This is a genomic window from Candidatus Streptomyces philanthi (assembly GCF_059553635.1).
In genome coordinates, this window is sequence record NZ_JCANQV010000010.1 from 1 (window position 1) to 49014 (window position 49014).

Genomic DNA, 49014 nt, shown 5'->3' on the forward strand with positions numbered 1-49014 from the left:
CGCCGGCGCAGGCCGCTCCGCCCGACGCACCGTCACCGTCCGTCACCCGTACGACGGACGCCCCGCACTACCCCATCGGTGACCTCGGCACCGCCCTGTCCAACTTCTTCCTCAGCCCCGGTGCCGTGACCGGCGCCAACGACTGGAGCTGCCGGCCGACGGCGAAGCACCCGTACCCGGTGATCCTCTCCCACGGCACCTTCGCCAACGCGGGGGACAACTGGGTCGCGCTCTCCCCGATGCTCGCCAACGAGGGCTACTGCGTCTACGTCTACAACTACGGCATGACCGCCCTGTCCCTCGGCCGGGTCGGGGGGCTGGCCGACAACGCCGGGTCCGCGGCGACGCTGTCGGCCTTCGTCGACAAGGTGCTGGCCTCCACCGGGGCCAAGAAGGTCGACATCGTCGGGCACTCGCTCGGCGGCATGATGCCGCACTACTACCTCAAGCGGATGGGCGGCGCCGCCAAGGTGAACGCCCTGGTCGGCATGGCGCCCAGCAACCACGGCACCACCCTCGACGGCCTGGTCACCCTCGGCCGGACGCTCAACGCCCTCGGCTTCGTCAACGGCATCATCGACTTCATGGGCGTGCCCAGCCTCAAGCAGCAGGAGGTGGACTCCGACTTCCAGAAGGCGCTGTGGCGGGACGGCGACACCGTGCCCGGGGTGCGCTACACCGTCATCACCACCACCCACGACCACGTCATCACCCCGTACCGCACCGCGTTCCTCAAGGGCGACAACGTCACCAACATCACCATCCAGGACCAGTGCCCCAAGGACCCGGTGGGTCACGGCGGTCTCTTCCTCGACGGCCCCACCCTCCAGAACGTCCTCAACACACTCGGCAACTACGACCCGCACTTCACCGCGGACTGCACCGGGTACGGCCCCTCCTGGTGACCCGCCGTCAGGAAGGCTGACCTCCGTACCGTGAAAAAAGCTGTGCCCCCGCCGCACCACGCGACGGGGGCACACGCACGTAACGGCTCAGCCCAGGGCCGACTTCACCGCGTCCGCCAGGCGCCCGGCGATGGCGCGGGCCTGCTCGGCGTCCGCCGCCTCCACCATCACCCGTACGAGGGGCTCGGTACCGGAGGAACGCAGCAGCACCCGGCCGGTCGCGCCCAGCTCCCGCTCCGCCTCGTTCACCGCGGCGGTCAGCTCCGCGGACGTCGCCACCCGCGACTTGTCGACATCGCGGACGTTGATGAGCACCTGCGGCAGCCGCTCCATCACCCCGGCCAGCTCGGCCAGCGGACGGCCGGTGGCGGCGACCCGGGCCGCCAGCATCAGACCGGTCAGCGTGCCGTCACCGGTGGTGGCGTGGTCCAGCGCGATGACGTGCCCGGACTGCTCGCCGCCCAGCGCGAAGCCGTGCGCCTTCATCTCCTCCAGGACGTAGCGGTCGCCGACCGCCGTCCGGACGACGTCGATGCCCTCCCGCTCCATCGCCAGGGTGAAGCCCAGGTTGGACATGACGGTGGCGACGACGGTGTTCTTGCGCAACGTGCCCGCCTCGCGCATGCCGAGCGCGAGGACGGAGAGGATCTGGTCGCCGTCGATCTCGTTGCCGTCGCGGTCCACGGCCAGGCAGCGGTCCGCGTCACCGTCGTGGGCGACACCCAGGTCGGCGCCGTGCTCGACGACCGCGGCGCGCAGCAGCCGCAGATGGGTGGAGCCGCAGTCCTCGTTGATGTTCAGCCCGTCGGGCTCGGTCCCGATGGTGATGACCTCGGCGCCGGCCCGCGCGAACGCCTCCGGGGAGACCCGCGCCGCCGCGCCGTGCGCCCCGTCGATGACGATCTTCAGCCCGTCGAGGCGGTTCGGCAGCACACCGATGAGGTGGGCGATGTAGTTGTCGAAGCCCTGGTCGTAGTCGGTGACCCGGCCGACGCCCGCGCCGGTCGGCCGCTCCCACGGCTCGCCGCCGCTGTGCGCGCGGTAGGTCCGCTCGATACGGTCCTCCAGCTCGTCGGCGAGCTTGTGGCCGCCGCGGGCGAAGAACTTGATGCCGTTGTCGGGCATCGGGTTGTGGCTGGCGGAGAGCATCACGCCGAGGTCGGCGCCGAGCGCCCCGGTCAGATACGCCACCGCCGGGGTCGGCAGGACGCCCACCCGCAGCACGTCCACCCCGGCGCTCGCCAGGCCCGCCACCACGGCGGCCTCCAGGAACTCACCGGACGCACGGGGATCTCGTCCGACCACGGCCACCGGCCGGTGCCCTTCGAACGTGCCGGCCTCCGCCAGGACGTGCGCCGCGGCGACCGACAGACCGAGCGCCAGCTCCGCCGTCAGATCCGCGTTGGCGACACCGCGCACCCCGTCCGTACCGAAGAGTCGTCCCACTGGTGTCCTCCGAGTAGATGTGCTTGGACCAGAGACTTGCGTCCAGGTATACGCCCCTGGTCCCGGATAGCCGAACGCCCCGGCAGCACCGAGAGTGCCACCGGGGCGTTCGCCAGGCTGCCAGCAGCAGCGAGCGCTTAGCGCTTGCTGTACTGGGGGGCCTTACGGGCCTTCTTGAGACCGGCCTTCTTGCGCTCGACCGCACGGTCGTCGCGCTTGAGGAAGCCGGCCTTCTTCAGCGTGCCGCGGTTGTTCTCCACGTCCGCCTCGTTCAGCGCACGGGCAACACCCAGGCGCAGCGCACCGGCCTGGCCGGAGATGCCGCCGCCGGAGATGCGGGCGATCACGTCGTAGCGGTTGTCGAGCTCAAGCACCTTGAAGGGCTCGTTGACTTCCTGCTGGTGCACCTTGTTGGGGAAGTAGCTCTCCAGGGTGCGACCGTTGATCTTCCACTGGCCGGAGCCCGGAACGATCCGGACGCGGGCGATGGCGTTCTTACGACGGCCCAGGCCGGCGGCCGGCTGGGGGTCGCCGAAGCGGGACGCGAGGGACTCGGAGGTGTACTCCGACTCCACGACCTCGGTCTCGGTGGTGTATTCCTGGACGTCGTCCTGCTCGATGACGGTCTCGGGAGTGGTCTCGGCCACGATGCTCCTCAGATTCTCTTCGTCTTAGGGGGTGGCCGGACTTACTGCGCGACCTGGGTGATCTCGAACGGGACCGGCTGCTGGGCAGCGTGCGGGTGCTCGGCGCCCGCGTAGACCTTCAGCTTCGAGAGCATCTGACGGCCGAGGGTGTTCTTGGGGAGCATGCCCTTGACGGCCTTCTCGACGGCCTTCTCGGGGTTCTTGTCGAGCAGCTCGTCGTAACGGACGGAGCGCAGACCACCCGGGAAACCGGAGTGGCGGTAGGCCATCTTCTGGCTGCGCTTGTTGCCGGAGAGGTGCACCTTGTCCGCGTTGATGATGATGACGAAGTCACCCATGTCAACGTGCGGCGCGTACACCGGCTTGTGCTTGCCCCGCAGGAGGGTTGCGGCCTGGCTGGCCAGACGGCCCAGGACAACGTCCTGCGCGTCAATAACGTGCCACTGGCGCTGGACATCGCCGGGCTTGGGGCTGAACGTACGCACGGTCGTAGCCTTCGCTTCTTCAGTGATGGGCTCCCCGCGCCCGTGAGGGCTCAGGGGACGGGTCCTGTACTGGCCACGCGGCCGACGTCCCCGGCGGTCTCGCGGGTGACGCAACCCGCTCCTCCGCCGCTGGTCATCGGGCCAGTGGTCCGGCGTAAGGGCCCCTCACGTGAGATAGAGCAAGCCAATACGCATAACGAACCAGCAGAATACCGGCCGGGCCCCGTACGGGTCAAAAAGACGCCCGTACGGGGCAGACTCTGACGGCGCCCTGTCAAAAAATTACGGCAGGGAGCCGCTCCTACCGTGCCCGCTCCACCCTCCGCTCGTCCCACACCGGCTCGGACGTCTCCCGCACCCGGCCGTCCGAGCCGAAGACCAGGTACCGGTCGAAGGAGCGGGCGAACCAGCGGTCGTGCGTCACGGCCAGCACCGTCCCCTCGTACGCCTCAAGACCCTCCTGCAACGCCTCCGCGCTCTCCAGGTCGAGGTTGTCCGTCGGCTCGTCCAGCAGCAGGAGCGTGCTGCCCGCCAGCTCCAGCAGCAGGATCTGGAAGCGGGCCTGCTGCCCGCCCGAGAGCCGCTCGAAACGCTGCTCGGCCTGGCGCTCCAGCTCGTAGCGGCGCAGCGCGCTCATCGCCTTGCCGCGGTCCTTGGCGTGCTCGGTCCACAGGATGTCCAGCAGGGTGCGGCCCAGCAGCTCCGGGTGGGCGTGGGTCTGCGCGAAATGGCCCGGTACGACGCGGGCCCCCAGCTTCCAGGCACCGGTGTGCGCCACCGGCTCGCGGTCGTCGCCCGCCAGCAGCCGCAGGAAGTGGGACTTTCCGGAACCGTTGGAACCGAGGACCGCCACCCGCTCCCCGTAGAAGACCTCAAGATCGAACGGGCGCATCAGCCCGGTCAGCTCCAGGTTCTCGCAGGTGACCGCCCGGACGCCGGTCCGGCCGCCCGCCAGACGCATGGTGATCTCCTGCTCACGCGGCGGCTCCGGCGGCGGCCCGGCCTCCTCGAACTTCCGCAGGCGGGTCTGGGCCGCGTGGTAGCGCGAGGCCATGTCATGGCTGTTCTCGGCGGCCTGCCGCAGGGTGCGCACCAGCTTCTTCAGCTGCTCGTGCTTCTCGTCCCAGCGCCGCCGCAGCTCCTCGAAGCGCGCGAAGCGCTCCTTGCGCGCCGCGTGGTACGTGCCGAAGCCGCCGCCGTGCACCCACACGTCCGACCCGGCCGGTCCGGGCTCCACGCTGACGATCTTGTCGGCGGCGCGGGCCAGCAGCTCCCGGTCGTGGCTGACGAACAGCACCGTCTTCGGGGTCGCGCGCAGCTGCTCCTCCAGCCAGCGCTTGCCCGGGACGTCGAGGTAGTTGTCCGGCTCGTCCAGGAGCAGCACCTCGTCCTGGCCGCGCAGCAGCACCTCCAGCACCAGCCGCTTCTGCTCGCCCCCGGAGAGCGTGCGCACCTTGCGCCACTGCGCCTTCTCGTACGGCGTGCCCAGCGCGGCCATGGTGCAGATGTCCCAGAGCGTCTCGGCCTCGTAACCGCGCGCCTCGCCCCAGTCGCTGAGCGCCTGCGCGTACGCCATCTGCGCGGCCTCGTCGTCCACCGTCATGATCGCCAGCTCCGCGGCGTCCACCGCGACGGCGGCCTCCCTGATGCGCGGCGGCGCCACCGACACCAGCAGGTCCCGCACCGTCCGCTCGTCCCGTACGGACCCCACGAACTGCGGCATCACCCCCAGCCCGCCGCTGATCGTCACCGACCCGCCGTGCGGCTCCAGCTCCCCCGCGATCAGCCGCAGCAGTGTCGTCTTCCCCGCGCCGTTGGCCCCCACCAACGCCACCGAGGACCCCTCCCCCACCCGGAAGGAGACGTCCCCGAGCAGGACCCTCCCGTCCGGCAGGTGGTACTCCAGATGCCCGGCCTCCACATGTCCCATGGCGCGATTGTCGCCAAACACCCTGTGGTTGCCCAACCGGTTTACGGGCTCCACCGCGACGCCGCTGCCCAGCGCGGCCGAGGTCGTAAGATGCGCGCCATGAGTTTCGGGCATGGGGGGCCTTTCGACGGTCCCGGGGGGTCGTCGTCCACTCCGGACTGGGAAGCGCTCGCCGACCAGAGCGCGGCGGGCAGCCGCCGCAAGCGCTGGCTGCTGGCCGGCGGCGGCGCGCTCGCCGCCCTGCTGATCGCCGGCATCGTCGCCACCGCGGTCGTCACCAGCGGGAAGAACACGACGGACGAGAAGGCGCAGGGCTCCTCGGCCACCGCCACGCCCACCGCGCCCGCCCCGCGCCCGTCGTTCTCCGACGTCACGGTGGCCCCGCCGCCGGATCCGAGGGAGTACCTCAGCGACCCGAAGAAGGACACCGCGCCCCTCACCGCCGCCACGCTCTTCCCGGGCGACGCCATGGTCGTCGGTGAGCACACCTACGCCCGCGCGGCGACCTCCGTCACCACCGACTGCACCGCCGCCGCCCAGGGCGCCCTCGGCTCGCTGCTCCAGCACAACGACTGCCGCAAGGTGGTCCGCGCCACCTACGCCAAGGACGGCCTCGCGGTCACGATCGGCGTCGCCGTCTTCGACTCCCCCGCCGACGCGAACCGGGTCAAGGACAACGCCAGGCCCAACATCGCCCCGCTCCCCGGCGGCGGCGTCGGCGGCTCGTTCTGCCGCGGCACGTCCTGCCGGGCCTCCACGAACGCCACCGGCCGCTACGCGTACTTCACCCTCGCCGGGCACCTCGACGGCAGCCGCGTCACCGCCTCCGACACCGCGGCGATCCGCATCGGCCGGGACGCCGAGTCGTACGCCTTCACCCGTCTGCTCCAGCGCGGCAAGGACCAGGCCGCGAAGGCGGCGGAGCAGCCGGGCTCCTGACGGGCCCGGCCCGGCTCAGCAGCAGCCGCCGCCGGGCAGCGTCCGCTTGTTGCGCGCCTCCTTGTTACGCGCCATCAGCAGCTCGTCGGCCGGGTAGCCGACCTCCTCCAGCGTCAGCCCGTGCGGCCGCACCACATGCACCGCGGAGTCCCGCACCCCGGCCGCCAGCACCTCGCCCGGCCACTCGACCGGCCGGTGCCCGTCGCCGACGAACAGCAGGGCGCCCACCAGCGACCGCACCATGTTGTGGCAGAACGCGTCCGCCCGGACCGTCGCCGTGACGATGCCGTCGGGCCCCCGCTCCCAGCTCAGCTCCTGGAGGGTGCGGATGGTGGTGGCGCCCTCCCGCCGCTTGCAGTACGCGGCGAAGTCGTGCTCGCCGAGCAGCGCCCGGGACGCGGCGTTCATCGCGTCCACGTCGAGCCGCCAGTCGTGCCACAGCACATGCCCGCGCAGCAGCGGGTCGACGCCGCCGGGGTGGTCGGTCACCCGGTAGGCGTAGCGGCGCCAGATCGCGGAGAACCGCGCGTTGAACCCGTACGGCGCCTCGGCCACCCGCCACACCCGGACGTCCTTCGGCAGCCGCCCGGCGAGCCGGCGCAGCAGCCGCTCCCCGTGCTCGGCCCACACCGTCTCCGGCAGGTCGACATGGGCGACCTGGCCACGGGCGTGCACCCCGGCGTCGGTCCGCCCGGCGACCGTCAGCTCGTACGTCTCGTCCGAGCGGGTCACCGTCCGCAGCGCGCTCTCCAGCTCGCCCTGGACGGTCCGCCGCCCTCCGGCCTGTTTGGCCCAGCCGGAGAACTCCGACCCGTCGTACGAAAGATCCCACCGCACGCGCACGAACCCGTGCGCCACCTCATCACTCACCACCGCATCCTCTCAGCCACCGCCACCACGACGCCCGGCCACGCGAAAGCGGGCCCGCCCCCGAAGGGACGGACCCGCTCACCGCGAGGGGGAACCTCAGGCGTCCTTGGACTCCTCGGCACCGGCCTCGTCGGCCTTGGCCTGCTCGGCCTCCTTGACCGCCCGCTTCGTGGCGGCCTCGGCCTCACCGGTGGCCTGCTGGGCCACGGTCAGCGCCTCCACCAGCTCGATGACGGCCATGGGAGCGTTGTCGCCACGACGGTTACCGATCTTGGTGATGCGGGTGTAACCACCCGGACGGTTCTCGAACCGCGGGGCGATCTCGGTGAACAGCGTGTGGACGACGCTCTTGTCCGAGATCAGCTGCATGACCTGGCGGCGGTTGTGAAGGTCGCCCTTCTTCGCCTTGGTCACCAGGCGCTCCGCGTACGGACGCAGACGACGGGCCTTGGCCTCGGTCGTCGTGATGCGGCCGTGCTCGAAGAGCGCGGTGGCCAGGTTGCGCAGCATGAGGCGCTCGTGCGCCGCGCTGCCGCCCAGACGGGCACCCTTGGTGGGCTTCGGCATGGTGTTTCTCCTAGGTTTCTGCCCCGGCCGTATCAGGTACCGGGGTCAGTATCCGAGCAGGCGGTCGCCTGTCGGAGATCCGGGAGCCTTTCGGGCCCGGAAGGGGCGCGGGGAACTGCGCGATCAGCCACAGCGCACCCGCGCCCGAAAACCGGCGGTCGGTCCCGAACGCTTAGTACTGCTCGGTCTCGACGAACCCGGCATCCGCGTCGTCATCGGCGCCGAACGCGTCGGCCGCGGCGGTCGGGTCGAATCCGGGCGGGCTGTCCTTGAGGGCCAGGCCCATGCCGGCCAGCTTCGCCTTGACCTCGTCGATCGACTTCGCGCCGAAGTTGCGGATGTCGAGCAGGTCCGCCTCGCTGCGGGCGACGAGCTCACCCACGGAGTGGATGCCCTCACGCTTGAGGCAGTTGTAGGAGCGGACGGTGAGCTCCAGCTCCTCGATCGGCAGCGCGAGGTCGGCGGCGAGGGCGGCGTCCGTCGGGGACGGGCCCATGTCGATGCCCTCGGCGTCGATGTTCAGCTCGCGGGCCAGGCCGAACAGCTCGACCAGGGTCTTGCCGGCGGACGCCATGGCGTCGCGCGGGCGCATGGCCTGCTTGGTCTCGACGTCGACGATCAGCTTGTCGAAGTCGGTGCGCTGCTCGACACGGGTCGCCTCGACCTTGTAGGTGACCTTGAGGACCGGCGAGTAGATCGAGTCGACCGGGATACGGCCGATCTCCTGGCCGACCTGCTTGTTCTGCACGGCGGAGACGTAGCCGCGACCGCGCTCGACGGTCAGCTCCATCTCCAGCTTGCCCTTGGCGTTCAGGGTCGCCAGGACCAGGTCGGGGTTGTGGACCTCGACGCCGGCCGGCGGAGCGATGTCCGCGGCGGTGACCAGACCCGGGCCCTGCTTGCGCAGGTACATCACGACCGGCTCGTCGTGCTCCGAGGAGACGACCAGCTGCTTGATGTTGAGGATGAGGTCGGTGACGTCCTCCTTGACGCCCGGCACGGTGGTGAACTCGTGCAGAACGCCGTCGATGCGGATGGACGTGACCGCCGCACCCGGGATCGAGGAGAGGAGGGTACGACGCAGCGAGTTGCCGAGGGTGTAGCCGAAGCCCGGCTCCAGCGGCTCGATGACGAACCGGGAGCGGTACTCGTCGACGACCTCTTCGGTCAGCGAGGGACGCTGAGCGATAAGCATGTCTGTGTTCCTTCAGTTGTGGACGCCCGCCATTTGACGTCCGCGGTACTGACAAGGGTACGGGCGGCACGGCCCTTACGGACCGCGCCGCCCCACGTACCCTCCGGTCGGCGTACCGACCGGTACCGAGCCCTTACTTGGAGTAGAGCTCGACGATCAGCTGCTCCTGCACCTGGGTGTCGATCACCTGGCGCTCGGGCAGGCTGTGCACGAGAATCCGCAGGTTCGAGGGGATCGCCTCCAGCCACGCCGGGACGGTCTTCTCGCCGGCCTCGGCCTGAGCCACCTGGAAGGGGGTCAGGGTCCGAGAGCCCTCGCGGACCTCGATGATGTCGTTCACGGCGACACGGGCCGACGGGATGTCGGTCTTGCGGCCGTTCACGTTGATGTGTCCGTGACGCACCAGCTGACGGGCGTGGTCGCGGGACTTGGCGAAGCCGGCCCGGTAGACCACGTTGTCGAGGCGGGTCTCAAGGATGCGCAGAAGGTTCTCACCGGTCTTGCCGGTCTTCTGGTTCGCTTCCTTGTAGTAGTTCACGAACTGCTTCTCAAGGACACCGTAGATACGGCTGCACTTCTGCTTCTCACGAAGCTGGAGCAGGTACTCGCTGTCCTTGGTGCGCCCGCGACCGTGCTCACCCGGGGGGTAAGGACGGATCTCGATCGGGCACTTCGCGCTCTCGCACTTGCTCCCCTTGAGGAAGAGCTTCTGCTTCTCCCGACGGCAACGCTTGCAGTCGGCCCCGGTGTAACGCGCCATTGTCTAGTTGTCTCCTGTGATCCGGTGGGTCAGACCCGGCGGCGCTTCGGCGGGCGGCAGCCGTTGTGCGGGGTCGGGGTGACGTCCTGGATCGAACCGACCTCAAGGCCGGTGGCCTGGAGCGAGCGGATCGCGGTCTCACGGCCGGAGCCGGGACCCTTGACGAAGACGTCGACCTTGCGCATGCCGTGCTCCTGCGCGCGGCGAGCGGCCGACTCGGCGGCCATCTGCGCGGCGAACGGGGTCGACTTGCGCGAGCCCTTGAAGCCCACGTGACCGGCCGAGGCCCAGGAAATCACGTTGCCGGTGGGGTCGGTGATCGAAACGATCGTGTTGTTGAACGTGCTCTTGATGTGAGCGTGCCCGTGGGCGACGTTCTTCTTCTCCTTGCGGCGCACCTTCTTGGCGCCGGCCGTACGGCCCTTCGGAGGCATGAATTACTCCCGTGGAGGTGGTCGGTCCTACAGCGAAGACCGCTGATGAGCGTCCTGCTGAGGACTACTTCTTGCCCGGCTTCTTCTTGCCGGCGATCGCGCGACGCGGGCCCTTGCGGGTACGGGCGTTCGTGCTGGTGCGCTGGCCGTGCACCGGCAGGCCGCGGCGGTGGCGCAGACCCTGGTAGCAGCCGATCTCGACCTTGCGGCGGATGTCGGCCTGGATCTCGCGACGGAGGTCACCCTCGGTCTTGAGGTTGTTGTCCACGTACTCGCGGATCTTGACCAGGTCCTCCTCGGCCAGGTCGCGGACCCGGGTGTCCGGGTTCACGCCGGTGGCGGCGAGGGTCTGCTGCGACAGCGTGCGCCCGATACCGAAGACGTAGGTGAGGGCGACCTCGACGCGCTTTTCGCGCGGGAGATCAACGCCTGCGAGGCGTGCCATTGATGTGGCTCCTGATGGCTATTCGGAGGTCTTCCGCAGCACCGTTCCCGTAAGACTCCGCGGTATTACGAGCCGGGTCCCCGGCCTCCGAGCCGGGGGTGTCGTCCCCGCGCACGAGGCGAGGGGTCGGGTGTCTGCGTATGTACGTATGTGTGCGTCGCGCGAACTGCGAAATGCAGGTGGTCGTGCGTCAGCCCTGGCGCTGCTTGTGGCGCAGGTTGTCGCAGATGACCATGACCCGGCCGTGGCGGCGGATCACCTTGCACTTGTCGCAGATCTTCTTGACGCTCGGCTTGACCTTCATGGGTGAGGTTCTCCGGGTCAGTGCCGCGGCCCCACGGGAGGGGGCTACGACAAGATCTACTTGTAGCGGTAGACGATCCGGCCACGCGTCAGGTCGTACGGAGACAGCTCCACCACGACCCGGTCATCCGGAAGAATGCGGATGTAGTGCATCCGCATCTTGCCGCTGATGTGCGCGAGGACCTGGTGACCGTTCTGGAGCTCCACCTTGAACATGGCGTTCGGCAGAGACTCGATCACGGTGCCCTCGATCTCGATGGCACCTTGCTTCTTGGCCACGCTTCGCCTTTCGGAATCGGCTACCTTGATCGGCTCCATCGTGGGACCGCTCCGAGAAGCGGGCACACGGATACACCAGAGCCGACGCGTCAGTCTACGTCAGCACACCGCGAAAGACGAATCCACGATTATTGCCCACCTCGCGAGATCCTTACGCCACCGGGCGCGCGTCCGGGCGCGGCTCAGGCCAGCGGGTCGGGCGCGGCCGTGACGCCCAGCTCGGCCAGCTTCGCCCGGCCGCCGTCCACGGCGGTGAGCACCAGCGGACCCTCCTCGGTCAGCGCCACCGAGTGCTCCCAGTGCGAGGACCAGCTGCCGTCGTTCGACTTGACCGTCCACTCGTCGTCCAGGACGTGGGTCTTGGCGGTACCCAGGTTGACCATGGGCTCGATCGCCAGGCAGAAGCCGGGCACCAGCTTGGGGCCGCGGCCGCGCCGGCGGTCGACGTAGTTCAGCAGGTGCGGGTCCATGTGCATCTGCGTGCCGATGCCGTGGCCGCCGTAGTCGGTGACGATGCCGTACTTGCCGCTCGCCGGGCGCGGCTGCCGGCGGATGTAGCCCTCGATCGCCTTGGAGATGTCGACCAGCCGGTTGCCCTTGGCGAAGGCCGCGATGCCCGCCCACAGGGACTCCTCCGTCACCCGGCTCAGCTCGATCACCTCGGCGGAATGACCGGAGCCGACGAAAGCGGTGTACGCGGCGTCACCGTGCCAGCCGTCGATGATCGCGCCGCAGTCGATGGAGATGATGTCACCGTCGCGCAGGACGGTCTCCTCGTCGGGGATGCCGTGGACGACCACGTCGTTCACCGAGGTGCAGATCGTCGCGGGAAAGCCGCCGTAGCCGAGGAAGTTCGACGTGGCGCCGTGCTCGGCGAGCACCTTGCGGGCCACCTCGTCCAGGTCCTTGGTGGTCGCGCCCGGCACCGCGGCCTCACGGGTCGCCGCGTGGATGGCGGCGACCACCAGCCCCGCCTCGCGCATCTTCGCGATCTGCTCGGGGGTCTTGATCTCCACCATGGGCCAGCCTTCCGCCTTCGTCGTGCCGTGTCCCGCGTCCACGCGGTGTTCTCAACAGTACGGCCGCGGCGCTCCGTGGAGCACCGCGGCCGTCGTACGTGCGTGCGGGAGATTACTCGCCGCGGCCCAGCGCGGCCATCGCCCGCCGGGTGACCTCGTCCACCTTGCCGAGGGCCGGGATCGTGACGACCAGGTCCTGGGCCTTGTAGTAGTCGATGATCGGCTCGGTCTCCGTGTGGTAGACCTCCAGGCGCTTGCGCACCGTCTCCTCGTGGTCGTCGTCGCGCTGGTACAGCTCGCCGCCGCAGACGTCGCAGACGCCCTCGGTCCCGGGCTTGCTGTACTCCACGTGGAAGACGTGGGAGGAGTCGCTGCGGCAGATCCGCCGGCCCGCGATGCGCTTGACGACCTCGTCCTCGGGGACCTCCAGGTCCAGCACCGCGTCCAGCGCGATGCCCTTGCCCTGGAGGTAGGTGTCCAGCGCCTGCGCCTGCTTGAGGTTGCGCGGGAAGCCGTCCAGGAGGAAGCCCCCGGCCGCGTCGGACTGGTCCAGGCGGTCCTCGGCCATGCCGATGGTGACCTCGTCCGGCACCAGGTTTCCGGCGTCCATGTAGGACTTCGCCTTCACACCGAGCGGCGTGCCCTGACTGATGTTGGCACGGAAGAGGTCGCCCGTGGAGACGTGCGGAATGGCGAGGTTCTTGGCAAGGTACGCGGCCTGCGTACCCTTGCCGGCCCCCGGAGGTCCGACGAGGACAATTCGCATCAGCGGAGGAACCCTTCGTAGTTGCGCTGCTGGAGCTGACTCTCGATCTGCTTCACGGTCTCCAGACCCACACCCACGATGATCAGGATGCTCGTCCCGCCGAACGGGAAGTTCTGGTTCGCGTTGAACAGCACCAACGCCACTGTCGGCACGAGTGCGATCAGCCCCAGGTACAGCGAGCCCGGCCACGTGATCCGGTTGAGCACGTAGCTGAGGTACTCGGCCGTCGGGCGACCAGCCCGGATGCCCGGGATGAAGCCACCATACTTCTTCATGTTGTCGGCAACTTCTTCGGGGTTGAACGAGATCGCCACATAGAAAAAGGCGAAGAACACGATCAACAAGAAGTACGTAACGATGTAAACCGGGTGATTACCCTTGGTGAAGTTGGTCGCGATCCAGGTCGCCCACTCCGCCTGAGAACCGCTGAACTGTGCGATCAAGGCCGGAATGTAGAGCAGCGACGACGCGAAGATGACAGGAATCACACCTGCCTGATTCACCTTGAGCGGGATGTACGTGGACGTACCGCCGTAGGACCGGCGCCCGATCATCCGCTTGGCGTACTGGACCGGGATGCGCCGCTGCGCCTGCTCCACGAAGACCACCAGGCCCACCATCGCGAGCCCGACCACGATCACCGAGAAGAACTCGACCCAGCCGTCGGCGAGCTTGCCCGTCGCCTTGATCTGCCACAGGGCACCCGGGAAGCCGGCGGCGATCGACACGAACATGATGATCGACATGCCGTTGCCGATACCGCGGTCGGTGATCAGCTCACCGAGCCACATGATCAGGCAGGTGCCCGCGGTCATCGTGATGACCATCGTGATGGTGCCGAAGATCGAGTCGCTGGGGATGATCTGGCTGGCGACCGGGCAGTTCGGGAAGAACGATCCGCTGCGGGCCGCGGCGAGCACGCCGGTGCCCTGGAGCACGGCCAGTGCGATCGTCAGATAACGGGTGTACTGGGTGATCTTCGCCTGACCGGTCTGGCCCTCTTTCTTGAGGGCCTCCAGCCGTGGAATCACGACCGTGAGCAGCTGGAGGATGATGCTCGCCGTGATGTACGGCATGATCCCCATCGCGAAGATCGTGATCTGCAACAGCGCACCGCCGCTGAACATGTTCACCAGGGCGAACAACCCGCTGTTGCCGCCGGCCTGCTTCATGCAGGCTTCGACGTTCGCGTAGTTCACCCCGGGAACCGGGACATGTGCTCCGATCCGGTAGAGCACCACGATGCCCAATGTGAACAGCAGCTTCTTGCGCAGGTCGGGCGTCTTGAACGCTCGGGCGAACGCGGTGAGCACGGTGCCTCCTGCGCCTCCCGCCTCGGATGCGGAAGGTGACGTTGTGAGGATCGACGGATACTGGCGGACGACATCCGCGCAGGCACACGCCACGCGGACTGTAGTTAAGGGTGCACGCCACCTTACCGGCGACGGCGCCCGCCTTGGAACGACCGGCGGTCGAAACGGCGGGGAGGGAAGGGACGGCGTGCCGTCCGTACGGGCACGCCCGGGGCCGGGACACGAACGGCGGACCCCCGGAACGCGCGCGGCACGAGGGTCCACGCACAGGAGCCGGGAGCCCCTGGGGACTCCCGGCTCCTGTGTCAGCCGGTGCGGGCCGTGACCGGCCCGGCGTCAGCCGTGCGTCAGACCAGCTCGGTGACGCTGCCGCCGGCGGCGGCGATCTTCTCCTTGGCGGAGGAGGAGACGGCGTCGACCGTCACCTGCAGCGCCACGGAGATCTCGCCGGTGCCGAGCACCTTGACGAGCTCGTTCTTGCGCACCGCGCCCTTGGCGACCAGGTCGGCCACCGTGACCTCGCCACCCTGCGGGTAGAGCGCGGCCAGCTTGTCCAGGTTCACGACCTGGAACTGCTTGTGGGCGGGGTTCTTGAAGCCCTTCAGCTTCGGGAGGCGCATGTGGAGGGGCATCTGCCCACCCTCGAAGCGCTCCGGAACCTGGTAACGGGCCTTGGTGCCCTTGGTACCACGACCAGCGGTCTTACCCTTGGACGCCTCACCACGACCGACACGGGTCTTGGCGGTCTTGGCGCCCGGGGCAGGACGGAGGTTGTGGACCTTCAGCGGGTTCGTCTCCGCCATGTCAGTCGACCTCCTCAACCGTCACGAGGTGGCGGACGGTGTGCACCATGCCGCGGAACTCGGGGCGGTCCTCCTTGACAACCTGCGTGTTGATGCCCTTGAGACCAAGGGAGCGCAGGGTGTCGCGGTGGTTCTGCTTGCTGCCGATGTAGGACTTGGTCTGCGTGATCTTGAGCTGAGCCATTACGCGCTCACCCCGGCACGCGCCCGCAGCAGAGCGGCGGGAGCCACGTCCTCCAGCGGCAGGCCACGACGGGCCGCGATCTCCTCGGGGCGCTGCAGGCCCTGAAGCGCGGTCACCGTGGCGTGCACGATGTTGATCGGGTTCGACGAACCGAGCGACTTGCTCAGCACGTCGTGGATGCCCGCGCACTCCAGGACGGCGCGCACCGGGCCACCGGCGATCACACCGGTACCGGGGGAAGCCGGCTTGAGCAGGACGACGCCCGCAGCCTTCTCGCCCTGGATCGGGTGCGGGATGGTGCCCTGGATACGGGGGACCTTGAAGAAGTTCTTCTTGGCCTCTTCCACGCCCTTGGCGATGGCAGCCGGAACTTCCTTGGCCTTGCCGTAACCGACACCCACGGTGCCGTCACCGTCGCCCACCACGACCAGCGCGGTGAAGCTGAAGCGGCGACCACCCTTGACAACCTTGGCGACGCGGTTGATCGCGACTACGCGCTCAACGTACGCGGTCTTCTCGGCGGCAGCGCCACCGTCGCGACCCTTCCGGTCCCGCCGCTCGCCGCCACCGGCACCGCTTCCGCGGCGCTGGGGTCCAGCCATTGGATTTACCTCTCTCTGTTACGTCCGCTAGCTCCGGAACCGGGGCTCAGAACTTCAGCCCGGCTTCGCGGGCGGCGTCCGCCAGAGCGGCGATGCGCCCGGCGTACTGGTTACCACCGCGGTCGAACACGACGGCCTCGATGCCGGCCGCCTTGGCACGCTCGGCGACCAGGGCGCCGACCTGCTTGGCCTGGGCGCTCTTGTCGCCCTCGCCACCGCGGATGGAAGCGTCCAGGGTCGACGCCGACGCGAGCGTGTGGCCCGCGATGTCGTCGATGACCTGCGCCACCATGTGGCGGTTGGAGCGCGTCACGACCAGACGGGGGCGTGCCGGCGTACCCGAAATCCGCTTGCGGATGCGGATGTGGCGACGCTTGAGGGCGGCACCCTTGCGGGCGTTGCCCTTCGCGATCTTCACACCGTATGCCATGGCTTACTTACCAGCCTTTCCGACCTTGCGGCGGATGACCTCGCCGGCGTACTTGACGCCCTTGGCCTTGTACGGGTCGGGCTTGCGCAGCTTGCGGATGTTCGCCGCGACCTCGCCGACCTTCTGCTTGTCGATGCCCTCGACGGTGAGCTTGGTCGGGGACTCCACCTTGAAGGAGATTCCCTCGGGCGCCTCGACGAGGATGGGGTGGCTGTAGCCCAGCGAGAACTCCAGGTTGGAGCCCTTCGCCTGGACGCGGTAGCCGACACCGCTGATCTCAAGCGCCTTGCTGTAGCCCTGGGTCACGCCGGTGATCATGTTCGCCACCAGCGTGCGGGACAGGCCGTGCAGGGCCTTGTTCTGACGCTCGTCGTTCGGGCGGGAGACGTTGATGACGCCGTCCTCACCCTTGGCGACCTCGATGGGCGCCGCGACGGTGTGCGAGAGAGAACCCTTGGGGCCCTTCACCGCGACCGTACGGCCATCGATGGTGACATCCACACCAGCGGGAACCTGGATGGGCAGCTTGCCAATGCGCGACATGTGCTTTCCTCCGTTCCCTGGTTACCAGACGTAGGCGAGGACTTCCCCACCCACGCCCTTCTTGCTGGCCTGCTGACCGGTCAGGAGACCGTGGGACGTGGAGATGATCGCCACGCCCAGGCCGCCGAGGACCTTCGGCAGGTTGGTGGACTTCGCGTAGACCCGCAGGCCCGGCTTCGAAATCCGCTTGATGCCGGCGATCGAGCGCTCGCGGTTCGGGCCGAACTTCAGCTCGAGGACGAGGTTCTTGCCGACCTCGGCGTCCTCGACCTTCCAGCCGGTGATGTAACCCTCCTGCTTGAGGATCTCCGCGATGTGCGACTTGATCTTGCTGTGCGGCATCACGACGGTGTCGTGGTACGCCGAGTTCGCGTTCCGCAGACGGGTCAGCATGTCTGCGATGGGATCAGTCATGGTCATGAATTGGCCTTCGGCCTCTCTCGCCGGGGTTTCCTATATGCGCCATCCCTCTCCCCGATCAGTGTCGGGACGGGTGCGGCGCGGGGACCTACGGCGTAGTAAGCGACGTTATGCGGGCTGGACCCGCGGTCGGTCTCGGGCGGCGGGCGCCCAACCCTTCCACTCTAGGTGATGAAGGGCCGGGCCCCCTGCCGACCGGATGCTTACCGAGAGCCTCCGGTAGAACCCAACTGGGTTCTTACCAGGAGCTCTTGGTCACGCCCGGCAGCTCGCCGCGGTGAGCCATCTCACGGAGGCACACACGGCACAGGCCGAACTTGCGGTACACGGAGTGCGGCCGGCCGCAGCGCTGGCAACGCGTGTACGCGCGCACAGCGAACTTGGGCTTGCGGGCCGCCTTAGCGATCAGAGCCTTCTTCGCCACGGTCAGTTCTCCTTGAACGGGAAGCCGAGGTGACGAAGCAGGGCGCGGCCCTCATCGTCGTTCTGGGCGGTCGTCACCACGGTGATGTCCATGCCCCGGACCCGGTCGATCTTGTCCTGGTCGATCTCGTGGAACATGACCTGCTCCGTGAGACCGAAGGTGTAGTTGCCCCGGCCGTCGAACTGCTTGGGGGACAGACCACGGAAGTCGCGGATGCGCGGCAGCGCGAGCGACAGCAGGCGGTCCAGGAACTCCCACATGCGGTCACCGCGGAGGGTGACGTGGGCACCGATCGGCTGGCCCTCACGCAGCTTGAACTGCGCGATGGACTTCCGGGCCTTGGTGACGGCCGGCTTCTGGCCGGTGATCGTGGTGAGGTCGCGGATGGCGCCCTCGATCAGCTTGGAGTCGCGGGCGGCGTCGCCCACACCCATGTTGACCACGATCTTGGTCAGGCCGGGGATCTGCATGACGTTCTCGTAGGAGAACTCGTCCTTCAGCTTCCCGGCGATCTCGTCGCGGTAGCGCTGCTTGAGGCGCGGTGCGTTGGTGGTGGCAGTCATCAGATGTCCTCACCGGTCCGCTTGGCAACGCGGATCTTGTTGCCTTCGTCGTCGAAGCGGTACCCGACGCGGGTGACGACCTTCTTGCCGTCCTTCTCCACGACCAGCTGAACGTTGCTGACGTGGATGGGGGCCTCGGTCGTCACGATGCCGCCGGTCTGCGAACCACGAGCGGTCTGGCCGGCCTTGGTGTGCTTCTTGACCCGGTTGACACCCTCGACCAGGACACGGTCCTCGCGGGGGAAGGCCGCGATGACCTTGCCCTGCTTGCCCTTGTCCTTACCGGTGATGACCTGGACCAGGTCGCCCTTCTTGATCTTCATCGGTTACAGCACCTCCGGCGCGAGCGAGATGATCTTCATGAACTTCTTCTCGCGCAGCTCCCGGCCCACGGGGCCGAAGATGCGGGTGCCGCGGGGGTCGCCATCGTTCTTGAGGATGACGGCCGCGTTCTCGTCGAAGCGGATGTACGAGCCGTCCGGACGGCGGCGCTCCTTGACGGTGCGAACGATGACCGCCTTGACGACGTCACCCTTCTTCACGTTGCCACCGGGGATCGCGTCCTTCACGGTGGCGACGATGACGTCACCGATGCCCGCGTAGCGGCGACCCGAACCACCGAGAACACGGATGGTGAGAATTTCCTTCGCACCCGTGTTGTCGGCGACCCGAAGTCGCGACTCCTGCTGGATCACGTCTATCTCCTGATCGTCTGCCGGTTCCCGGCGCGGGGGCGAATGTCCGAGTGCGACCTGTGGTCACACTCTCGCAATCGGCCCCGCGCCGAGCCTGGCGGAACTGTCCTGCGGAAACCCCGCAGGAATTACTTGGCCTTCTCGAGGATCTCGACGACGCGCCAGCGCTTGGTGGCGGACAGCGGCCGGGTCTCCATCAGGAGGACGCGGTCGCCGACACCGGCAGCGTTCTGCTCGTCGTGCGCCTTGAGCTTGTTGGTACGGCGGATGACCTTGCCGTACAGCGCGTGCTTGACGCGGTCCTCGACGGCGACGACGACGGTCTTGTCCATCTTGTCGCTGACGACGAGACCCTCGCGGGTCTTGCGGAAACCGCGCTCGTTCGTCTCAGTCACATTCTTCTCGCTCATCAGGCGCTCTCCACCGTCTCGATGCCCAGCTCGCGCTCACGCATCAGGGTGTAGATCCGGGCGATGTCCTTGCGGACGGCCTTCAGCCGGCCGTGGTTCTCAAGCTGTCCGGTCGCCGCCTGGAAGCGGAGGTTGAACAGCTCCTCCTTGGCCTCACGAAGCTTGGCAACGAGGTCCTCGTTGTTCAGCTCGCGCAGCTCGGACGCCTTGGTAACGGCCGACATCACGATTCACCTGCCTCGCGCCGAACGATGCGGCACTTCATCGGAAGCTTGTGGGCGGCGCGGGTCAGCGCCTCCTTGGCAACCTTTTCGTTCGGGAAGGAAAGCTCGAACATCACCCGACCGGGCTTGACGTTCGCGACCCACCACTCCGGAGAACCCTTACCGGAACCCATGCGGGTCTCGGCCGGCTTCTTCGTCAGCGGACGGTCCGGGTAGATGTTGATCCACACCTTGCCGCCACGCTTGATGTGACGGGTCATGGCGATACGAGCGGACTCGATCTGCCGGTTCGTCACGTAGGCCGGGGTCACGGCCTGGATGCCGTACTCACCGAAGGCCAGCTCGGTGCCACCCTTGGCCATACCGTTGCGCTTCGGGTGGTGCTGCTTGCGGTGCTTGACCCTGCGAGGGATCAGCATGTCGGTCAGGCCTCCGTTCCGGGGGTCTCCGCCGGAGCAGCGGCAGCGGCCTCGGCCTTGGGGGCCTCGGCAGCGGCGTTCTGCTGCTGCGGCTTGCGGCCGCGGCCGCCGCGCTCGCCACCGCGGCGCGGGCGGTCGTTGCCACCGCGGGCCGGGCGGTTACCCGCACGGGCGGCGGCGTTCTCGGCGCGAACCTCGGCGATGTTCTTCACGTCGCCCTTGTAGATCCAGACCTTCACGCCGATGCGGCCGAAGGTGGTCTTGGCCTCGAAGAAGCCGTAGTCGACGTTCGCACGGAGCGTGTGCAGGGGCACACGGCCCTCGCGGTAGAACTCCGAGCGGGACATCTCGGCGCCGCCGAGACGGCCACCGCACTGGATCTTGATGCCCTTGGCGCCGGCCTTCATCGTCGACTGCATGCTCTTGCGCATGGCGCGACGGAAGGAAACGCGGGAGGACAGCTGCTCGGCGACGGCCTGGGCCACGAGCTGAGCATCGGTCTCGGGGTTCTTGACCTCGAGGATGTTCAGCTGGACCTGCTTGCCGGTCAGCTTCTCCAGCTCACCGCGGATGCGGTCGGCCTCGGCGCCGCGGCGGCCGATGACGATGCCCGGACGAGCGGTGTGGATGTCAACGCGGACGCGCTCACGGGTGCGCTCGATCTCCACCTTGGAGATACCGGCGCGCTCCATGCCCTTCGTCATCATGCGACGAATGGCGACGTCTTCCTTGACGTAGTCCTTGTACAGCTTGTCGGCGTACCAGCGGGACTTGAAGTCCGTCGTGACGCCGAGCCGGAACCCGTGCGGGTTTACCTTCTGGCCCATTACCGGGTTCCTTCCTTGCTGCTGACGACCACGGTGATGTGGCTGGTCCGCTTGCGGATCCGGTAGGCACGGCCCTGGGCACGCGGACGGAACCGCTTCAGGGTCGGGCCCTCGTCGACGTACGCCTCGCTGATGAACAGCGTGGAGGCGTCCGTGTGGTCGTAGTTGTGCGCGGCGTTGGCAATGGCGCTGTCCAGCACCTTGCCCACCGGCACGCTCGCGGCCTGCGGGGCGAAACGCAGGACCGCCTGAGCCTCCGTGGCATCCATGCCACGGATGAGGTCCACCACGCGGCGGGCCTTCATGGGCGTGACGCGGATGTACCGCGCCTGGGCCCTGGCTTCCATGGTTGTCCCTTCGGTGTCAGTCATAGGTCTTCGCACTCCGCCGATCAGCGACGACGCGACTTGCGGTCGTCCTTCTCGTGGCCGCGGAAGGTGCGGGTCGGCGCGAACTCGCCGAGCTTGTGGCCGACCATCGACTCGGTGACGAACACCGGGACGTGCTTGCGGCCGTCGTGCACCGCGATCGTGTGGCCGAGCATGGCCGGGACGATCATCGAGCGGCGGGACCAGGTCTTGATGACGTTCTTGGTGCCGGCTTCGTTCTGGACATCCACCTTCTTGGCGAGGTGGTCGTCGACGAAGGGCCCCTTCTTGAGACTGCGCGGCATCTAAACCCGCTCCTAGCGCTTCTTGTTCGTCTTGCGGCGGCGGACGATGTACTTGTTGCTGGCCTTCTTCGGCGAGCGAGTACGACCCTCCTTCTGACCCCACGGCGAGACCGGGTGGCGACCACCGGAGGTCTTGCCCTCACCACCACCGTGCGGGTGGTCGACGGGGTTCATCACGACACCGCGCACGGTCGGGCGGACGCCCTTCCAGCGCATACGGCCGGCCTTGCCCCAGTTGATGTTCGACTGCTCGGCGTTGCCGACCTCGCCGACGGTGGCGCGGCAGCGGACGTCGACCAGGCGGATCTCACCGGACGGCATGCGCAGGTGGGCCATGCGGCCCTCCTTCGCCAGCAGCTGCACGGAGGCACCGGCGGAGCGGGCGAACTTGGCGCCGCCGCCCGGCCGCAGCTCGATCGCGTGGATCGTCGTACCCACGGGGATGTGGCGCAGCGGCAGGTTGTTGCCCGGCTTGATGTCGGCACCGGGGCCGTTCTCGATCCGGGCGCCCTGGACCAGGCCGCGCGGAGCGATGATGTAGCGCTTCTCGCCGTCCGCGTAGTGCAGCAGAGCGATGCGCGCGGTGCGGTTCGGGTCGTACTCGATGTGCGCGACCTTGGCCGGCACGCCGTCCTTGTCGTGACGACGGAAGTCGATCACGCGGTAGGCGCGCTTGTGGCCACCGCCCTGGTGGCGAACGGTCACACGACCGGCGTTGTTACGGCCGCCCTTGCTGTGCAGGGGGCGGACCAGCGACTTCTCCGGCGTGGACCGCGTGATCTCGACAAAGTCGGCGACGCTGGAGCCACGACGGCCCGGGGTCGTCGGCTTGTACTTGCGGATACCCATTTCTCAGTCCTCGTCCGATTCCGGACGACTCGGACTCCGTTAGGAGACCGGGCCGCCGAAGATGTCGATACGGTCGCCCTCGGCGAGGGTCACGATGGCGCGCTTGGTGTTGGCGCGCTTGCCGAAACCGGTGCGGGTGCGCTTGCGCTTGCCCTGCCGGTTGATCGTGTTGACCCCGGTGACCTTGACCGAGAAGACCGCCTCGACGGCCTGCTTGATCTGGGTCTTGTTGGCACGCGGGTCGACGACGAACGTGTACTTGTTCTCGTCCAGCAGCGCGTAGCTCTTCTCGGAGACCACCGGCTTGACGAGGACGTCGCGCGGGTCCGTGAAGGTCTTGCTGGTGACGACAGCCGTGGTGTTCTCAGCCATCAGGCGTCGCTCCCTTCGGTCTCAGCGTTCCGACCGGACACGAAGGACTCGAAGGCGGCCTTGGTGAAGACCACGTCGTCGGAGACGAGCACGTCGTACGTGTTCAGCTGGCCCGGCTCCAGGATGTGGACCTGGGGCAGGTTGCGTGCGGACAGCCACGCGGCCTCGTCGCTGCGCTCGGCGACCAGGAGCACGTTCTTGCGCTCGCTGACCTTGCCGAGGAGAGCCTTGGCGGCCTTGGTGGAGACCGCGCCGTCGACCACGCCGGAGACGACGTGGATGCGGCTGTGGCGGGCCCGGTCGGAGAGGGCACCGCGCAGGGCGGCGGCCTTCATCTTCTTGGGGGTCCGCTGCGAGTAGTCGCGCGGGACGGGGCCGTGGACGACGCCACCGCCGGCGAACTGCGGCGCACGGGTCGAACCCTGGCGCGCGCGGCCGGTGCCCTTCTGGCGGTACGGCTTCTTGCCACCGCCGCGGACCTCGCCACGGGTCTTGGTCTTGTGCGTGCCCTGACGGGCAGCGGCCAGCTGCGCGACAACGACCTGGTGAATCAGCGGAACGCTGACCTTGGCGTCGAAGATCTCCTCGGGGAGCTCGACGGTACCGGCCTTGTCGCCTGCCGGCGAAAGGATGTCAATGGTGCTCATCGGTTACCTCAGGCCCCCTTGGCCGCGGTACGGACCAGGACGAGGCCGCCGTTCGGACCGGGGACTGCGCCCTTGATGAGCAGCAGACCCTTCTCCGCGTCAACGGCGTGGACGGTCAGGTTCTGGGTGGTGACCCGCTCATTGCCCATACGGCCGGCCATCCGCATGCCCTTGAACACGCGGCCCGGGGTGGCGCAGCCACCGATGGAACCGGGCTTGCGGTGCACGCGGTGGGCACCGTGGCTGGCCTTGCCGCCGCCGAAGCCGTGACGCTTCATGACACCGGCGAAGCCCTTGCCCTTGCTCTTGCCGGTCACGTCCACCTTGACGCCGGACTCGAAGGTCTCGGCGGTCAGCTCCTGGCCGAGGGTGTACTCGGACGCATCCGGGGTACGGACCTCGACGAGGTGGCGACGGGGGGTGACGTCGGCCTTGGCGAAGTGGCCCTTGAGGGGCTTGTTCACCTTGCGCGGGTCGATGTCGCCGAAGGCGATCTGGACGGAGTCGTAGCCGTCCTGGTCATTGGTGCGCACCTGGGTCACGACACAGGGGCCGGCCTTCACCACGGTCACGGGGACGACACGGTTGTTCTCGTCCCAGACCTGGGTCATGCCGAGCTTCTCGCCCAGGAGGCCCTTGATCTGCTTAGCCATCTCTTCCGCGCCTCTCAGAGCTTGATCTCGATGTCAACGCCGGCCGGAAGGTCCAGGCGCATCAGCGAGTCAACGGTCTTGGGCGTCGGGTCGAGGATGTCGATCAGGCGCTTGTGCGTGCGCATCTCGAAGTGCTCGCGCGAGTCCTTGTACTTGTGCGGCGACTTGATGACGCAGTACACGTTCTTCTCAGTGGGCAGCGGCACCGGGCCCGCGACCGACGCACCAGTGCGGGTCACCGTCTCGACGATCTTCTTCGCAGAGGTGTCGATGACCTCGTGGTCGTAGGCCTTGAGCCGGATGCGGATCTTCTGTCCCGCCATGGCTACTTCGTAGTCCTGTCTCTCGTAACGCTCTGGAACCAGGTGTGTTCCGCTCGGGGCGAGCAGTCGTTCCGCCTCCGACCCACGCGGTCGGGCGTGTCGCGCCCCTTCCGGCAGATTCCCGTCACAGGAACCCTTCGAGAAGGAGAACGTGGGGGCGAAACACCCACCGGGCGCCTGGCTGAGGCACCCCGCTGACGCTTCCCGGAAGATTCCCGTACTTCCGCCCCTCACAAGGGACGACGAATACCTGGGACTCGCTTCCGGTCCTCCCGGCGGGAGGCGCGCAGCATCGGCACTCAACCGAGCAACCTGGACAGTGTGCCATACGGGTCATGGCGACCGCCAATCGAGCCGAAGAGGCTACCGCGACACGCCGGTCCGCGTCTCCCCTACGACCACTCCGCCGCGCGCGACCCCGCACACAGCGGGAGTGCCCGCACGACCGAAGTCGTACGGGCACTCCCCCGAGCCGGAACTCGGATGCTCCTGCGAGCTACCGGGTCTCCCCGATCGTCATTACTTGACGATCTTGGTGACCTGGCCGGCGCCGACGGTCCGGCCACCCTCACGGATGGCGAACTTCAGGCCCTCCTCCATGGCGACCGGCTGGATCAGCTGGACCGACATCTCGGTGTTGTCGCCCGGCATGACCATCTCGGTGCCCTCGGGGAGGGTCACGACGCCGGTCACGTCCGTGGTACGGAAGTAGAACTGCGGGCGGTAGTTGTTGAAGAACGGGGTGTGGCGGCCACCCTCGTCCTTCGACAGGATGTACGCCTGCGCCTCGAACTCGGTGTGCGGGGTGACCGAACCCGGCTTGATGATGACCTGGCCGCGCTCGACGTCCTCGCGCTTGATGCCGCGGAGCAGCAGACCGACGTTCTCACCGGCCTGGCCCTCGTCGAGCAGCTTGCGGAACATCTCGATGCCGGTGACCGTGGTGGAGGTCTTCTCCGGCTTGATGCCGATGATGTCGACGGTCTCGTTGACCTTCAGGACACCGCGCTCGATGCGGCCGGTGACGACGGTGCCACGACCGGTGATCGTGAAGACGTCCTCGATCGGCATCAGGAACGGCTTGTCGACGTCGCGCTCGGGCTGCGGGATCGCCTCGTCGACGGCGGCCATCAGCTTGAGGACCGACTCGCCCCACTCCTTGTCGCCCTCAAGGGCCTTCAGAGCGGAGACCTTGACGACCGGAACGTCGTCGCCCGGGAACTCGTACTCGGAGAGGAGCTCACGGACCTCGAGCTCGACGAGCTCCAGGATCTCCTCGTCGTCCACCATGTCGGCCTTGTTCAGGGCGACAACGATGTACGGAACGCCGACCTGGCGGGCCAGGAGCACGTGCTCCTTGGTCTGCGGCATCGGGCCGTCGGTGGCGGCGACCACCAGGATGGCGCCGTCCATCTGCGCCGCACCGGTGATCATGTTCTTGATGTAGTCCGCGTGACCGGGGCAGTCGACGTGGGCGTAGTGACGGTTCTCCGTCTGGTACTCGACGTGCGCGATGGAGATGGTGATACCGCGCTGGCGCTCCTCGGGAGCCTTGTCGATCTGGTCGAAGGCCGAGGCCTCGTTCAGGTCGGGGTACGCGTCGTGCAGCACCTTGGTAATGGCGGCCGTGAGGGTCGTCTTACCGTGGTCAATGTGACCGATGGTGCCGATGTTGACGTGCGGCTTAGTCCGCTCGAACTTCGCCTTCGCCACTGGGGTCCTCCTGTGGAGTGGTTCTGTACGCCTTACTCATCGGCGCCAGGTGATCTTTGCTGGGGTGCCGACTGCAGGGGCATTCCTCACGGATCGCGGGGTTTGCCCCTGCAGACGGTGTCAAGCCTAAAGCGTGTTCCGACTCGGGTGAGACGGAGCTACTCGCCCTTGGCCTTGGCGATGATCTCCTCGGCGACGTTCTTCGGAACCTCGGCGTAGGAGTCGAACTGCATCGAGTAGCTCGCGCGACCCGACGTCTTGCTGCGGAGGTCTCCGACGTAGCCGAACATCTCCGAGAGCGGCACCAGACCCGTCACGAGCTTGGCGCCGGCGCGGTCCTCCATGGACTGGATCTGACCACGGCGGGAGTTGATGTCGCCGATCACATCGCCCATGTAGTCCTCGGGCGTGGTGACCTCGACCTTCATCATCGGCTCCAGCAGGGCCGGGCTGGCCTTGCGGGCGGCCTCCTTGAAGGCCATCGAGCCGGCGATCTTGAAGGCCATTTCCGACGAGTCGACCTCGTGGAAGGCACCGTCGAGCAGGATGACCTTCACACCGGTCAGCGGGTAGCCGGCGAGGACACCGAACTCCATGGCCTCCTGGCAGCCCGCGTCCACCGACGGGATGTACTCCCGGGGGATACGGCCACCGGTGACCTTGTTCTCGAACTCGTACCCGTCGCCCTCGAGCGGTTCGAGGGAGATCTGCACCTTCGCGAACTGACCGGAACCACCGGTCTGCTTCTTGTGCGTGTAGTCCATCTTCTCGACGGACTTGCGCAGCGTCTCGCGGTAGGCGACCTGCGGCTTACCGACGTTCGCCTCGACCTTGAACTCACGACGCATACGGTCGACCAGCACGTCGAGGTGCAGCTCGCCCATACCCGCGATGATGGTCTGGCCGGTCTCCTCGTCGGTGTGGACCTGGAAGGACGGGTCCTCCTCGGCGAGACGCTGGATGGCGACACCCAGCTTCTCCTGGTCGCCCTTCGACTTCGGCTCGATGGCCACCTGGATGACCGGGGCCGGGAAGTCCATGGACTCCAGGATCACCGGCTGCGCGGCGTCGGAGAGGGTCTCACCGGTGGTGGTCTGCTTCAGACCCATGACGGCGACGATGTCACCGGCACCCACCGACTCGATCTCCTCACGCTTGTTCGCGTGCATCCGGTAGATCTTGCCGATGCGCTCCTTCTTGCCCTTCACCGAGTTCTGCACCTGCGAGCCGGCCTCAAGGCGGCCCGAGTACACGCGGATGAAGGTGAGCTTGCCCAGGTGGGGGTCGCTCGCGATCTTGAAGGCGAGAGCGGCGAGGGGCTCCTCGTCGGAGACCTGCCGAGTGATCTTCTCCTCGGGGTCCTTGACGGACTGGCCCTCGACGGCGCCGATGTCCAGCGGCGACGGCAGGTAGCGCGCGACCGCGTCGAGCAGGGGCTGGACGCCCTTGTTCTTGAACGCGGTACCGCAGAACACCGGGGTCACCGTGGTGGTGCCCTTGCCGGTGGAGGCGATGGTGATCCGGCGGATGGCCTCGTGCAGCTGCTCCTCGGTGGGCTCCTCGCCCTCCAGGTACAGCTCCATCATGGCCTCGTCGTTCTCGGCCACGGCCTCGAGCAGCTTGCCGCGCCACTCGTCGGCGGCCTCGACGTGGGTCTCCGGGATGTCGACGATGTCGTACATCTCGCCCTTGGCCGCGTCGGCGGACCACACCAGGGCCTTCATGCGGACCAGGTCGACAACGCCCTTGAAGTCCGCCTCGGCACCGATCGGCAGCTGCATGACCAGCGGCACCGCACCCAGGCGGTCGCTGATCATGTCGACGCAGCGGTGGAACTCGGCACCCGTACGGTCCAGCTTGTTGACGAAGCAGATCCGCGGGACGCCGTAACGGTCCGCCTGCCGCCACACGGTCTCGGACTGGGGCTCGACACCGGCGACGCCGTCGAACACCGTCACCGCACCGTCGAGGACGCGCAGGCAGCGCTCCACCTCGACGGTGAAGTCGACGTGGCCCGGGGTGTCGATGATGTTGATGGTGTGGTCGACGTTGCCCAGCGGCCAGTGGCAGGTCGTCGCGGCAGACGTGATGGTGATGCCGCGCTCCTGCTCCTGCTCCATCCAGTCCATCGTGGCAGCGCCGTCGTGGACTTCACCGATCTTGTAGGAGACACCGGTGTAGAACAGGATCCGCTCGGTGGTGGTCGTCTTGCCCGCGTCGATGTGGGCCATGATCCCGATGTTGCGGACCTTGGCCAGGTCAAGCGAAGTGGTAGCCATATCGGCTCAGTCTTCTCTCGGTCTCGATGGGGGTTGCGACTACCAGCGGTAGTGCGCGAAGGCCTTGTTGGACTCGGCCATCTTGTGCGTGTCCTCGCGCTTCTTGACCGAAGCACCGAGGCCGTTCGAGGCGTCCAGCAGCTCGTTCATGAGGCGCTCGGTCATGGTCTTCTCGCGGCGGGCGCGGGAGTAGCCCACGAGCCAGCGGAGCGAGAGGGTGGCGGCGCGGCCGGGCTTGACCTCGACCGGGACCTGGTAGGTCGCGCCACCGACACGGCGGGACTTGACCTCAAGGGTCGGCTTGATGTTCTCCAGCGCGCGCTTGAGCGTGATGACCGGGTCGTTGCCGGTCTTCTCACGCAGACCCTCCATGGCGCCGTAGACGATGCGCTCAGCGGTGGAGCGCTTGCCGTTCAGCAGCACCTTGTTGATGAGGGAGGTCACCAGAGGGGAGCCGTAAACCGGGTCGACGTGGACCGGGCGCTTCGGGGCGGGGCCCTTACGAGGCATTCTTACTTCTCCTTCTTGGCGCCGTAGCGGCTGCGAGCCTGCTTGCGGTTCTTGACGCCCTGCGTGTCGAGGGAACCACGGATGATCTTGTAGCGAACACCCGGCAGGTCCTTCACACGGCCGCCACGCACGAGCACGATGGAGTGCTCCTGGAGGTTGTGGCCCTCACCCGGAATGTAGGCGGTGACCTCGATCCCGCTGGTCAGACGCACACGCGCGACCTTACGCAGGGCCGAGTTCGGCTTCTTCGGGGTGGTCGTGAAGACGCGCGTGCAGACGCCGCGGCGCTGGGGCGAACCCTCCAGTGCGGGCGTCTTGTTCTTCTCGATCTTGTCCTGCCGGCCCTTGCGGACCAGCTGCTGGATCGTAGGCACCGTTTCTCCGGTTTCTGTGTGCCAGTCTCGGTAAAGCTAACCTGGAACCAGCCCGACCCACGCGGTCGGGTGTGTCGAATCCTGCGGACTCCTCGCGGAAGCGAGAAGGGTGGCGGATTGCGGTGTCGAGACCCGGCTTCCCTGCGGACGTATGCACGCACGGCAGCCCAGGGACACCCCAGGCACAAGGTCAGAGCGTACCTACCGCATCGGCTGCGGTCAAAACAAATGCACACGCGAAGGACACGCCGGACCGCGCCGGCGTTGGCGCCACCGTAGTGCGATATACGGCCGTGCGGAAGACGGCCCCCGGGTCACGCCCCGGCGATCACCGCCACCATCATGATGAGAAGGACCACGGCCCAACCACCGATCCCCAGATAGCCCAGGATCAGGCCGGCCACCGCCTGCCCGTCGCCCCGCTCCCCGCTCTTGCGGATCTCGGCACGCGCCTTGTGGCCCAGGATCACGGCGGGAAGCGCCGTCAGCCCCCAGGTCACCGTCATCGCGATGCCGCAGACCAGCGAGCCGGTGGCGCAGCTGTTCGTCCGTACGGGCACAGGCATCGGAGGCGGCAGGAACGTCGCCGGCACCACCGGCCGCGGTGCGAACGGCTGCTCCACGGGCCCCTGCGGGAGGTCCGCGACGAGCATCTGCAACTCGGTGTGGGTCTGCGCCTGGTAGGCGCGCTGGACCCGCTGTTCGTACTCCCCCTGGCCGAGCCGCCCCTCGGCGAACCCCGCCTTCAGCACATCGACCGTACGCTCACGGTCGGCGTGCGATGCGCGCATCGCCGGGGCCTGCTGCCCCTGGTGTGCGGGCCGGCCGCCCTGCCACGGCTGGAATGCCACTTCGCAACCCTCCCCCCGCTCGACAGTTCTCCCCATCTTCTCATCACAGACGCGTGGGAGGGAGCCCGAGTTCCCTCCAACGGCCCAGGTCCGCGAAGACGCCGCAGGGCGGCCACCCCCGAGAGGGTGACCGCCCTGTGCGCGTGTGTCCGGAGGGGCTACTGGTTATACGGACCGTAGTCGTAGTCCTCCAGCGGGACCGCCTGGCCGGAGCCGGTGCCGAACGGCGAGTAGTCGATGTCGTCGTAACCGACGGCCGAGTACATCGCGGCCTTGGCCTCCTCGGTCGGCTCGACCCGGATGTTGCGGTAACGGGACAGGCCCGTACCGGCCGGGATGAGCTTACCGATGATGACGTTCTCCTTGAGGCCGATCAGGGAGTCCGACTTGGCGTTGATCGCCGCGTCGGTCAGGACCCGGGTCGTCTCCTGGAAGGACGCCGCCGACAGCCAGGACTCGGTGGCCAGCGAAGCCTTGGTGATACCCATCAGCTGCGGACGGCCGGAGGCCGGGTGGCCACCCTCCGCCACGACGCGACGGTTCTCGCCCTCGAACTTCGAGCGCTCCACCAGCTCGCCCGGCAGCAGCTCCGCGTCACCGGACTCGATGATCGTCACGCGGCGCAGCATCTGCCGGATGATGATCTCGATGTGCTTGTCGTGGATCGCCACGCCCTGGCTGTTGTAGACCTTCTGGACCTCGCCGACGAGGTGGACCTGGACGGCACGCTGGCCGAGGATCCGCAGCACGTCGTGCGGGTTGACGGCACCCAGGGTGAGCGGCTGGCCGACCTCGACGTGGTCGCCCTCGCCCACCAGCAGACGGGCACGCTTCGAGACGCCGTAGGCGGTCTCGTCGCTGCCGTCGTCCGGGGTGACGACGACCTTCTTGGTCTTCTCGGTCTCCTCGATCCGGACGCGGCCGGCCGCCTCCGAGATCGGGGCGACACCCTTGGGCGTACGGGCCTCGAAGAGCTCGACGACACGCGGCAGACCCAGGGTGATGTCGTCACCGGCCACACCACCGGTGTGGAAGGTACGCATGGTCAGCTGAGTACCGGGCTCACCGATGGACTGGGCGGCGATGATGCCGACCGCCTCACCGATGTCGACCAGCTTGCCGGTGGCCAGCGAGCGGCCGTAGCAGAAGGCACAGGTGCCGACGGCCGACTCACAGGTCAGGACCGAGCGGGTCTTGACCTCCTCGACACCCGCGTTGACCAGGGCGTCGATGAGCACGTCACCGAGGTCGACGTTGGCCGGGGCGACGACCTTGCCGTCGACGACGACGTCCTCGGCCAGCATCCGGGCGTAGACGCTGGACTCGACGTTGTCCGCCTTGCGCAGCACGCCGTCGGCGCCCTTCGAGGCGATCCGCAGCTTGAGGCCGCGCTCGGTGCCGCAGTCCTCCTCGCGGATGATGACGTCCTGGGAGACGTCGACGAGACGACGGGTGAGGTAACCCGAGTCGGCGGTACGCAGGGCGGTGTCCGCCAGACCCTTACGGGCACCGTGCGTGGAGATGAAGTACTCCAGCACGGACAGACCCTCGCGGAACGAGGCCTTGATCGGACGCGGGATGGTCTCGTTCTTCGCGTTCGACACCAGACCACGCATACCCGCGATCTGCCGCATCTGCATCATGTTTCCTCGGGCACCCGAGTCGACCATCATGAAGATGGGGTTGGTCTTGGGGAAGTTCTCGTTCATCGCCTCGGCGACCTCGTTGGTCGCCTTGGTCCAGATGTTGATCAGTTCCTGGGTGCGCTCGTCCTTGGTGATCAGACCGCGCTCGTACTGCTTCTGGACCTTCTCGTCCTGGGCCTCGTAGCCCGCGACGATGCCCTTCTTGGCCTCCGGCACGACGATGTCGGAGACGGCGACGGTGACGCCGGAGCGGGTCGCCCAGTAGAAGCCGGCCGCCTTCAGGTTGTCGAGCGTCGCCGCCACGATGACCTTCGGGTAGCGCTCCGCCAGGTCGTTGACGATCGCGGAGAGCTGCTTCTTGCCCACCGAGTAGTCGACGAACGGGTAGTCCTCGGGCAGCAGCTCGTTGAAGAGCGCGCGGCCCAGGGTCGTCCGCAGGCGGAAGCTGTCACCCTGCTGCCACTCCGGCTCGCCCTCCTCGGCGACCGGCGGGACGAAGCCCTTCGGCGGGACGGTGCCGATCGGGAAGCGGATGTCGACCTTCGCCTGGAGCGACAGCTCACGGGCGTCGAACGCCATGATCGCCTCGGCGACCGAGCCGAACGCGCGGCCCTCACCGATGACCTTGCGCTCCTCCTCGTCCGTGGTGAGGAAGAACAGGCCCAGCACCATGTCCTGGGTCGGCATGGTGACCGGACGGCCGTCGGCCGGCTTGAGGATGTTGTTCGAGGACAGCATCAGGATGCGGGCCTCGGCCTGGGCCTCCGCCGACAGCGGCAGGTGAACGGCCATCTGGTCACCGTCGAAGTCCGCGTTGAACGCGGTGCAGACGAGCGGGTGGATCTGGATGGCCTTGCCCTCGACCAGCTGCGGCTCGAACGCCTGGATACCGAGGCGGTGCAGGGTGGGCGCACGGTTGAGCAGCACCGGGTGCTCGGCGATGACCTCTTCGAGGACGTCGTAGACGACCGTGCGGCCGCGCTCGACCATGCGCTTGGCCGACTTGATGTTCTGCGCGTGGTTCAGGTCGACCAGGCGCTTCATCACGAACGGCTTGAACAGCTCCAGCGCCATCGCCTTGGGCAGACCGCACTGGTGCAGCTTGAGCTGCGGGCCGACGACGATGACGGAACGCGCCGAGTAGTCGACACGCTTACCGAGCAGGTTCTGGCGGAAGCGGCCCTGCTTGCCCTTGAGCATGTCGCTGAGGGACTTCAGCGGGCGGTTGCCGGGGCCCGTGACCGGGCGGCCGCGGCGGCCGTTGTCGAACAGCGCGTCGACGGCCTCCTGGAGCATGCGCTTCTCGTTGTTCACGATGATCTCGGGCGCGCCGAGGTCGAGAAGCCGCTTCAGGCGGTTGTTGCGGTTGATGACACGGCGGTACAGGTCGTTGAGGTCGGAGGTCGCGAAGCGGCCACCGTCCAGCTGCACCATCGGACGCAGGTCCGGCGGGATGACCGGGATGCAGTCCAGGACCATGCCCTTGGGGCTGTTGCGGGTCTGGAGGAACGCGGAGACGACCTTCAGGCGCTTGAGGGCGCGGGTCTTCTTCTGGCCCTTGCCGGTCCGGATGATCTCGCGGAGGCGCTCGGCCTCCTCCTCCAGGTCGAAGGTCTCCAGGCGCTTCTGCAGCGAGGCGGCGCCCATGGAGCCGTCGAAGTACGTGCCGAAGCGGTCACGCAGCTCGCGGTAGAGCAGCTCGTCGCCCTCCAGGTCCTGGACCTTGAGGTTCTTGAAGCGGTTCCAGACCTCGTCGAGGCGGTCGATCTCGCGCTGCGCGCGGTCGCGCAGCTGCTTCATCTCGCGCTCGGCGCCCTCGCGCACCTTGCGGCGCACATCGGCCTTGGCGCCCTCGGCCTCCAGCTCGGCCAGGTCGGTCTCAAGCTTCTTGGCGCGGGCCTCCAGGTCGGAGTCGCGGCGCTGCTCGATCTGCTGGCGCTCGACGGAGACGTGCGCCTCCAGCGAGGGCAGGTCGCGCGTGCGGCGCTCCTCGTCCACCCAGGTGATCATGTAGGCGGCGAAGTAGATGACCTTCTCCAGGTCCTTCGGCGCCAGGTCCAGCAGGTAGCCCAGCCGGCTCGGGACGCCCTTGAAGTACCAGATGTGGGTCACGGGGGCGGCCAGCTCGATGTGGCCCATCCGCTCGCGGCGGACCTTGGCGCGAGTGACCTCGACGCCGCAGCGCTCGCAGATGATGCCCTTGAAGCGGACGCGCTTGTACTTACCGCAGTAGCACTCCCAGTCCCGGGTCGGACCGAAGATCTTCTCGCAGAAGAGTCCGTCCTTCTCGGGCTTGAGGGTGCGGTAGTTGATGGTCTCCGGCTTCTTGACCTCGCCGTGCGACCACTGACGGATGTCGTCAGCGGTGGCCAGGCCAATCCGCAGCTCGTCGAAGAAGTTGACGTCGAGCACTGTCGTCAATCCCACCTTCGGGGTTCCCCCGGCACTTGCTGCTGCCGGGGTCGTGTCTCAATCATGGTCTGACTGGGGGTCCGGGGACGGTGGGGGCTCCTCGCGGGAGCCCCCACCAGACCCGTCAGACCTCTTCGACGCTGCTCGGCTCGCGCCGGGACAGGTCGATACCGAGTTCTTCCGCAGCCCGGAAGACGTCCTCGTCGGTGTCCCGCATCTCGATGGACATACCGTCCGAGGACAGCACCTCCACGTTGAGGCACAGGGACTGCATCTCCTTGATGAGGACCTTGAAGGACTCGGGGATGCCGGGCTCGGGGATGTTCTCGCCCTTGACGATGGCCTCGTAGACCTTCACGCGGCCGGTGACGTCGTCGGACTTGATCGTCAGCAGCTCCTGGAGGGCGTAGGCGGCGCCGTACGCCTCCAGCGCCCACACCTCCATCTCACCGAAGCGCTGGCCACCGAACTGGGCCTTACCACCCAGCGGCTGCTGGGTGATCATGGAGTACGGGCCGGTCGAGCGGGCGTGGAGCTTGTCGTCGACCAGGTGGTGCAGCTTGAGGATGTACATGTACCCGACGGAGATCGGGTCCGGGAACGGCTCACCGGAGCGGCCGTCGAACAGCCGCGCCTTGCCGGACGGGAGGACCATGCGGTCGCCGTCGCGGTTGGGGCGGGTGTTCTCCAGCAGACCGGCCAGCTCGTCCTCGCGGGCGCCGTCGAAGACCGGGGTCGCGACGTTGGTGCGCGTCTCGACCTGGTCCGCGCCGATCGCCTGGAGGCGCTGGGCCCACTCGTCGCCGAGGTTGGAGACGTCCCAGCCCTGGCTGGCGAGCCAGCCGAGGTGGATCTCCAGGACCTGTCCCGGGTTCATTCGGGACGGGACACCCAGCGGGTTGAGGATGATGTCGACCGGGGTGCCGTCCTCCATGAACGGCATGTCCTCGACCGGCAGGATCTTGGAGATGACGCCCTTGTTGCCGTGGCGGCCGGCGAGCTTGTCACCGTCGGTGATCTTGCGCTTCTGCGCGACGTAGACGCGGACGAGCTGGTTGACGCCCGGGGGCAGCTCGTCGCCCTCCTCGCGGTCGAAGACGCGGACGCCGATGACCTTGCCGATCTCGCCGTGCGGGACCTTCAGCGAGGTGTCGCGGACCTCGCGCGCCTTCTCACCGAAGATCGCGCGGAGCAGGCGCTCCTCGGGGGTCAGCTCGGTCTCACCCTTCGGGGTGACCTTGCCGACGAGGATGTCGCCGGCGATGACCTCGGCGCCGATGCGGATGATGCCGCGCTCGTCGAGGTCGGAGAGGACCTCCTCGGAGACGTTCGGGATGTCCCGGGTGATCTCCTCGGGGCCGAGCTTGGTGTCACGGGCGTCGACCTCGTGCTCCTCGATGTGGATCGAGGAGAGGACGTCGTCCTGGACGAGGCGCTGCGACAGGATGATCGCGTCCTCGTAGTTGTGGCCCTCCCACGGCATGAACGCCACGAGCAGGTTCTTGCCCAGCGCCATCTCGCCCTCGTCGGTGGAGGGACCGTCGGCGAGGACCTGGCCCACGACGACCCGCGCACCCTCGTCCACGACGACCTTCTGGTTGAAGGAGGTGCCCTGGTTCGAGCGGGTGAACTTGGCGACGCGGTAGGTCGTGTACGTGCCGTCGTCGTTGGCGACGGTGATGTAGTCCGCGGAGACCTCCTGGACCACACCGTCCTTCTCGGCCTTGATGACGTCACCGGCGTCGACCGCGCAGCGGTACTCCATGCCGGTACCGACCAGCGGGGACTCCGCCTGGATCAGCGGCACCGCCTGGCGCATCATGTTGGAGCCCATGAGCGCGCGGTTGGCGTCGTCGTGCTCCAGGAACGGGATCATGGCGGTCGCGGCGGACACCATCTGGCGCGGCGAGACGTCCATGTAGTCGACGTCCTCGGCGGGGACGAGGTCGACCTCGCCGCCGCGGCGGCGGACCAGGACACGCTGCTCGGCGAAGCGCATGTCGTCGGTCAGCTTGGCGTTGGCCTGGGCGATGAGGTAGCGGTCCTCCTCATCGGCGGTGAGGTAGTCCACCTCCTCGGTGATCCGGCCGTCGACGACCTTGCGGTACGGGGTCTCGATGAAGCCGAAGACGTTGACCCGGCCGTACGAGGCCAGCGAACCGATCAGACCGATGTTCGGGCCTTCGGGGGTCTCGATCGGGCACATGCGGCCGTAGTGCGAGGGGTGCACGTCACGGACGTCGAGGCCGGCCCGCTCACGGGAGAGACCACCGGGGCCCAGCGCCGACAGACGGCGCTTGTGGGTCAGGCCCGACAGCGGGTTGGTCTGGTCCATGAACTGGGACAGCTGGCTGGTGCCGAAGAACTCCTTGATGGAGGCGACGACCGGCCGGATGTTGATCAGGGTCTGCGGCGTGATCGCCTCGACGTCCTGGGTGGTCATGCGCTCGCGCACGACGCGCTCCATACGGGCGAGACCCGTACGGACCTGGTTCTGGATCAGCTCGCCGACGTTGCGCAGACGGCGGTTGCCGAAGTGGTCGATGTCGTCGGTCTCGACGACGATCGAGTTGCCGTTCTCGCCGATCGTCTCGGTCTCGCCGGCGTGCAGCTTCACCAGGTACTTGATCGTGGCGATGACGTCGTCGGTGGTCAGCACACCGGCGTCCAGCGGCTCGTCGCCGCCGAGCTTCTTGTTGACCTTGTAGCGGCCGACCTTGGCGAGGTCGTAGCGCTTCGGGTTGAAGTAGAGGTTCTCCAGCAGCGTCTGCGCGGCCTCGCGCGTCGGCGGCTCGCCCGGACGCAGCTTGCGGTAGATGTCGAGCAGCGCGTCGTCCTGGCCCTGGGTGTGGTCCTTCTCCAGGGTGGCGCGCATCGACTCGTAGTCGCCGAACTCCTCAAGGATCTGCTCGGTGGTCCAGCCGAGCGCCTTGAGCAGGACGGTGACGGACTGCTTGCGCTTGCGGTCGATGCGGACACCGACCATGTCGCGCTTGTCGATCTCCATCTCCAGCCAGGCACCCCGGGACGGGATGATCTTGGCGGAGAAGATGTCCTTGTCGGACGTCTTGTCGATGGAGCTGTCGAAGTAGACACCCGGCGAGCGGACGAGCTGCGACACCACGACACGCTCGGTGCCGTTGATGACGAAGGTGCCCTTGTTCGTCATGAGCGGGAAGTCGCCCATGAAGACCGTCTGGGACTTGATCTCGCCGGTCTCGTTGTTGGTGAACTCGGCGGTGACGAACAGCGGAGCCGCGTAGGTGAAGTCGCGCTCCTTGCACTCGTCGATGGAGTTCTTCGGGGGCTCGAAGCGGTGGTCGCGGAACGTCAGCGACATCGACCCGGAGAAGTCCTCGATCGGGGAGATCTCCTCAAAGATCTCTTCCAGACCGGACTTGGTGGGGACTTCCTGCCCACTCTCCAGCGCAGCCTCGACGCGACCCTTCCATGCGGCGTTGCCGAGCAGCCAGTCGAAGCTTTCGGTCTGCAGCGCAAGGAGGTTCGGAACCCCGAGGGGCTCCTTGATCTTCGCAAAAGAGATGCGCAGCGGGGCGGTGCTGTCGCCGTTGTTCGTATTGGCAGTCGAGGCGTTGCGCGAGGCGGCCAAGAGGGGGTCCTTCCGAGGGCTCGGACTCACTACGCGCGTACCGGTCCCGAATCGAACATAACGAGGGAAAGGCCCAGGTCAGGGCGGTTCGGTCGACTATGCTCGGGCTCGGATATGCCCCTGGTGACGGGCAGGGAGCAGCTAACAGGCAGCGCAAAGGGTCAGTGTAGCCACTTGGCACACTGATGTCCAGAGCGAGTTTCCGGAGACCGGTTCAGCGCCGTGATACCGATCTTCTCCCTCCGGGAGGCGGCACCCTCCGAGCCGGAGATGCCCCTCGTCGTTCTTCGCTTCGCCCAATGCCCTGCGCCTGCCGAAAGCCCCGCGCCAGTGGCGCACACCGATGCTTCCCTCTTCGCCCGCGATCCATGCCTGCCGGCCTGGACCGCTTCCGCGTCGCGTCCCGAGAATTGCGCGCCGCGTCCGGTTCGTCAAGGCCCCGCACCCCCGTGCCGTCGTCCCATGGGGTGCACCCGGGACAACGAAGATCACCATACTCGCACGCCACACGGGGCGTCGCATCCACGGCCCGCACGCCGAAGGGCGACCACCCGCATGGGTGATCGCCCTTGGCTGTGTCCCGCGGCGCGTGGCGCGCTCAGGGGGTGAGTCGGAGACTCAGAGAGGTCACTTGACCTCGACGGAGGCGCCGGCGCCCTTGAGGGCCTCGGCGGCCTTCTCCGCGGCGTCCTTGGCGACCTTCTCCAGGACCGGCTTCGGGGTGCCGTCGACCAGGTCCTTGGCCTCCTTCAGGCCCAGGGAGGTCAGCTCACGCACGACCTTGATGACCTGGATCTTCTTGTCGCCCGCACCGGTGAGGATGACGTCGAACTCGTCCTTCTCCTCCTCGGCGGCGGCGGCCGGGGCGCCCGGGGCACCGGCGGCGGCGACGGCGACGGGGGCCGCGGCCTCGACGTCGAACTTGTCCTCGAACGCCTTCACGAACTCGGAGAGCTCGATGAGGGTCATCTCCTCGAACTGCGCGAGCAGGTCTTCCAGGCTGAGCTTCGCCATGGTGGCGGTCCTTCCACTAATTCGGCTGGTGCCGGATGTACATGTCTGGCGGGCGTACGGGCCCGCTGGACTGCTGAGAGCCCCGCCCCGCGAGGGGCGTACGGGTGCTTACTCGGCAGCCTCGGCGGGAGCCGGCGTACCGGCACCGCCCTGCTCGGCCTTGCTGCGAAGCGCCTCCGCGGTGCGGACGAACTTCGTGAGGGGGGCCTGGAAGGTCGCCGCGGCCTTGGCCATGGACGCCTTCATGCCACCCGCCAGCTTGGCGAGCAGAACCTCGCGGGACTCGAGGTCCGCAAGCTTCTTGATCTCGTCGGCGGTCAGCGCCTTGCCGTCAAGGACACCGCCCTTGATGACGAGATTCGGGTTCTCCTTGGCGAAGTCACGAAGACCCTTCGCCGCCGTGACCGGGTCACCGGTCACGAAGGCGACAGCGGTCGAGCCCTTGAGGTGCTCGTCCAGCTTGATCCCGGCCTCATTGGCCGCGATCTTGGTCAGCGTGTTCTTCACCACACGGTACTGAGCGTTGTCACCGAGCGAACGGCGCAGCTCCTTGAGCTGCGCAACGGAAAGTCCGGTGTACGCGGTCACAACAGCGGCGTTGGAGTTGCGGAACTTGTCCGTGATCTCCTCGACGGCTGTGACCTTGTCGGGCCTCGCCATGAGCCTCGGCCTCCTTCCGGGTGATGAGGACCGCGCAGAAGGGGCTGGGCAAAACAAACGCCCCGGCGCAGGCGCACGGGGCAGCACTCGACCGGACGGGCATCCGGGAGTTCGTTTCCATACACACCTGCGCAGGCCGTCCGCAGCTAGCGGATCCTTCGGCCACCACACGTCCGGACGAGGACGCGCAGAGACAACCAGCGGTCTTTGGCTTCCTCGGTACGGTACGCGAACGGCCCGCGCACAGGCAAATCGGCCGCACGGGGCGCGCGGGGCGCCCCGTGCGCGGCCGTCAGCGCTGGAGCTGCGCGAAGTCCGCGGTCTCACTCGCCGGCGGCTCCTCGGCCTCGACCTTGGTGCCGTAGTCCGAGTAGAAGACGGTGGAGTCGACCTTGCCGTTGGTGCTCTCCATCCGCTCGCGCTTCTTGGCGAGCAGGTTGTCCGAGCCGATCCACAGGTCGATGGTCTCGTTCTTGATGCCGGAGGACTCCATCTGCTGCTGGAGCGCCTTCATGTCGGCCTCGGTGAGATTCTTGGCCTGCATGCGGGTCAGCTCGGAGACCGACAGCGTGCCCGTGAAGTGCGTGGCCTGGACGCCGCGGACGTCCTCCTTGCCGACCTCCTTGACCTTCCCGGAGGCGATCAGCAGGTCGACGACCCGCTGGGGGTTGTTGTTCTGCATCTGGTCCTTGAGCACCGCCCCGGCCGGGCCCATCTTCTGCGCCATGGTGTCGAGGTCGTACTTCATCCACTTCTTGCCGCCGATCGGCATCCCGGCGTCGGCCATGTTCATGAACATGGCCTTCGGCGTGTAGATGGTCTTGACCGTCTTCCCGGCGCTGCCCTGGGTGATGTCGACGTTCATCCGTATGCCCTGGGACCAGTCCATGGCACCCTTCAGGCTCTGCTTCCTCGCACCGTTCTCCATGGTGCCGTCGATCTTCGCGGACTTCTTCTCGCCGGTCTGCTGCGAGGCGGTCTTCAGCGAGGCCAGCGCCAGCTCCAGCGGGGACTTCTTCTCCCCCGCCGCGTCACTGCCGCCGTCCTTGCCGCCGCAGGCGGTGAGCGAGGCCATCAGAACGACACCCGCCGCGAGAGCGGTGATACGCGTACTACGCACCTGAGGTTCCCCCTTTAGATCACTTTTACGGACCTCGGGGCGAACTGTAATGCAGCCCACTGACACAGGGCACGGCAGGCCCCGCCCTCCGGAGAGAGCGGGGCCTGCCGTGTGTGTCATGACCCGCGGTGCGGGCCGGCCGGTCCGGTCAGCGGATCAGACGGCCTCGTCCTCGACAAGGAGGTTGCGGGTGCGGTTGGCGTCCAGGGGGATGCCGGGGCCGATCGTGGTGCTGATCGTGGCCTTCTTGATGTAGCGGCCCTTGGCGGCGGACGGCTTGAGGCGGTTGATCTCCTCCAGCGCCGCGGCGTAGTTCTCCACCAGCTTGGCGTCGTCGAAGGACACCTTGCCGATGATGAAGTGGAGGTTCGCGTGCTTGTCCACGCGGAACTCGATCTTGCCGCCCTTGATGTCCGTGACGGCCTTGGCCACGTCCGGGGTGACGGTGCCGGTCTTCGGGTTCGGCATCAGACCACGGGGACCGAGCACGCGGCCCAGGCGGCCGACCTTGCCCATCAGGTCCGGGGTGGCGACGACGGCGTCGAAGTCCAGGCGGCCCTTGGAGACCTCGTCGATCAGTTCGTCCGAGCCGACGATGTCGGCGCCGGCGGCCTCCGCGGCCGCAGCACGGTCACCGGTCGCGAAGACCAGGACCCGGGCGGTCTTACCGGTGCCGTGCGGGAGGTTCACGGTGCCACGGACCATCTGGTCGGCCTTGCGCGGGTCGACACCCAGGCGCATGGCCACCTCGACGGTCGCGTCGAACTTGGCGGAGGAGGTCTCCTTGGCGAGACGGACGGCCTCCAGGGGCGCGTACAGACGCTCCCGGTCGACCTTCGCGTCCGCGTTGCGAAGGGTCTTGCTGCGCTTCACTGCTGCTCCTGAACAGTTACGTCCCGGCGGCTGCCGCCGCGCGGAAAGGTGGAGTCGTGGTGCGGGCCAGCGCCTGGCCCTGCCACGGGGTTACGGGGTGTCCGTCAGCCCTCGACCGTGATGCCCATGGAACGGGCGGTGCCGGCGATGATCTTCTCGGCGGCGTCCAGGTCGTTGGCGTTCAGGTCGGGCATCTTGGTGGTGGCGATGTCGCGGACCTGGTCGCGGGTGATCTTGGCGACCTTGGTCTTGTGCGGCTCGCCGGAGCCCTTCTCCACGCCCGCGGCCTTCAGGATCAGCTTGGCGGCCGGCGGCGTCTTGGTGACGAAGGTGAAGGAGCGGTCCTCGTAGACCGTGATCTCCACCGGCACGACCATGCCACGCTGCGACTCGGTCGCGGCGTTGTAGGCCTTGCAGAACTCCATGATGTTGACGCCGTGCTGACCCAGCGCGGGGCCGACCGGCGGGGCCGGGTTCGCGGCGCCGGCCTGGATCTGGAGCTTGATGAGCCCCGTGACCTTCTTCTTCTTGGGAGGCATGCTCTCTCCGGGTCCTAGTGAGAGGTGGTTCGCCCCACGATCCGGTCATCCGGACGGAGGCATACCGCACCACGATAACGGGTAGCGTCGTGCGGCCAAAAACCAAGCAGGTCAGACCGCCCCCCCGCAGCCGCGGGAAAGCCGGTCCGACCTGGTCGGTGGCGTGAGGTCCGGAAGAACTCAGTTCTTCTGGATCTGGTCGAAGCTCAGCTCGACCGGGGTCTCGCGGCCGAAGATCTCGACGAGGCCCTTGACCTTCTTCGAGTCGGCGTTGATCTCGTTGATCGTCGCCTGGAGCGTCGCGAACGGACCGTCGGTGACGGTGACGGAGTCGCCGACCTCGAAGTCCAGCACCTGGACCTCGACCTTGCGCTGCGGCGCCGGACGGCCCTCGGCCGCGGCGGCCTCCTTGGCGGCCTTCTCCTCGGCCTCCGGGGCGAGCATCTTGACGATCTCGTCCAGCGTCAGCGGGTAGGGGTCGTAGGCGTTGCCGACGAAGCCGGTGACACCCGGGGTGTTGCGGACGACGCCCCAGGACTCGTTCGTCAGGTCCATGCGCACCAGGACGTAGCCGGGGAGCTTGTTCTGGCGGACGGTGCGGCGGTCGCCGTTCTTGATCTGGACGACCTCTTCCTGCGGCACCTCGGCCTGGAAGATGTAGTCCTCGACGTTCAGCGAGACGGCCCGCTGCTCCAGGTTGGTCTTCACGCGGTTCTCGTAGCCCGCGTAGGTGTGGATGACGTACCACTCGCCGGGGAGGTGCCGCAGCTCCTCGCGCAGGGCGGCCACCGGGTCGACCGGCTCCTCCTCCTGCTGCTCCTCCTCGTCCTCGGCGGACTCGCCGGCCTCGGCGTCGGTCTCCGTCGCACCGTCCTCGGTGCTCTCCACGGCGCCCTCGTCATCAGTGATGGCGGCAGCGTCGCCCTCGACCTCGGCCGGGACGGCCGCGTCCACGTCGGCCTCTGCGGCCGCGACGGGCTCGGCGGCGTCGTTCAGGTTCGGGTCAGACACGTGGCTGCTTCTTCCTGGCTTCAAGGGGTTGAACATGCGAAAAGGCACCCCGCCGAGGGGGTCCCTCCGCGGGATCAGCCGAAGACGTACCCGACGGCCCGGCTGATTCCCAAGTCAATCACGGTTACGAGACCGATGATGATGACAACGAAGACGATCACCACGGTGGTGTACGTCGTCAGCTGGCCGCGGGTGGGCCAGACGACCTTACGGAGCTCCGCCACGATCTGGCGGTAGAACAGCGCGAGCCGCGCGAGGGGGCCCTTCTTTCCGCGCTTTCCGCCACGGCGGGGCTTTTTCTTGGACTCCGCGGTGTCGTCCTCGGAACGACCGCGCTCAGGCATGTCGATGGAGCCCAGGGCGTCCGTCACTCGTCCTCACCTGAATCCGGGTCGTGGCCGTGCCGCGCCCGGCCCGGCCGCACGGCGGTGCATTTCAGTACGTACGCGTGCACGCACCTTGGTGAAGAAGTGCGTGTAGCAGGGCCGGAGGGACTTGAACCCCCAACCGCTGGTTTTGGAGACCAGTGCTCTACCAATTGAGCTACGACCCTTTGGTGTCCCCCAACCTACCGCATGCGGCCGACCGCACCCCGTGCGTGTCCGGCGCGGCCCGTCGGGAGCCAACGGTCAGCGAGTGTACGTGGTTCGGGGCCGGTCGTCGAACAGAAGCCTTCCGGGTGGCGGCCACAAGGCCCTGTCCCGGGCCCCCTCCGGGTCTGCGACGATGCATGTATGAGCGCTGCTACTCCTTCCGAGGCCCCCACCGACCGCCGGGTCTCGCGCCGCATCGGATCGATCTCCGAGTCCGCCACTCTCGCCGTCGACGCCAAGGCCAAGGCCCTCAAGGCCGCCGGCCGTCCGGTGATCGGCTTCGGCGCGGGCGAGCCCGACTTCCCGACGCCGGACTACATCGTCGAGGCGGCCGTCGAGGCGTGCCGTGACCCGCGGTTCCACCGGTACACCCCGGCCGGCGGGCTCCCCGAGCTGAAGGCCGCGATCGCCGCGAAGACGCTGCGGGACTCGGGCTACGAGGTCGAGGCCGCCAACGTCCTGGTGACCAACGGCGGCAAGCAGGCCATCTACGAGGCGTTCGCGGCGATCCTCGACCCGGGCGACGAGGTCATCGTCCCGGCGCCGTACTGGACCACCTACCCCGAGTCGATCCGGCTGGCCGGCGGTGTCCCGGTGGACGTCGTCGCGGACGAGACCACCGGTTACCGCGTGTCGGTGGAGCAGCTGGAGGCGGCCCGTACGGAGCGCACGAAGGTGCTGGTCTTCGTCTCGCCGTCCAACCCGACCGGCGCGGTCTACCCCCGCGAGCAGGTCGAGGCCATCGGCCGCTGGGCCGCCGAGCACGGCCTGTGGGTGCTGACCGACGAGATCTACGAGCACTTGGTCTACGGCGACGCCGAGTTCTCCTCGCTGCCGGCGGTGGTGCCCGAGCTGCGCGAGAAGTGCATCGTGGTCAACGGCGTGGCGAAGACGTACGCGATGACCGGCTGGCGGGTCGGCTGGGTCATCGGCCCGAAGGACGTGGTCAAGGCCGCGACGAACCTCCAGTCGCACGCCACCTCCAACGTCTCCAACGTCGCCCAGGCCGCGGCGCTCGCCGCCGTCTCCGGCGATCTGACGGCCGTCGAGGAGATGAAGGCGGCCTTCGACCGCCGCCGGCGCACGATCGTGCGGATGCTCAACGAGATCGACGGCATCGTCTGCCCGGAGCCGGAGGGCGCGTTCTACGCGTACCCGTCGGTCAAGGGGCTGCTGGGCAAGGAGATCCGCGGCAAGCGGCCGTCGAGCAGCGCGGAGCTGGCCGAGCTGATCCTGGAGGAGGCCGAGGTCGCGGTCGTCCCCGGTGAGGCGTTCGGCACCCCCGGGTATCTGCGTCTGTCGTACGCGCTCGGCGACGAGGACCTGGTCGAGGGCGTCTCCCGCGTCCAGAAGCTGCTGGCCGAGGCGAAGTAGCGCGGCAGGCCGCACACGGCCGAGCGGGCCCCGGGGAGCTTTCCCGGGGCCCGTTCGCGCGTTCTGCCCGGCACCCCTTCGGGCTCCGGGCCTACCGGGACGGGGACCCGGTACGGCAAGATCGGTGGATGGAACGTGTACGTGATGTCCGTCAGCTCCCGAAGGCCCATCTGCATCTGCACTTCACCGGGTCGATGCGCCCGTCGACCCTGCTGGAGCTGGCCGACAAGTACGGCGTCCATCTGCCCGAGGCGCTGAGCGGCGGGGAGCCGCCCCGGCTGCGGGCGACCGACGAGCGCGGCTGGTTCCGCTTCCAGCGGCTGTACGACATCGCGCGCTCGTGCCTGCGGGAGCCGGACGACATCCGGCGGCTGGTGCGCGAGGCCGCCCAGGAGGACGTGGCGGACGGGTCGGGGTGGCTGGAGATCCAGGTCGACCCGACCTCGTACGCGCCCCGGCTGGGCGGGCTGACCCCGGCGCTGGAGATCATCCTGGACGCGGTGGACGCCGCCTCCCGGGAGACGGGTCTGGGCATGCGGGTGCTGGTCGCGGCCAACCGGATGAAGCATCCGCTGGACGCCCGTACGCTGGCGCGGCTCGCGGTGCGCTACGCCGACCGGGGGATCATCGGTTTCGGGCTGTCCAACGACGAACGGCGGGGCTTCGCCCGCGACTTCGACCGCGCCTTCGCCATCGCCCGGGAGGGCGGGCTGCTGGCGGCGCCGCACGGCGGTGAGCTGTCCGGTCCGGCGAGTGTCCGGGACTGCCTGGACGATCTGCACGCCGAACGGATCGGGCACGGCGTACGGGCCGTGGAGGACCCGGTGCTGCTGCGGCGGCTGGCGTCGCGGGGGGTGACATGCGAGGTGTGCCCCACGTCCAATGTGGCGCTCGGGGTCTACGGGAAGCCGGAGGACGTCCCGCTGCGGACGATCTTCGAGGCGGGGGTACCGATGGCCCTGGGCGCCGACGACCCGCTGCTGTTCGGCTCGCGGCTGGCCGCCCAGTACGAGATCGCGCGCGAGGTGCACGGCTTCACCGACGCCGAGCTGGCCGAGCTGGCCCGCCAGTCCGTGCGCGCCTCCCGGGCGCCCCAGGCGGAGCGGACGCGGCTGCTGGCGGGCATCGACGCCTGGCTGGCGGACTGAGGCGCGAGGGGGCGCGTGCGGCCCCGCCGCGCCCCTCCCCGGCGTCTACAGGCTGACGCCGACCGTCACCGGCTCGTTGACGAGCGTGATGCCGAAGGCGGCGCGGACCCCGTCGCGGACCTCGCGGGCCAGGGCGAGCAGGTCCTCGGTGGTGGCCCCGCCCCGGTTGGTGAGGGCGAGGGTGTGCTTGGTGGAGATGCGGGCCGGGCCGCTGCCGTAGCCCTTGGTGAAGCCGGCCCGGTCGATCAGCCAGGCCGCCGAGGTCTTGAAGCGTCCCTCGCCCGCCGGGAAGGAGGGCGGCCGCACGTCCTCGCCGAGGCGGTCGCGCACCCGCTGGAGGAAGGCGGTGTGCGCCTCCTCGGTGAGGACGGGGTTGGTGAAGAAGGACCCGGCGGACCAGGTGTCGTGGTCGTCGGCGTCCAGGACCATGCCCTTGCCGGCGCGCAGCGCGAGGACGGTCTCGCGGGCGGTGGCGGCGGGCACCCGGTCGCCGGCCGCGACGCCGAGGGCGCGGGCCGTCTCGGGGTATTTCAGGGGCGCGGAGAGGCCGCCCGCGTCCTCCAGGCCGAAGCGCACCCGCAGGACGACGAAGCGGTCGGGGTGCTCCTTGAAGCGGCTGTGGCGGTAGCCGAAGCCGCAGTCGGCGCCGGAGAGGGTGACGGTGCGTTCCGCGCGGCGGTCGTAGGCGACGACCTCGGTGATCGTCGAGGAGACCTCCTGGCCGTACGCGCCGACGTTCTGGATCGGGGTGGCGCCGGCGGAGCCGGGGATGCCGGCGAGGCACTCGATGCCGGCGAGGCCGGCGCCGACGGTACGGGCGACGGCGTCGGACCAGTTCTCGCCCGCGGCGAGGGTGAGGGTGGTGCCGTCGAGGTCGAAGCCTTGGGTGGCGATGCGCAGGGCGGTGCCGTCGAAGCCCTTGTCGCCGATGACGAGATTGCTGCCGCCGCCGATGAGCAGCAGCGGGGTGCCCGCGGCGTCGGCGGCGCGGACGGTGTCGATGACCTCGTCGTCGGTGGTGGCCGTGACGAGGCGGGTCGCGGGGCCGCCGAGACGGAAGGTGGTCAGCGGGGCGAGCGGGGCGTCGTGGAGTTCCTGCACGCGCCCCAGGGTACGGGGACGGTCCGGCGGCACCGGGCCGCCCCCGCGAGGGTGGATCAGGCCAGCCGGACCACGGCGCGGGACATGCCCAGCACCTTCTGGCCCGCGCTGGTGGCGACGAGGTCGACGCGGACGGTGCGGGCCTCGTCGTCCAGCTTGGCCGCGACCTTGCCGCTGACCTCGATCAGCGCGCCGGTGTCGTCGTCGGGGACGACGACGGGCTTGGTGAAGCGGACGCCGTACTCGACGACCGCGCCCGGGTCACCGGTCCAGTCGGTGACGACGCGGATCGCCTCGGCCATGGTGAACATGCCGTGCGCGATGACGTCCGGCAGTCCGACCTCCTTGGCGAACCGCTCGTTCCAGTGGATGGGGTTGAAGTCCCCGGAGGCGCCCGCGTACTCGACGAGGGTGGCGCGGGTCACAGGGAAGGACTGCGCCGGGAGGGCGGTGCCGACCTCGACGTCGGCGTAGGCGATGGCGGCGGTCATCTCAGCCCTCCTCGGTGGCGGCGCGGGCCACCAGCTTGGTGACGGCGGTGACGACGTGCTCACCGTCCTGGTCGTGCACCTCACCGCGGATGTCGATGATGTCGTTGCCCGCCATGGACTTGACGGCCTCGATGGTGGAGGTGACGCTCAGCCGGTCGCCGGCGCGGACCGGGCGGGTGTAGGCGAACTTCTGGTCGCCGTGCACCACCCGGCTGTAGTCGAGCCCCAGCTGCGGGTCCCGGACGACCTGGCCGGCGGCCTTGAAGGTGATCGCGAAGACGAAGGTCGGCGGGGCGATCACATCGGGGTGGCCGAGGGCCCGCGCGGCCTCGGGGTCGGTATAAGCGGGATTTCCGTCACCGATGGCCTCGGCGAATTCCCGGATCTTCTCCCGGCCCACCTCGTACGAACCGGCGGGCGGATACGTACGGCCGACAAATGACTGGTCGAGCGCCATCGGCTCGCGACCTCCTGAACGATGCGGTGGTAACGCGTGAGGCCGCCCCCAGGGTGTGGGGGCGGCCTCACGGACAAAGCCTGCTGTTATCGCGTCTCGCGGTGCGCGGTGTGCGCGTTGCAGCGGGGGCAGTGCTTCTTCATCTCAAGACGGTCCGGGTCGTTGCGCCGGTTCTTCTTGGTGATGTAGTTCCGCTCCTTGCACTCCACGCAGGCCAGCGTGATCTTCGGGCGGACGTCGGTGGCAGCCACGTGAAGTGCTCCTTGACGAACAGGTGGACAGATGAACGCATAAAGAGTAGCCGACCGAGAGGACCGACCCCACAATCGGCTACTGTCAGTAGCGGTGACCGGACTTGAACCGGTGACACAGCGATTATGAGCCGCTTGCTCTACCGACTGAGCTACACCGCTGTGATGCGAGGGGCCTCCGCCCGAAAGCGGAGGACCTCACACATCGAGCCCCAATACGGAATCGAACCGTAGACCTTCTCCTTACCATGGAGACGCTCTGCCGACTGAGCTATTGGGGCGAGCGATGAAGACATTACACGGCCCGCCGCCAAACGTGAAATCCACATCCGGCGGCCCCCGCGCACACCACACCGGTACGACTATTCCGCGCCTGCGCACCGCTCCCCCGGCGGCGTCCTAGGCTCGGGGCACGCTGCGTGATCTTGCAGGCCCGTGCGTTGCCCCGAGGAGCGCGATGTCCGACAGCAGCAGTGCACCGAGGCCGCCGGAACGGCCGGGCGGGCGGTCCGACACGTCCCCCCTGGTCCTGTGCGGCGCCCGGCTCGCCGACGGCCGCACCGTGGACGTACGGCTCGGCGGCGGACGGATCGAGGCGGTCGGCACGGCCGGCGCCCTCACCG

The 49014-nt window shown here is 68.1% G+C and carries 58 protein-coding genes, 3 tRNA genes and 1 pseudogene; 5 read left to right on the plus strand and 57 right to left on the minus strand.

The genetic code is table 11. The annotated features are described in order from the left end of the window. Window positions 1-905: esterase/lipase family protein (locus AC51EU_RS02805; protein WP_496265004.1), on the plus strand; the 905-nt coding region annotated here is incomplete at its 5' end. A gap of 87 nt (window positions 906-992) precedes the next feature. On the opposite strand, the gene glmM is transcribed toward AC51EU_RS02805, so the two are convergent. The 4 genes from glmM to AC51EU_RS02825 all read right to left on the minus strand — a co-directional run bounded on the left by glmM (window position 993) and on the right by AC51EU_RS02825 (window position 5413). Then, entirely contained in the window at window positions 993-2351 is a 1359-nt protein-coding gene (gene glmM, locus AC51EU_RS02810; protein ID WP_496265005.1) for a phosphoglucosamine mutase, read from the minus strand. A gap of 137 nt (window positions 2352-2488) precedes the next feature. Continuing rightward, window positions 2489-2998 (minus strand): 30S ribosomal protein S9, encoded by a 510-nt coding sequence (gene rpsI / locus AC51EU_RS02815; RefSeq protein ID WP_496265007.1) that lies wholly within the window; start codon window positions 2996-2998, stop codon window positions 2489-2491. Window positions 2999-3039: 41 nt separating this feature from the next. Beyond that, complete coding sequence (rplM, locus tag AC51EU_RS02820) at window positions 3040-3483, minus strand: 50S ribosomal protein L13 (protein WP_496265008.1); 444 nt, start codon at window positions 3481-3483, stop codon at window positions 3040-3042. A 301-nt stretch (window positions 3484-3784) separates the two neighbouring features. Then, the gene (locus AC51EU_RS02825) at window positions 3785-5413 is read right to left on the minus strand and encodes an ABC-F family ATP-binding cassette domain-containing protein (RefSeq protein ID WP_496265010.1); all 1629 of its coding nucleotides are present in this window, start codon (window positions 5411-5413) and stop codon (window positions 3785-3787) included. A gap of 99 nt (window positions 5414-5512) precedes the next feature. On the opposite strand from AC51EU_RS02825, the gene AC51EU_RS02830 reads away from it, so the two are divergent. Continuing rightward, the gene (locus tag AC51EU_RS02830) at window positions 5513-6352 is read left to right on the plus strand and encodes a hypothetical protein (RefSeq protein WP_496265011.1); all 840 of its coding nucleotides are present in this window, start codon (window positions 5513-5515) and stop codon (window positions 6350-6352) included. A gap of 15 nt (window positions 6353-6367) precedes the next feature. Here the strand turns inward: AC51EU_RS02830 and truA are convergent, their stop codons facing one another. The 47 genes from truA to AC51EU_RS03065 form a co-directional block, all read right to left on the minus strand. Beyond that, window positions 6368-7222: a tRNA pseudouridine(38-40) synthase TruA gene (gene truA / locus AC51EU_RS02835; RefSeq protein ID WP_496265012.1), complete on the minus strand. Its 855-nt coding sequence runs from the start codon at window positions 7220-7222 to the stop codon at window positions 6368-6370. Between the two features lie 96 nt (window positions 7223-7318). Beyond that, entirely contained in the window at window positions 7319-7789 is a 471-nt protein-coding gene (gene rplQ, locus AC51EU_RS02840) for a 50S ribosomal protein L17 (RefSeq protein ID WP_496265013.1), read from the minus strand. 172 nt (window positions 7790-7961) lie between these two features. After that, window positions 7962-8984 (minus strand): DNA-directed RNA polymerase subunit alpha, encoded by a 1023-nt coding sequence (locus tag AC51EU_RS02845; protein ID WP_143940049.1) that lies wholly within the window; start codon window positions 8982-8984, stop codon window positions 7962-7964. A gap of 133 nt (window positions 8985-9117) precedes the next feature. Then, window positions 9118-9744, minus strand: a complete 627-nt coding sequence (gene rpsD, locus AC51EU_RS02850) for a 30S ribosomal protein S4 (RefSeq protein ID WP_496265015.1) — start codon at window positions 9742-9744, stop codon at window positions 9118-9120. Between the two features lie 29 nt (window positions 9745-9773). Then, complete coding sequence (gene rpsK, locus AC51EU_RS02855) at window positions 9774-10178, minus strand: 30S ribosomal protein S11 (RefSeq protein ID WP_004571845.1); 405 nt, start codon at window positions 10176-10178, stop codon at window positions 9774-9776. Window positions 10179-10242: 64 nt separating this feature from the next. Further along, a complete protein-coding gene (gene rpsM / locus AC51EU_RS02860) occupies window positions 10243-10623 on the minus strand; it encodes a 30S ribosomal protein S13 (RefSeq protein ID WP_006604894.1) in 381 nt (126 codons plus the stop codon). A gap of 190 nt (window positions 10624-10813) precedes the next feature. Next, window positions 10814-10927: a 50S ribosomal protein L36 gene (gene rpmJ / locus AC51EU_RS02865; protein WP_003956441.1), complete on the minus strand. Its 114-nt coding sequence runs from the start codon at window positions 10925-10927 to the stop codon at window positions 10814-10816. 56 nt (window positions 10928-10983) lie between these two features. Then, entirely contained in the window at window positions 10984-11205 is a 222-nt protein-coding gene (gene infA / locus AC51EU_RS02870; RefSeq protein ID WP_030262853.1) for a translation initiation factor IF-1, read from the minus strand. 182 nt (window positions 11206-11387) lie between these two features. Then, window positions 11388-12224 carry a type I methionyl aminopeptidase gene (gene map, locus AC51EU_RS02875; protein WP_496265017.1) on the minus strand — a complete coding sequence of 279 codons (837 nt, stop codon included), beginning with the start codon at window positions 12222-12224 and terminating at the stop codon, window positions 11388-11390. Window positions 12225-12336: 112 nt separating this feature from the next. Continuing rightward, window positions 12337-12990: an adenylate kinase gene (locus tag AC51EU_RS02880; protein WP_496265019.1), complete on the minus strand. Its 654-nt coding sequence runs from the start codon at window positions 12988-12990 to the stop codon at window positions 12337-12339. Continuing rightward, window positions 12990-14303 (minus strand): preprotein translocase subunit SecY, encoded by a 1314-nt coding sequence (gene secY / locus AC51EU_RS02885; RefSeq protein ID WP_496265021.1) that lies wholly within the window; start codon window positions 14301-14303, stop codon window positions 12990-12992. Before secY ends, AC51EU_RS02880 begins: the two co-directional genes overlap by 1 nt. Window positions 14304-14650: 347 nt before the next feature. Continuing rightward, window positions 14651-15106 carry a 50S ribosomal protein L15 gene (rplO, locus tag AC51EU_RS02890; RefSeq protein ID WP_496265022.1) on the minus strand — a complete coding sequence of 152 codons (456 nt, stop codon included), beginning with the start codon at window positions 15104-15106 and terminating at the stop codon, window positions 14651-14653. 1 nt (window position 15107) lies between these two features. Then, window positions 15108-15290, minus strand: coding sequence for a 50S ribosomal protein L30 (gene rpmD, locus AC51EU_RS02895; RefSeq protein WP_005481207.1), 183 nt, complete (start codon window positions 15288-15290; stop codon window positions 15108-15110). Then, window positions 15290-15892, minus strand: a complete 603-nt coding sequence (gene rpsE, locus AC51EU_RS02900; protein WP_030413022.1) for a 30S ribosomal protein S5 — start codon at window positions 15890-15892, stop codon at window positions 15290-15292. Before rpsE ends, rpmD begins: the two co-directional genes overlap by 1 nt. Before the next feature lie 46 nt (window positions 15893-15938). Beyond that, entirely contained in the window at window positions 15939-16322 is a 384-nt protein-coding gene (gene rplR / locus AC51EU_RS02905; RefSeq protein WP_496265024.1) for a 50S ribosomal protein L18, read from the minus strand. Between the two features lie 3 nt (window positions 16323-16325). Next, window positions 16326-16865, minus strand: a complete 540-nt coding sequence (gene rplF, locus AC51EU_RS02910) for a 50S ribosomal protein L6 (RefSeq protein WP_496265025.1) — start codon at window positions 16863-16865, stop codon at window positions 16326-16328. 21 nt (window positions 16866-16886) lie between these two features. Further along, window positions 16887-17285, minus strand: coding sequence for a 30S ribosomal protein S8 (rpsH, locus tag AC51EU_RS02915; protein WP_496265027.1), 399 nt, complete (start codon window positions 17283-17285; stop codon window positions 16887-16889). Window positions 17286-17523: 238 nt separating this feature from the next. Beyond that, entirely contained in the window at window positions 17524-17709 is a 186-nt protein-coding gene (locus tag AC51EU_RS02920) for a type Z 30S ribosomal protein S14 (protein ID WP_004571834.1), read from the minus strand. A gap of 2 nt (window positions 17710-17711) precedes the next feature. Then, window positions 17712-18272, minus strand: coding sequence for a 50S ribosomal protein L5 (gene rplE / locus AC51EU_RS02925; protein ID WP_496265029.1), 561 nt, complete (start codon window positions 18270-18272; stop codon window positions 17712-17714). After that, entirely contained in the window at window positions 18272-18595 is a 324-nt protein-coding gene (rplX, locus tag AC51EU_RS02930; RefSeq protein ID WP_073753485.1) for a 50S ribosomal protein L24, read from the minus strand. The genes rplE and rplX overlap by 1 nt, the downstream gene beginning before the upstream one ends. Before the next feature lie 3 nt (window positions 18596-18598). Beyond that, the gene (rplN, locus tag AC51EU_RS02935; RefSeq protein WP_003974257.1) at window positions 18599-18967 is read right to left on the minus strand and encodes a 50S ribosomal protein L14; all 369 of its coding nucleotides are present in this window, start codon (window positions 18965-18967) and stop codon (window positions 18599-18601) included. 128 nt (window positions 18968-19095) lie between these two features. After that, window positions 19096-19377 carry a 30S ribosomal protein S17 gene (rpsQ, locus tag AC51EU_RS02940; RefSeq protein ID WP_019888756.1) on the minus strand — a complete coding sequence of 94 codons (282 nt, stop codon included), beginning with the start codon at window positions 19375-19377 and terminating at the stop codon, window positions 19096-19098. Next, window positions 19377-19601 (minus strand): 50S ribosomal protein L29, encoded by a 225-nt coding sequence (gene rpmC / locus AC51EU_RS02945; RefSeq protein WP_046927445.1) that lies wholly within the window; start codon window positions 19599-19601, stop codon window positions 19377-19379. The genes rpsQ and rpmC overlap by 1 nt, the downstream gene beginning before the upstream one ends. Further along, window positions 19601-20020, minus strand: a complete 420-nt coding sequence (gene rplP, locus AC51EU_RS02950) for a 50S ribosomal protein L16 (RefSeq protein ID WP_004571829.1) — start codon at window positions 20018-20020, stop codon at window positions 19601-19603. The genes rpmC and rplP overlap by 1 nt, the downstream gene beginning before the upstream one ends. Window positions 20021-20025: 5 nt before the next feature. Beyond that, on the minus strand, window positions 20026-20847 hold the full coding sequence (gene rpsC / locus AC51EU_RS02955; protein ID WP_496265031.1) for a 30S ribosomal protein S3: 822 nt from the start codon (window positions 20845-20847) through the stop codon (window positions 20026-20028). Beyond that, window positions 20847-21194, minus strand: a complete 348-nt coding sequence (gene rplV / locus AC51EU_RS02960) for a 50S ribosomal protein L22 (RefSeq protein ID WP_043264895.1) — start codon at window positions 21192-21194, stop codon at window positions 20847-20849. Before rplV ends, rpsC begins: the two co-directional genes overlap by 1 nt. A 44-nt stretch (window positions 21195-21238) precedes the next feature. Continuing rightward, the gene (rpsS, locus tag AC51EU_RS02965; RefSeq protein WP_004571826.1) at window positions 21239-21520 is read right to left on the minus strand and encodes a 30S ribosomal protein S19; all 282 of its coding nucleotides are present in this window, start codon (window positions 21518-21520) and stop codon (window positions 21239-21241) included. 12 nt (window positions 21521-21532) lie between these two features. Then, on the minus strand, window positions 21533-22369 hold the full coding sequence (gene rplB / locus AC51EU_RS02970) for a 50S ribosomal protein L2 (RefSeq protein ID WP_042155863.1): 837 nt from the start codon (window positions 22367-22369) through the stop codon (window positions 21533-21535). Between the two features lie 39 nt (window positions 22370-22408). After that, window positions 22409-22741: a 50S ribosomal protein L23 gene (gene rplW / locus AC51EU_RS02975; RefSeq protein WP_496265033.1), complete on the minus strand. Its 333-nt coding sequence runs from the start codon at window positions 22739-22741 to the stop codon at window positions 22409-22411. Continuing rightward, on the minus strand, window positions 22741-23388 hold the full coding sequence (gene rplD / locus AC51EU_RS02980) for a 50S ribosomal protein L4 (RefSeq protein ID WP_496265034.1): 648 nt from the start codon (window positions 23386-23388) through the stop codon (window positions 22741-22743). Before rplD ends, rplW begins: the two co-directional genes overlap by 1 nt. Window positions 23389-23396: 8 nt before the next feature. Beyond that, window positions 23397-24041: a 50S ribosomal protein L3 gene (gene rplC / locus AC51EU_RS02985; RefSeq protein ID WP_496265035.1), complete on the minus strand. Its 645-nt coding sequence runs from the start codon at window positions 24039-24041 to the stop codon at window positions 23397-23399. Window positions 24042-24055: 14 nt separating this feature from the next. Further along, entirely contained in the window at window positions 24056-24364 is a 309-nt protein-coding gene (rpsJ, locus tag AC51EU_RS02990; RefSeq protein WP_004571821.1) for a 30S ribosomal protein S10, read from the minus strand. A 519-nt stretch (window positions 24365-24883) separates the two neighbouring features. After that, a complete protein-coding gene (gene tuf / locus AC51EU_RS02995) occupies window positions 24884-26077 on the minus strand; it encodes an elongation factor Tu (protein ID WP_496265036.1) in 1194 nt (397 codons plus the stop codon). A 158-nt stretch (window positions 26078-26235) separates the two neighbouring features. Then, window positions 26236-28356, minus strand: coding sequence for an elongation factor G (gene fusA, locus AC51EU_RS03000; RefSeq protein WP_496265037.1), 2121 nt, complete (start codon window positions 28354-28356; stop codon window positions 26236-26238). Window positions 28357-28395: 39 nt separating this feature from the next. Next, window positions 28396-28866, minus strand: a complete 471-nt coding sequence (rpsG, locus tag AC51EU_RS03005; RefSeq protein WP_496265038.1) for a 30S ribosomal protein S7 — start codon at window positions 28864-28866, stop codon at window positions 28396-28398. A 2-nt stretch (window positions 28867-28868) separates the two neighbouring features. Then, window positions 28869-29240: a 30S ribosomal protein S12 gene (gene rpsL / locus AC51EU_RS03010; RefSeq protein ID WP_232269874.1), complete on the minus strand. Its 372-nt coding sequence runs from the start codon at window positions 29238-29240 to the stop codon at window positions 28869-28871. Between the two features lie 314 nt (window positions 29241-29554). Continuing rightward, window positions 29555-30031 (minus strand): DUF1707 and DUF4190 domain-containing protein, encoded by a 477-nt coding sequence (locus tag AC51EU_RS03015; protein ID WP_496265051.1) that lies wholly within the window; start codon window positions 30029-30031, stop codon window positions 29555-29557. A gap of 218 nt (window positions 30032-30249) precedes the next feature. Beyond that, window positions 30250-34149 carry a DNA-directed RNA polymerase subunit beta' gene (locus tag AC51EU_RS03020; RefSeq protein WP_496265052.1) on the minus strand — a complete coding sequence of 1300 codons (3900 nt, stop codon included), beginning with the start codon at window positions 34147-34149 and terminating at the stop codon, window positions 30250-30252. A 124-nt stretch (window positions 34150-34273) separates the two neighbouring features. Then, window positions 34274-37759, minus strand: coding sequence for a DNA-directed RNA polymerase subunit beta (rpoB, locus tag AC51EU_RS03025; RefSeq protein WP_496265039.1), 3486 nt, complete (start codon window positions 37757-37759; stop codon window positions 34274-34276). Window positions 37760-38386: 627 nt separating this feature from the next. Next, a complete protein-coding gene (gene rplL / locus AC51EU_RS03030) occupies window positions 38387-38773 on the minus strand; it encodes a 50S ribosomal protein L7/L12 (protein ID WP_496265040.1) in 387 nt (128 codons plus the stop codon). Window positions 38774-38881: 108 nt separating this feature from the next. Beyond that, window positions 38882-39433 carry a 50S ribosomal protein L10 gene (rplJ, locus tag AC51EU_RS03035; protein WP_496265041.1) on the minus strand — a complete coding sequence of 184 codons (552 nt, stop codon included), beginning with the start codon at window positions 39431-39433 and terminating at the stop codon, window positions 38882-38884. Window positions 39434-39725: 292 nt separating this feature from the next. After that, complete coding sequence (locus AC51EU_RS03040; protein WP_496265042.1) at window positions 39726-40553, minus strand: SCO4651 family lipoprotein; 828 nt, start codon at window positions 40551-40553, stop codon at window positions 39726-39728. A gap of 156 nt (window positions 40554-40709) precedes the next feature. Further along, window positions 40710-41426: a 50S ribosomal protein L1 gene (rplA, locus tag AC51EU_RS03045; protein ID WP_496265043.1), complete on the minus strand. Its 717-nt coding sequence runs from the start codon at window positions 41424-41426 to the stop codon at window positions 40710-40712. Between the two features lie 104 nt (window positions 41427-41530). After that, window positions 41531-41965, minus strand: coding sequence for a 50S ribosomal protein L11 (gene rplK / locus AC51EU_RS03050; RefSeq protein ID WP_030412999.1), 435 nt, complete (start codon window positions 41963-41965; stop codon window positions 41531-41533). A 180-nt stretch (window positions 41966-42145) separates the two neighbouring features. Then, window positions 42146-42976, minus strand: coding sequence for a transcription termination/antitermination protein NusG (gene nusG / locus AC51EU_RS03055; RefSeq protein WP_496265044.1), 831 nt, complete (start codon window positions 42974-42976; stop codon window positions 42146-42148). Between the two features lie 74 nt (window positions 42977-43050). After that, the gene (gene secE / locus AC51EU_RS03060; protein WP_496265045.1) at window positions 43051-43347 is read right to left on the minus strand and encodes a preprotein translocase subunit SecE; all 297 of its coding nucleotides are present in this window, start codon (window positions 43345-43347) and stop codon (window positions 43051-43053) included. 109 nt (window positions 43348-43456) lie between these two features. Beyond that, window positions 43457-43529 (minus strand) — tRNA-Trp (locus AC51EU_RS03065). Between the two features lie 181 nt (window positions 43530-43710). Between AC51EU_RS03065 and AC51EU_RS03070 the strand changes: the two genes are divergently transcribed. Together AC51EU_RS03070 and AC51EU_RS03075 are read left to right on the plus strand one after the other, a co-directional pair. Further along, window positions 43711-44943 carry a pyridoxal phosphate-dependent aminotransferase gene (locus AC51EU_RS03070; RefSeq protein ID WP_496265046.1) on the plus strand — a complete coding sequence of 411 codons (1233 nt, stop codon included), beginning with the start codon at window positions 43711-43713 and terminating at the stop codon, window positions 44941-44943. A gap of 128 nt (window positions 44944-45071) precedes the next feature. Beyond that, complete coding sequence (locus tag AC51EU_RS03075) at window positions 45072-46091, plus strand: adenosine deaminase (protein WP_496265047.1); 1020 nt, start codon at window positions 45072-45074, stop codon at window positions 46089-46091. A gap of 45 nt (window positions 46092-46136) precedes the next feature. On the opposite strand, the gene AC51EU_RS03080 is transcribed toward AC51EU_RS03075, so the two are convergent. From AC51EU_RS03080 to AC51EU_RS03105, 6 genes are all read right to left on the minus strand, one after another. After that, entirely contained in the window at window positions 46137-47192 is a 1056-nt protein-coding gene (locus tag AC51EU_RS03080) for a UDP-N-acetylmuramate dehydrogenase (protein WP_496265048.1), read from the minus strand. A gap of 56 nt (window positions 47193-47248) precedes the next feature. Next, window positions 47249-47683: a MaoC family dehydratase gene (locus tag AC51EU_RS03085; protein ID WP_496265049.1), complete on the minus strand. Its 435-nt coding sequence runs from the start codon at window positions 47681-47683 to the stop codon at window positions 47249-47251. 1 nt (window position 47684) lies between these two features. Further along, entirely contained in the window at window positions 47685-48140 is a 456-nt protein-coding gene (locus tag AC51EU_RS03090) for an FAS1-like dehydratase domain-containing protein (protein ID WP_496265050.1), read from the minus strand. An 86-nt stretch (window positions 48141-48226) separates the two neighbouring features. Further along, on the minus strand, window positions 48227-48391 hold the full coding sequence (rpmG, locus tag AC51EU_RS03095) for a 50S ribosomal protein L33 (protein WP_004571794.1): 165 nt from the start codon (window positions 48389-48391) through the stop codon (window positions 48227-48229). A gap of 89 nt (window positions 48392-48480) precedes the next feature. Then, window positions 48481-48553 (minus strand) — tRNA-Met (locus AC51EU_RS03100). A 46-nt stretch (window positions 48554-48599) separates the two neighbouring features. Then, window positions 48600-48672 (minus strand) — tRNA-Thr (locus AC51EU_RS03105). A gap of 176 nt (window positions 48673-48848) precedes the next feature. Between AC51EU_RS03105 and AC51EU_RS03110 the strand changes: the two are divergent. Beyond that, a pseudogene (locus AC51EU_RS03110) lies at window positions 48849-49014 on the plus strand (hydrolase); the annotation flags it as partial.

What these genes read in the sequence shown, in the direction of transcription:
- rpsQ (WP_019888756.1), bottom strand. Translation starts at nt 19,377, where the DNA reads ATGAGCGAGAAGAATGTGACTGAGACGAACGAGCGCGGTTTCCGCAAG.
- rplB (WP_042155863.1), bottom strand. Translation starts at nt 22,369, where the DNA reads ATGGGTATCCGCAAGTACAAGCCGACGACCCCGGGCCGTCGTGGCTCC.
- rpmD (WP_005481207.1), bottom strand. Translation starts at nt 15,290, where the DNA reads ATGGCTCAGCTCAAGATCACGCAGACCAAGTCCTACATCGGCAGCAAG.
- rpmC (WP_046927445.1), bottom strand. Translation starts at nt 19,601, where the DNA reads ATGTCGGCCGTTACCAAGGCGTCCGAGCTGCGCGAGCTGAACAACGAG.
- AC51EU_RS03015 (WP_496265051.1), bottom strand. Translation starts at nt 30,031, where the DNA reads ATGCGCGCATCGCACGCCGACCGTGAGCGTACGGTCGATGTGCTGAAG.
- rpsJ (WP_004571821.1), bottom strand. Translation starts at nt 24,364, where the DNA reads ATGGCGGGACAGAAGATCCGCATCCGGCTCAAGGCCTACGACCACGAG.
- rpsH (WP_496265027.1), bottom strand. Translation starts at nt 17,285, where the DNA reads ATGACCATGACTGATCCCATCGCAGACATGCTGACCCGTCTGCGGAAC.
- rpsG (WP_496265038.1), bottom strand. Translation starts at nt 28,866, where the DNA reads ATGCCTCGTAAGGGCCCCGCCCCGAAGCGCCCGGTCCACGTCGACCCG.
- AC51EU_RS02830 (WP_496265011.1), top strand. Translation starts at nt 5,513, where the DNA reads ATGAGTTTCGGGCATGGGGGGCCTTTCGACGGTCCCGGGGGGTCGTCG.
- AC51EU_RS02845 (WP_143940049.1), bottom strand. Translation starts at nt 8,984, where the DNA reads ATGCTTATCGCTCAGCGTCCCTCGCTGACCGAAGAGGTCGTCGACGAG.
- rplF (WP_496265025.1), bottom strand. Translation starts at nt 16,865, where the DNA reads ATGTCGCGCATTGGCAAGCTGCCCATCCAGGTTCCCGCTGGTGTGGAT.
- AC51EU_RS03070 (WP_496265046.1), top strand. Translation starts at nt 43,711, where the DNA reads ATGAGCGCTGCTACTCCTTCCGAGGCCCCCACCGACCGCCGGGTCTCG.
- AC51EU_RS02880 (WP_496265019.1), bottom strand. Translation starts at nt 12,990, where the DNA reads ATGCGAATTGTCCTCGTCGGACCTCCGGGGGCCGGCAAGGGTACGCAG.
- rpsC (WP_496265031.1), bottom strand. Translation starts at nt 20,847, where the DNA reads ATGGGCCAGAAGGTAAACCCGCACGGGTTCCGGCTCGGCGTCACGACG.
- rplW (WP_496265033.1), bottom strand. Translation starts at nt 22,741, where the DNA reads ATGGCTGAGAACACCACGGCTGTCGTCACCAGCAAGACCTTCACGGAC.
- rpmJ (WP_003956441.1), bottom strand. Translation starts at nt 10,927, where the DNA reads ATGAAGGTCAAGCCGAGCGTCAAGAAGATCTGCGACAAGTGCAAGGTG.
- rplE (WP_496265029.1), bottom strand. Translation starts at nt 18,272, where the DNA reads ATGACTGCCACCACCAACGCACCGCGCCTCAAGCAGCGCTACCGCGAC.
- rplV (WP_043264895.1), bottom strand. Translation starts at nt 21,194, where the DNA reads ATGGAAGCCAGGGCCCAGGCGCGGTACATCCGCGTCACGCCCATGAAG.
- rplJ (WP_496265041.1), bottom strand. Translation starts at nt 39,433, where the DNA reads ATGGCGAGGCCCGACAAGGTCACAGCCGTCGAGGAGATCACGGACAAG.
- rplD (WP_496265034.1), bottom strand. Translation starts at nt 23,388, where the DNA reads ATGAGCACCATTGACATCCTTTCGCCGGCAGGCGACAAGGCCGGTACC.
- fusA (WP_496265037.1), bottom strand. Translation starts at nt 28,356, where the DNA reads ATGGCTACCACTTCGCTTGACCTGGCCAAGGTCCGCAACATCGGGATC.
- rplP (WP_004571829.1), bottom strand. Translation starts at nt 20,020, where the DNA reads ATGCTGATCCCTCGCAGGGTCAAGCACCGCAAGCAGCACCACCCGAAG.
- rpsD (WP_496265015.1), bottom strand. Translation starts at nt 9,744, where the DNA reads ATGGCGCGTTACACCGGGGCCGACTGCAAGCGTTGCCGTCGGGAGAAG.
- map (WP_496265017.1), bottom strand. Translation starts at nt 12,224, where the DNA reads ATGGTGGAGATCAAGACCCCCGAGCAGATCGCGAAGATGCGCGAGGCG.
- rplO (WP_496265022.1), bottom strand. Translation starts at nt 15,106, where the DNA reads ATGGCGGAGACGAACCCGCTGAAGGTCCACAACCTCCGTCCTGCCCCG.
- rpsK (WP_004571845.1), bottom strand. Translation starts at nt 10,178, where the DNA reads ATGCCTCCGAAGGGCCGTACGGCCGGCGCCAAGAAGGTGCGCCGCAAG.
- AC51EU_RS03075 (WP_496265047.1), top strand. Translation starts at nt 45,072, where the DNA reads ATGGAACGTGTACGTGATGTCCGTCAGCTCCCGAAGGCCCATCTGCAT.
- rplC (WP_496265035.1), bottom strand. Translation starts at nt 24,041, where the DNA reads ATGGCTAAGCAGATCAAGGGCCTCCTGGGCGAGAAGCTCGGCATGACC.
- rplX (WP_073753485.1), bottom strand. Translation starts at nt 18,595, where the DNA reads ATGAAGATCAAGAAGGGCGACCTGGTCCAGGTCATCACCGGTAAGGAC.
- rpsS (WP_004571826.1), bottom strand. Translation starts at nt 21,520, where the DNA reads ATGCCGCGCAGTCTCAAGAAGGGGCCCTTCGTCGACGACCACCTCGCC.
- rplL (WP_496265040.1), bottom strand. Translation starts at nt 38,773, where the DNA reads ATGGCGAAGCTCAGCCTGGAAGACCTGCTCGCGCAGTTCGAGGAGATG.
- rplQ (WP_496265013.1), bottom strand. Translation starts at nt 7,789, where the DNA reads ATGCCGAAGCCCACCAAGGGTGCCCGTCTGGGCGGCAGCGCGGCGCAC.
- rplK (WP_030412999.1), bottom strand. Translation starts at nt 41,965, where the DNA reads ATGCCTCCCAAGAAGAAGAAGGTCACGGGGCTCATCAAGCTCCAGATC.
- AC51EU_RS02825 (WP_496265010.1), bottom strand. Translation starts at nt 5,413, where the DNA reads ATGGGACATGTGGAGGCCGGGCATCTGGAGTACCACCTGCCGGACGGG.
- AC51EU_RS03090 (WP_496265050.1), bottom strand. Translation starts at nt 48,140, where the DNA reads ATGGCGCTCGACCAGTCATTTGTCGGCCGTACGTATCCGCCCGCCGGT.
- rplR (WP_496265024.1), bottom strand. Translation starts at nt 16,322, where the DNA reads ATGGCATACGGTGTGAAGATCGCGAAGGGCAACGCCCGCAAGGGTGCC.
- rpsE (WP_030413022.1), bottom strand. Translation starts at nt 15,892, where the DNA reads ATGGCTGGACCCCAGCGCCGCGGAAGCGGTGCCGGTGGCGGCGAGCGG.
- AC51EU_RS03085 (WP_496265049.1), bottom strand. Translation starts at nt 47,683, where the DNA reads ATGACCGCCGCCATCGCCTACGCCGACGTCGAGGTCGGCACCGCCCTC.
- rpsM (WP_006604894.1), bottom strand. Translation starts at nt 10,623, where the DNA reads ATGGCACGCCTCGCAGGCGTTGATCTCCCGCGCGAAAAGCGCGTCGAG.